The organism is Lysobacter enzymogenes (genome assembly GCF_900106525.1).
Lineage (GTDB): Bacteria > Pseudomonadota > Gammaproteobacteria > Xanthomonadales > Xanthomonadaceae > Lysobacter > Lysobacter enzymogenes.
On the sequence record NZ_FNOG01000005.1, the window covers coordinates 1 to 57,143 of the forward strand.

The window sequence follows — 57,143 nt, forward strand, 5'->3', positions numbered from 1 at the left end:
GCCTTCGGTGTTCTCGCGCACCGTGATCAGGTCCACGCCCGAGGGGAAGCGCGACTTGGTGTTCGGGAACGACTTGGCCGGACGCACGTTGGCGTACAGGTCGAAGCGCTTGCGCAGCTCGACGTTGATCGAGCTGAAGCCCTCGCCGACCGGCGTGGTCAGCGGGCTCTTGAGCGCGATGCGGTTCTTGCGGATCGAATCCATGGTCGCTGCGGGCAGCAGCTCGCCGTGCTTCTCCAGGGCGACGAGGCCGGCGTCGGCGAACTCGTAGCTCAGGCCGACGTTCATCGCGTCGAGCACGTGCAGGGTGGCGTCCATGATCTCCGGGCCGATGCCGTCGCCACGGATGACCGTAATCGTTTGCGTCATGAGGGAATTCTTCCAGCAGTGGGGCGGGCGCCCGTTGCGGCGCTGCGCACGAATCGAACGGTGTTAACCGCACAATTATGCCGGAAGCAGCCCTGGCCTACATTCGCGAACGCATCGGGCCTGAGGCGGATGGACAGGATCGACCGATCCCGCCCGATTCGGTTAAAGCGCCGGCCGCTCTTTGCAATCCACCCCGCTCGCGATATCGCCGGATGCGAAGCGTTGTCCGGAGCTTTCCACGGCCGGCGCACGAACCCGGCAGACGTCGCTTGCAGCCGCCCGTGCGAGAACGACAAAGCAAGACCGGAGGCGTAGCTCACCCTGTTGTAACGGCACACCGCGTATAGGTAAACGCCTGCGGTGCAATGCCGCATCAGCGGTTAAAACCGTCGCGCACTTCCTGCTCCGGCACTGTGAGTTCGCGCGTCTGGCGATAGAGGCGGCATGCTTGGCCGCCCGCATTTATCGGCGGATCGGCTGACGACTCCTCCAAGTCCAGTCATCGTTGGCGATGTCGCTTGGGCGGGAACATAGCAGTCGTCCGATCTCGAATCGGTACCGCATAAAACACGCCTCGCAACTTCGGGTTGAAGCTCGCGCCTGAATGCAGGAGCGTCGCTTGGAGAGGGAGCATCGATGATAGAAAGGAGCCGCAACGTGAAAAACCACCGTCACTTCGCATCCCCGGCCGCCGGTGCAGTCGCCGGCGGCGCGCCACATCCCGACATCGTCGCCCTGCAGGCGGCGGAAAACGAAGGTTGGCCGTCCGAAACGGCGGCGTCCTCGCCGCCGTTGTTCGCCGCCACCCCGTGGCATTGGTACTTTCGCGCTGAAGAACTCATCGCTGGCGTGGCGATCTTTCCCGTCAGCCAAGCGCGTAATCCGCGCCCGATCGGCTCGGCATGAACGCCCTCACGATCATTGCCTGCGTAGGGTTCGCCTTGGCCCTGTCTGCGGAGTCCTTCATTCAAGCCAAATTTTGGCGACTGATGCAGGATAGCCATCCAGCCCAACTCGCGCACTTCAACATCGAGACGGGCAGACATCCCCTCGCGCGACATAGCGCGCGCGCCACGATGCTCTACCTGCGCGACAAGAGCTTCCGCCTCAGCCTGGATCGCAATGGCACGGGGCACTGCAACGACAATCGCCGCTCAATGATATTTTCTTACTGGGCAACCGTGATTACCGGCTGCCTCCTGCTGTCCACCGTCGTTCTGCACGGCTGGTAGCGCCTGGGATGCACAGGCGCATAGCCGCCGTGGCGCTGCTCGCGCTGCCGCAGCTTCTGTCGCCCATCGCACCCCGCTGCGCGCTTTCGAACTACGCGCCGTCGATCGAAGGCGCAGGGGCTGTCCCGCTTGATACCCGCTCAGCGCCTGTCGCATACACCCCGCTCTCTGCAGGCATCGGCTACAGATCAGCCTTTCTTTCCCTGGTGGCGCCCGAACGCCAAGAGTCCTTCGATGAACTTCACCCAATCGCTGCTATGCACACTGGTCCCGATCGCGGGCGACACCATGACGCAAGAGCCTCCCAAGAGGCTCCTTGAAGTGGCCGCGGAACAGGGCTCATTCGCTCTCTTTTGCGATGCGGTCAGGCAGTCGGGACTCCAAGAGAGCCTGGACGGAAAAGGACCTTTCACGGCATTCATCCCCATCGATGCCGCATTCGAAAAACTGCCCAAGGGCTACCTTGACGCACTGCTTTTGCCAGAGAACAGAAAGCACCTGATCGACTTGATCAGTTATCACATCGTGCCGAAGCGCAAGACGGTCGTGGAGTTCGAACGCTGGGACTCGCTGAAGACCCTGGACGGCAATACCCTGTCCATCCAATCCGTGAACAAGCAAGTGATTGTCGGTACGGGCAAGGTCGTGTTGCCTGATTTGTACTCCGTCAACGCGGCCATACACGGAATAGATCGGGTCAATATTCCGCCAGGCGCACAGTGGCTTGGCACCTGCCTGCTCGGCGGATAGTGGACGCGGCAAGACCGTCCTGCAACGGTCTTTGGGGCGGCACGGTCGTTCGCTGCCGCTGGGTCGCTAGCGCCACGCCCCTTCAGGCAGGCCGGACAGATCAATGAATCGCGCCCACTGGTTCTGGCAAAAATCCAGGTAGGCCCGGACGATCGTCGAAGGATGGCGGTGCGAGGGATAGAGCAGATTGATCTGCTGCAACGGCATCGGATAGTCCGGCAACAACACCTGCAGCCTCCCGTCGCGGATCGCCTGCGCCGCCAGGAACGGCGGCAGTTCGGTGATCACCGAACCCTGCAGCGCCCGATGGCGCAGATGCGCGTAGTCGTTGCTGGCGAGCACGGCCTCGGGCTGGACCGTCTGCTCGCCCAGGCGCCATGCCCCCTTCTCGCTGGTATGCCAACCCGCGCATGGAAAGCGGCCGAGCTCCTCGGGCCGGACCGGCGCGCCCAGGCGCTCCACCAACGCGGCGCCTGCGACCAGCACATGGCGGTAGGACAGGACCAGCCGCGCCACCATCGACTCGTGCGCGATCGCGCCGATGCGCAACGCGACATCTATCCCGTCCTCGATCAGATCCACGCGGCGATCAGTCGTATGCACCTGCAGATCGATATCCGGATAGCGCTGCTGGAAGGCCGCAAGCAAATCCCACCACGGCTCGAACGCAGGCGGCAGCGACAGACGCAACCGCCCGCGCAGCCGCGCCTGATCGCTGACCACCGCTTGCTCTGCGTCCAGCAACGCTTCGATCCCGCGGCTGGCGTGCTCGTACAGCCGGGTGCCGGCATCGGTCAGGCGCGTACCGCGCACCGAGCGCTCCAACAGCTCGACCTTCAGTTGTCGCTCCAGCTCGCGAATCCGCCGGCTCAGGGTCGGCAACGGGATCCCCATGCGCTCGGCCGCCGCCGACAGGCTGCCGGCCTGCACCACGTTGACGAACATCTGGACGGCGTTGAGATCCATGCCTTGATCCTATCATTTTTGAGATTTTAACTACTACAAATACGGATTTACTTCCGTTTTTGAGCGAATCACTCTGTGTCCACCGGCCGGCCCGACCAGCGACCCTCCTCACAGAGTCCAAACCATGAACATCCAAACCGTCCTTCAGTCCTACGAAACCGCGCTCAACGGCAACGACACCGACGCCATCCTCCAGCTCTACAGCCGCGAGCCGATCTTCATGCCGCAGAACGCGCCGGCCCTGATCGGCGCCGGCGCGGTCCGCGCAGGTTACGAGCAGGTGTTCGCCAGCATCCGCTTGAACGTGCGCTTCACCGTGCACGAGATCGAAGAACACGGCGACTGGGCCTGGGTCCGCACCAGCTCGGCCGGCCGCACCCGCATCCTGGCCAACGACGCCGAGATCGCCGAGGGCAACAACGAGCTGTTCGTGTTCAAGCGCGAAAACGGGGCGTGGAGGATCCATCGCTATCTGTTCGCCACCAACCAGCCGCGCAACTGAGGACGCGGCCATGAAAGCCTACGTGATCGAACAACCCGGCGGTCCGGAAGCGCTGCAACTGCGCGATATCGCCTCGCCCGAGCCGGACGCCGACGAAGTCCGGATCCGGGTACGGGCCTTCGGCCTCAACCGCGCGGAAGCCTATCTGCGCGCCGGCAAGATGGGGCCGATCTCCACCCCGCGCGTCCCGGGCATCGAAGCCGTCGGCGAAGTGATGGACGATCCGGCCGGCCGTTTCCGCACCGGCCAACGCGTCGCTACCGCGATGGGCGGCCTGCAATTCGGACGCAACGGCAGCTACGCCGAACAGGTGACCGTGCTGCGCGACAACGTGATCGCGCTGGACGAGGCCGACCTGTCCTGGGAAGAACTCGCCGCGCTGCCGGAGGCCTATCTCACGGTGTGGGGCGCGCTCGACCGGCGCGTGGCCATCCAGCCCGGCCAAAGCCTGCTGGTGCGCGGTGCGACGTCCTCGGTCGGCCTGGCCGCGGTCGCCTACGCCAAGGCGCGCGGCTTGACGGTGATCGCCACCACCCGCTCGGCCGCCAATCGCGCGCGGCTGCTCGAGATCGGCGCCGACCACGCGCTCGTCGACGACGGCGAGATCGCCGCAGCGGTGCGCGGATTGGTTCCCGGCGGCGTCGATGCCGCGCTCGAAGTCGTAGGCGCCTCGACCCTGCGCGACACCGTCAGGAGCGTGCGGCCGTTCGGCGCGGTTGCGGTCATCGGCCTGCTCGGCGGTCCACCGGTGCTGGAACAGTTTCATCTGATGCAGGACCTTCCCGGCGCGGTCGCGGTGAGCTTCTTCCCCAGCGGCCTGCTGGGCACGCCGGCGCTGCCCTTGCGAGACAGCCCGCTGCCGTGGATCGCCGCGGAAGTCGCGGCCGGACGGATGCCGTCGTTGCGCGCCCAGACCTTCGAGTTCGAGCAAGTGCGCCGCGCCCACAGCCTGATGGACAGCGACAGTGCGCTCGGAAAGCTCGTAGTCCGGATCTAACCGTCTCCCTCTTCGTTTTCATTCATTGGACATCGCCATGAACGCTTTCTCTTTCCGCTCCACCCTCGCCGCGCTGGCGCTCGCCGCCGCGCTCCCCACGTCCGGCCACGCCGCCAAGCCCGCCCCGGACGCCAGCGTGAAGGCGGCCGTCGCCGCGCAACTGGATCGTTACCAGAACGCGCTCAACGCCTCCGATGTCGACAGCATCATGAAGCTCTATGCCGACGATGCGGTGTTCATGCCGCAAGGCCATCTGCCGGTGGAAGGCCACGAGGCGGTGCGCGCCGCGTACCGCGGCATCTTCGATGCGATCAAGCTCGACGTGCGCTTCGCCATCGACGAGATCCGCCCGCTGTCGAAGGACTGGGCCTACGCCCGCACGCGCTCCAACGGTACGGTCCGGCCGCGCGGCGCCGCCGCGCCGGCCAACGCCGAAGCCAATCAGGAACTCTTCCTGCTGCAACGCGGCGGCGACGGTCAGTGGCGCTTCGCCCGCTACATCTTCTCGACCACTACACCCGCCAAGCAGCCCTGAGTCCGCCGCCATGAATGCCAAATTCATTCCCCACGCCACCGCCATCGCGCGCATCCTGATGGCGCAGATATTCATCCTGTCGGGCCTGTCCAAGATCGGCGCCGCCGATGCGATCAGCGGCTACATGCAGGCCATGCACGTCCCCGCCGCCCTGCTGTGGCCGACGATCGCCTTCGAGATCGTCGCGGGCTCGCTGATCGTACTGGGCTATCGCACCCGCATCGTGTCGCTGTTGCTGGCCGGCTTCTGCGTCGCGACCGCGCTGATCTTCCACCACCAATTCGCCGATCCGATGCAGATCAACATGTTCCTCAAGAACATTGCCATGACCGGCGGATTCGTCCTGCTGGCCGGCGTCGGCGCCGGATCGCTGAGTCTGGATGCGCGCCGCGGCGGCTGACGACCGCGTGCGGCGGCGGGGACCGGCAGGCTCGCCGGACGGGCGCTGAACGTTCCGGCGGGACTGCGGCGCCGCCGGAAGTCGCTGCGGCGAGGGCTCTGCGGAGCCCGGAGCGCGGCAATGGTAGCGCCTGAATCTTCGAATGGATGCTGGAGCAACCAAACCCCGGTTCAAACCCTGTTGAGGGGTTCTCGCCCATAGCTCTTGTGGCTTCGCGTAGGCGGCGGCTTCCGCTTCTCCGCACTTCAAATCCTTGCCGAAGTCGCCACCGTCAGCCGACCGGCAATGCATGCCGTAGTTATAGGTGGGGAGCGCCTCCGCGCCCATCCCCGCCCGAGGAACGCCAACCAGCACGGCCGCCAGCGACACCCACACCGAGCACATGACATTCGTCTCTTCCTCCTAAAATCCGCGGTGGTGCCATGACCTGGGTTGAACTGCAGTGATAAAAAACTCAATCCTGCCTGATTAAACCAACGCTGCTTGGCCAGCAAAGACCCCGAGCGCCCACGGTCGAAGCAGCAGCCGCGGCTCTACCCATATCGCCTTCTCACGACGGCCCCACCGACGGCAAGGTGACGACAAAGCGCGTTCCTTCGCCTAAGCCGCCGCTTACCGCGATCACCTGACCATCATGCGCATGCACCAGTTCGCGCACGACTGTGAGCCCGATGCCCAACCCTGTGCCATTGACTCCCACAGCGCGCACCTCCTGAACAAACGGCTCGAACACATTCGTCAGCGCCTCCGGCGCGATGCCTATTCCACTGTCTGCGACACACACTTCGATCTGGGCACCTACTTCACGGACCGACAAGGCGATCTCGCCCTCCTCTGGCGTGTACTTAGAGGCGTTATCCAGCAGGTTGCGCAGGACTTGGGTGAGACGGTCCGCATCGCCATCGACTATCAGCCGCTCCGAAGAAGCACTCATGCTAAAGCGCTGCCGGCGCGCCTCCATTACAGAACGGCAAGCCTCGGCCGCCAACTCGGCGATCAGCACCATGTCGACGGGCCGACGATCGATCTGGAACTTCCCGCTTTTCGCCCGCGCCACATCGACCAGGTCGCCTATTAACCGGGAGATATGCATCACTTCGCGTTCGATGATGCGCTGCATATCAATCCTTACGTTCGCACTCTCCGACCTGAGCATGGTCGCAGCGATCAGAATCGGCGTCAGCGGATTGCGAAGCTCATGGGCAACCATCGCCATCGCCTGCTGCTGATGTTGATAGGCGGCTTCGGCCGTCGCTTGCGACTGCCGCGAGTTCAACGCTGCCAGCACCAGATTCTCGTTGGCTTCCTGAAGCTGATCGATGCGCGCGCCAGGCCGAACGGCGGCCGCCTGATAACGCGAGAACGGCCGACTCCGCGGCGCCCGCACTGCGCTATCGCCAGGGCTTTCGCGTACTACGCGATCCCCGTAGAAGGCGTACCTGCCCCGACCTTTTTGTCCTTTTTTGGCGCGGTACATCGCGGCGTCGGCCCGATCGATCAAGATCTCAACATCGTCTCCATCGATCGGAAAAAGGCTGATTCCGATGCTCGCCGACAAGCGCAGGACATGCGCCCCCATTCGACACGGAACTCCCAGCGCATCGATGAGCTTTTCGGCCGTTGCGCCAGCATCCGACGCGTCTGCCACCCTGTTCAACAAGATCAGGAACTCATCTCCGCCGTAGCGACTGATCATGTCTCCTTCTCGCGTCACGGCCGCGAGCCGATGCGCAGCCAACCGCAATACTTCGTCGCCGACGGTGTGGCCGAGCGTGTCGTTGATCCACTTGAAGTCGTCCAGGTCGATAAACAGCAATGCGACGAACTCGCCATAACGACGGGAGTTCGCTATAGCAGTGCGGAAACGCTCCGATAGGCGCTCGCGATTGGGCAGCGAGGTAAGGGAATCCATGCCCACCGACCGAACCGCCTCGTCGAGTTTGTGGGTGGCGGCTTCGGACTCCTGGCGTGCTTGCAGAGCGGCGATGATGAGCTGCTCATTGACCTGCACCAGATCGGCTGGGTCCGTGCTGCCAGGGACATGCGCGTTCGCGCCACTTTGGTGAATCCGAGCCGCCAGAAGCCTCTCGATCTTCTGCGCCTTTGACTGCTGGCAAGCCCCCCTGCCTCGAACCATTCTGCGGTTGCCGCGGCGATGGGGCCCGGATCCGAATCTAGCCACGTCCGTCATCGCAAGTATCGCGAGTCCCGGCTTTGCGGGTGGGCCGTCCGCCCAGAAGGCCTTCGCGATCGTCCAGCCGTCCGGAAATCCGTAGACCATCGATGTCAATTTCATACAGCCGCAAATCGTTCGAATGGGGGCTGGCCCGAACTTTGACTACCGCAATGACCCGCAACAGTCGACTATCGATCTCGATATAGCGCTGCACGATGATGGCGTCGGTCAGGAACGCGGTGCCGTAGGGGCTGAAGCGCAAGTCGGTGTAGCGATCCTCCAATTCCGACGTCATCAGCAGGCTCACGCCGGCATGGGCCATCGCGGAAACCAGGCGCGCCAGAGACTGACGGAAATCCTCGCGGAAAGTCGGCGCCAACGCCAGTTCGAACGCCGACAGCGAATCAATGACCACCCGAGTGGCGCCGAGACGCTCCACCTCCTTGAGCAACAGCAGAATCACCTCGTCTATGGACAGGTCGCTGGCGCGGCTATCGACTAGGCCGACGCGCCCTGTCTCAATCAATTCGGTCAGCCGTTCGTTGCGGCCACGGTTGGGCTGCTGCTCGAACACGGCAATCACGCCCCGCTCTCCCGCGCGATCCCCCTCGCTCAGGAACGCGGAGGCCAAGATGCTCTTTCCCGAGCCGGATGGACCCGCGACGAGCAGCGAGTACCCCTGGGGCAAGCCGCCTCCGAGCATTTCGTCCAAAGTGGCGTTGCCCATCCCCAGCCGCGGCTTGGCGCCGGCAGCCAGGCCCATAGCCGCTACCGCGATCCGGGCGGGCGCGAATACTTCGATGCCCTGCGGGCCGATGCGGAAAGTATGCAGCCCCGGCAAGATGGCCTGGCCGCGCATCTTCAGCACTTCCATTTTCCGCACCATCGAGTTGCGCTGCACGCTTTGCCGCAACCAGATCAATCCATCGGCCACGGTGAACACTGGGTTGGCCTCACTGTCGTTGAAGTACTCCCCGATCAGAAAGGTAGTCGCCTGCCAACTGGTCATCGCGATCCCCAACTGCTGGACGAAGTGCTGCAAATCGCCGAGCCGATCGCCCGCCGAAACGCCCGCGAGCATCACGGAACGGAACGAATCAACAAAAACAAGGGCGGGACCGGATTTCGCCACCTCGGCTTCGATGCGTTGCAATACCCGATCAAGACTTCCGGCCTGGATCTCTTCGCCAAGGTTAACGAACCGCACCGAGCGATTGATCGCCGTGTCGTCGAAGAATTCGAACTGCTGCTGATAGCGAAGCATCTTTAGCGGGGGCTCGCCCAGAACCGTGAAATACAACGCCGGACGTTGCGGCGTCGCCAAGGCGAACATGATCTGATGCGCAAGCGTCGTTTTTCCGCATCCGGGAGGGCCTGCGATGAGATTGAAGGAGTACTCGGGCAAGCCGCCGCCCAAGACGGTGTCCAGGCCTGGGACCCCGGTGGCCAGACGGGCGATGGTCACTTTGCTGTTCATGGGGCGGCGTCCTGCGGCGGTATGTCACTGAGGGGGGCCGTCGGCACGGTGCGTAAGAGTCGCTGGGCCAACGAAGGACCGATCAGACTGGCGAGCAGCTCATGGAAGGTGCGCAGAAAATTGCTTCCGCTCGCCAATGCATCGGCTGCGCTGCATTGCATGAGGTATTCGCGAAGTCCATCGATGTCGTTTCCCTCCGCAGAAGAAGTCGACACCTGACTTAACCCAGGAGTGGCCGCGCTCGCCAGATTCAGGCTGCGTCTGTACAGCGCAGTGACGGCGATTGGCCCGACAATGGGCCGCAATGCCGCCTCGAACTCGTACCAAATGGATGCAACTGCCTTGGCTATCGCTACTGCATCCGCACTTTCGCCAACGGCATGCGTCAATCGATAATCGATTCCCTGATTTTCCCGATCTTCCATCGCATGGGCCGCAGGGTCTGCCTTGCAGAGAAATCCATACTACGCCTTATTTTCTGCACGAACCGGGCGCAATCACTTTTTTACCCTGCTGAACTCCTCTCAGGCACTGCATCGCCGCGGGTCCTATAGCAGACCGATCCTCTTGTACACACACCCGGCAACTCTCGTCAGCGCTGAAGAGCGCCTGGTAGCCGCTCGCTGCGACACACAGGGGGGGCGAGGTAAAGAGGAGCAAGGCTCCTAGTGTCACTAGCTACACGTCCCACACTGTGGGCGCACTAACAAGGCGCGTCGTTATGGACCAAACCGTCCCTGGAGACTAGAGACCGCCAAGGGCGCGCCTTTAAGGACGCGCCGTAGATGGCTTTCAGGCAGCCCCTCTCCCTCTTACTTTTCCAGCTTGTCGCGCACCTTGTCGGCCAGCTCGCCGGACTTGGCCTGGGCCTTCCCGAGGTTTTTCTCAGCCATGCCTTCCAATTCGATCCGTTTATCTCCGGTCATCTTGCCGATCGCTTCCTTGACCGATCCCTTGACCTGCTTCGCCACGCCTTCGATACGATTCTTGTCCATGCGGCACCTCTGAGTGGGGAGTGAGGCCCCGGTGTCGGCGACGTCCAGGGCCGACGCCAATATGCGATCGGATGGACTTCCGCGACAGCCATGAATGCACTAGAGAAGCTAGTGCGTTTGCGCGGTTACGAGCGAGGAGTGCGTTTCTTGGCCCGGCCGGGCGACCCACTGGCGTTGCCGAAGAATCCGCGCTCGCGCGCCCATACGATCGCTTCGCTTCTGCTGTGGACGCCCAGCTTCGAATACAGGGCAGCGACATGATTGCGCACGGTGTTCGGCGCCAAGCCCAAACGCGCGGCAACCTCCTTGTCGGCCAGGCCTTCGCAGATCAGACCCAGGACGTCGCGCTCGCGAGCCGTCAACTCGCCCAGTTCGGTCTGCTTGGCTCCCGTCGCGCCGCTTCGCCGCACGTTCGCCAGTTTTTCGATCAGGGTCTGGCTGAACCACGACGCGTCCTGCATCACCGTTTCGATCGCGCTCACCAGTTCCAGCTCGTTGCGTTTTCGATCGCTTATGTCCATCAGCACGAGCAGATAGCATTCGGCGCCATGGATGCTGACGGTCTCGGCCGACACGAGGCAGTCCAACGCACTGCCGTCTTTTCGCGCGATGCGGAATTCGAGGTTCTGCAAGCCGGTCTTTTTGGTCAGCGCGCTGCCTACTTGCAGCGCATCGGCGGTGAGTTCGAACAAGCCCGAACCTGCGAGCGTCTTGCCGATCACGTCTTCGGCGCCGTAGCCCGTCGCCATGGAAAAGGCCTCGTTGGTTTCCAGGATCGCCAAGCGGTCTGCGCTGCATACCAGGGTAGGTACCGGGGTCAGCTTGAAGGCTTTGGCGAAGCGTTCCTCGCTCTGGCGCAGCGCAACCTCGGCCTTTCGGCGCGGTTCCAGGTCCATGAAGGTAAACAGCATGCAGGCTTCCTCGCCCACTTCGATCGGCTGTCCCGCCACGATAACCAACTTGCTCCCTCCCTCCGGAAGGCTCAGTTCCGCCTCCATCTGTGGGATCGTCGCGCCTTCCCCCAGCCGCTGAACCGCCAACTCCCGATTCTGCGCACCCTCGAGCACATCCAACTCGTACACCGAACGGCCGATCACTCGATCGCGCTCGTGGCCGGTCATCTCCAGGAAGCCCTGATTCACCTTGATATAGCGCAGATCGCCGAGCCGGCAAATCACCGCGGGCGACGGATTGGCGTTGAAGGTTTTCTCGAAACGCTGTTCCGCGCTCGCCCAATCGGTGGCGTCGGCCAAAATCAGCACCAGGCAGTCCGGCGCTCCATCGGCATCGGTCAGCACCAGGCTGCGCACACGATGGACCCAGCGCGCGTCCTCGTCGGCGACCGGCACCACTTCGACCACCACGTCGCTGAAGGCCTCTCCGGCCACTACGCGGTCGATCGGATAGCTGCCCTCGCCCAAGCGGTGATGGTTGCGATAGCGCAGTTGATAGCGGTCCCGATACTCGCTGACGGTCGCGCCCAGGCCGTCGAGCGCTTCCACGCCATGCATCTTCAAGGCGGCGTCGTTGGCCCAGACGATGAGTTGATCGGGCTCGATCAGGATCACGCCGTCGCTTAGACCACGAATGATCTGCTGCAACTGCTGGCGGTCGGTCTGGCGTTGCAGGACGGGGTCGTTCATGGACAGTCGCGTGCTCGGGGGTGCGGCGATCATCGTGTAGACGCCGTGATTGCCGGATGAGACGAATGCACCAGGGTCGGTAGTGCATTTGAACGGCGCTGCGCAGCGCCGTCCTGCGCAGACTGATCGCACAGGATGAACGGCCCGCGACGCGACTGCGATTCGATCCGGCCGACGTTAGCCGTTCAAGCCTGCCCCCACGGTATTTTCGAGGTATTCCATGACCACCCTTCCCATCGATCCGCGCGCCGCGCGCATCTCCTGGGGCGCCGTTTTTGCCGGCGGCCTGATTTCGCTGATCGTCTACCTGGTGCTGAGCGTGCTCGGCACCGCGATCGGCGCCTCCGCGCTGGACCCCATGGGCGATGCGCATCCCCTGGCCGGCTTCGGAACCGGCACCGGAGTCTGGCTGACCGGCACCACGCTGCTGGCGATTTTCGCCGGCGCTTTTATCGCCGGCCGCTCGGCGCCGAGCCAGGGCGCCCTGCATGGCGTACTTGCCTGGGCGGCCACCACGCTGGCGACGGTCTGGCTGCTGGCTTCGTTGGCCAGCAGCCTGGCCGGAGCGGCCGCCAACACCGTCGGCAAGGGCTTGAGTCTGGCCGGCCAGGGCGCCGCCGCAGCGGCGCCGCAACTGGCGTCCAGCGTGCAGGCGCAGTTGCGCGAGAACGGCATCGACCTGGATTGGGACGACCTCAAGCGCGAGCTCGACACCGCCCTGCGCCAGACCGGCAAGGCGGAGCTGGATCCGCAGCGTCTTCGCCAGGACGCGCAGCGCAGCCTCGGCGACGCCAAGGCGGTCGCTGAGGACGCCGCGCTCGATCCGCAGGCTGCGAACGCCGAGTTGAGCGACTGGTTCGCGCAAGTGCGCGAACGCGGCGCGCCGGCCCTGGCCGCTGCCGACAAGGACGCTTTGGCCCATCTGATCGCCGCGCGCACCGGTCAGCCGCTGGAGCAGGCGCGCGTCACCGCCGATCGCTACGCTCAGACCTACGATCAGGCGATGGCCAAGTACGAACAGCTCAAGGCGCAGGCCGGGCAAAAGGCCCGCGAAGCGGCGCAGTCCGCGTCCGAAGGCGTGTCGAAGGCGGCCTGGAGCAGCTTGGTCGTGCTCGTGCTGGGTGGACTGCTGGCGTTCTTCGCTGGGCGCATGGGTTACCGCCGGCAACATCGCTGATCAGGCCATGGCGATATCGCCGGAACACAAAGCCGTCGCCCGAAAGGCGGCGGCTTTTTTTCGCCACGCGTCGGCCTACAAAATTTACAAGCACGTTACTTTCGCCTGTCGCACTGAGTGGCGCCGACACGCCCATCTTGTAAAATCGCCTTCGCGATATTGTTTTATTTCATTTCTCGCGAGACCTCATCAGCAACTTGATCAGTAACTTGGCGATGTGTGCCAGCGCCAGGCGCTCTCGATGATGTCCTCGATTGCGGTATGCCGCGGTACCCAGCCCAAGTGTTCACGCGCCGCCGCGCTTGAAGCAACTAACACCGCCGGATCTCCCTGGCGACGCGGCGCCACCTGGCAGTCGATCTCGCGACCGCTCACCCACGCCGCAGCGCGAACAATCTCGAGCACGCTGAAGCCGGTGCCGTTACCGAGATTGAAGCAGTGCGCACCGGGCTGTGCGTCCATCCACGCCAGCGCACGGATGTGCGCATCGGCGAGGTCGAGCACATGCACATAATCGCGCACGCACGTGCCATCGACGGTGTCGTAGTCGTCGCCGTACACCTGCAGCGGGTCGCCCTGGCCCAGTGCCGCGCGCAGCACGTTAGGGATCAGGTGGGTTTCGGGGGTGTGCGACTCTCCGATGCCCGCATCAAAAGCGGCGCCGGCGGCGTTGAAGTAGCGCAACGATACTGACCGAAGTCCGTAGGCATGCGCGGCATCGGCGAGGATGCGCTCGACCATCAGCTTGCTGGCGCCATAGGGATTGATCGGCGCCTTGGGATGCGCCTCGTCAATGCGTTCGCTCATCGGCTGGCCGAAAACCGCGGCCGAGGACGAGAACACCAGGCGGCCAACACCGTGGGCGCGCATCGCACGCAGAAGATTCAGGCTGCCGACGACGTTGTTGAGGTAATAGTCGTAAGGTTGTGCCATCGATTCGCTAACCAGCGAGCGCGCGCAAAAGTGCATGACCGCGTCGACCGGTTCAGCGAAGGCGGCTTCCAGGCTCTCGGGTTTGAGCAGGTCCGCATCGATCCAGCGCCCCCAGCGCAAGGCTTGGCGATGGCCGGTGCTGAGGTTATCGAGCACGCTGACCCGGAAGCCACGCTGCGCCAGGGCGTAAGCCGCATGCGCTCCAACATAACCAGCGCCGCCACAGACCAGCACATGAGGCGCATCTGCGCGCTGTTCGGCTTCATCGGTCTCGCAGAGATCCGTCGTCCGTCGTGAAGGGAACGTCAAGAAAAATCCCCGCTATCTGAAGCCGTTCGGTCTTCCTGCTAGGCGATGCTTGTGACTACGCAGCATTGCGTGGGAGTATGCGTCACGCATCGTTTTGTGATGCTTATCAATTTAATTGCCGCGAATTTCTGAATGAACCGACTGAACGATGACGCACGTCGGCACCCAAGCGGCAACGATGCGGACCTCAGCGTCCGGCGCAGCGCAGTTCGGTAGCTGAGGGTGCTGATCCGTCAGACCGCGCTTTACCTGCCGGCCCAACTGCTCGGACCACTCGCGCAGCTGGTGGCGATCGTGTTGTGGACACACTGGCTGGATCCAGGTGAGTTCGGCGCGTTCACGCTGGCGCTGGCCGCGCAGGAGGCGATGTACCTACTGTTCCTGGCGTTTTGGTCGTACTACTTGTTGCGCTTTCTTCCCGGCAGCGACGCTGCGGTGCGCGAGCGCATAGACGTGGTCGAGAGCTGGGTGCTGATCGCCAATCTTGCGCTGCAAGGGTCGGTGCTAGCGTTGATGCTGCGTTATGTCGCCGGCACGCCGCCTGGGGCGGTTGCATTTACAGTGCTGTTCGCTTTTGCACTCACCCGCTCGTACTGCAGCCACTTGGCCGAACGGACCAAGGCCAGCAACGACATCCTCGCCTACACCGCACTGCAATGCGGCGGTCCGATCGGCGGCTTGGCGCTGGGCTGGCTGTGGGCGCACCTGGTCCGCGACGGCGAGGCTCGGATCGGCCCCTTGCAGGTGCTGGGAGCCTATGCGGTCGCGCAGAGCGCCTCCCTCCTTTTCGTGCTGTTGCGCCTGCGCCTGCGCTGGCACCTGCAGCGAGCCGACCGCGATCTGTTGCGGTCGGTCGCGTGGTACGGACTGCCGTTAGCCCTGAGCGGAATGCTGGCGTGGGTGCCTGGCAACGGCATTCGCTTCGTGGTCGAGCACGAGCTCGGCCTGGCTGCGGTCGGCCTGTTCGCCGCCGGCTGGACCTTGGGCCAGCGCGCCTGCGCCTTCGCCGCGATGCTGGTGACCGCCGCCGCCTTCCCTATCGCTTTGCGCCTGGAAGCGCGCGGGGAGCAGGACCGCGCGCTGCGGCAACTGGCCGACAACGGCGCGCTCTTGTGCGCCGTGCTGCTGCCTAGCGCAGCCGGGCTCGTCGCGCTGTCGACACCCCTGTCGCAACTGGCGGTATCGACGCCGTACGTCGCCGATACCATCGTCATCCTGCCCATCGCCACCCTGGCCGGCCTAGTCAAGAACCTTCGCAACCATTTCGCCAACCAGGCCTTCCTGCTAGCCCGCAAGACTGGCTGGACGCTGGCCATTGATGCGATGGAAACCGCGCTGTTCCTGGCGGGCGCCGTGCTCGGTCTGCGCGCGCTGGGACTGGCCGGCGCGGCCTGGGGCGCACTGGCGGCGGTGACGGTCGGCGCCTTGCTGTCATTCTTCCTTGCGGTACGTCGCCTGGGCATGCCGCTGCCGGCCGCGCATCTGGCGCGCATCGTCGCGGCCAGCGCGGCGATGTCGGCAGCGCTGGCGTTGCTGCCACCGCTGGCCGGATGGCCGGCGCTGATCTACGCCACCGCGTTCGGCGGCGCCGTCTACGCTGCCGCGCTGGCGCTGTGCTATCGCCGCCACCTGCGCGGACTGTGCGCCCGTCTTCCCTTCCCGTCTCGATGATTTTTGCCATGGACCGCATCGCACCCGGCGCTTTGAGCGCCCTGACCCCGCATTCGCCCACGCAATGGCAACAGGCACCGCTGCTGTTCCAGCATCGCCTGCATGCCGATCCGCGCTTTGCCCTGCCGGCGGTCGCCGGTCTGATTGACCGCTACCCGCGCCGTAGTTACTCGATCGTGCACATGGGCGAGCAAGGTCCAGAAGGACGGCGGGTGTGGCGCGAAGGCGACTTCGGCGGACTCGACGGCGCGCGCGTGCTCGACGCGATCGAATGCGGCCGGCTGTGGCTCAACCTCCGCGACGGGCACGCGCTGGATCCCGGCCTGGACGCGGTCATGCGCGGCCTGTTCGCCGAGGCCGGCGCGCTGGCGCCGCCGGTTTCGAGTTACGGTCACCGCCTCGGCGTGCTGGTGTCCTCGCCGGGGGCGCAGGTGTATTACCACGCCGACCTGCCGGGCCAGGGCCTGCTGCAGCTACACGGACGCAAGCGCATCTACATCTATCCGCCGCGACTGCCGTTCTTGAGCGAGCAGGGGTTGGAGAACATCGCCCTGAGCCAGCTTGAAGTCGGGCTGGAATACCGGCCCGAATTCGACCGCGAGGCGGTCGTGCTCGACCTGGAGCCAGGCCAGGGCGTGTTCTGGCCGCTGAACTCACCGCATCGGATCGAGAACCACGACAGCCTCAACGTGTCGATGACATTGGAGTATTGGACCCAGCCCATCCGCCGCAGCCACATGATCAACGTGGCCAACGGCATCCTGCGCAACCACTACGGGCGGGCCCCGCGTTCGCGCAGACTCGACGGGCCGTCGTTCTACGCCAAGGCTGCGTTGCAGGCACTGTGGCGCCGCACCGGCCGCCTCGAAGGACAGCGCCGCGCGGCGCGACCGATCGATTTCCGGCTCGATCCGGACCGACCCGGCGCGATCCTCGACCTGGGCACGCCCCAGAACGAAGGCCAACGCGACGGTCAAGGCGCATGAGCCCGGCCGATAGCCGCGATCCCGACCATTACCGTGTGACGGTCGAGCGCGAACTCGCTCCCGCGCTGGCGCGCTGGCACGCGTGGGAACGCGACGGCGCCGTGATCGGCCTGTTCCAGCGAGCGCGCTGGCTGCAGGCTTGGTACGCGACGCTAGGCGCGCAGGCTGGGCGCGAGCCCCTGCTGGTCAGCATCGAACGCAGCGAAGACGGCCGACCGTTATTAGCACTGCCGCTGGTGCGTGAGCGCCGCGGCCGCCTGCGCTGCATCAGCTTCGCTGATGCGGGTGTGAGCGACTACGTCGCGCCTGTCTGCGCGCCCGATTGCCCCGAGGATCCGGCCGAGATGCGGGCGTTGTTCGCCGCGTTGCGCCGCGCGCTGCCCGCCGCAGACCTGTGGTCGCTGGAGAAGATGCCCGGTCACGTCGGCGAACGCCGTAATCCGCTGCTGCAGTTGCAGGGCACGCGTCCCAGCGCCTTGTTCGGCAATCCGGTCAGCGTCGGCGAGGACTTCGACGCCTGGCGCTTCAGCCGCGAAAAGACCCACCGCAAGGAGCTGGAACGCTCCTGGCGAGTGTTCTCACGCCATCCGCAGGCGCGCTGGGAGCGCATCGAGGACGTCGGGCGGGCAATGCAGGTCATGGACGCGCTAGAGGCGCTGCAGCGCGAAGCGATCCGCGGCAAGGGCTGGGCCTACTTGTTGGACGAGCCGGGCTATCGCGAGTTCTACCGCGACTTGCTCACGCAAGGGCTGTCCGGCGGCGAGACCGTACTGACCGCGCTGGTCGCCGGCGAAGAGATCGTCGCCGCCCTGCTCGGCGTTCGCCACGGCGACGAATACGCGATGATCCGGATCGGCAACGCGGCCGGCGAATGGCGCAACTGTTCGCCCGGGCGTCTGGTGATCGAACGCACCATGGCCGCGCTGCACGCGCAGGGTGTGCGCCGTTTCGATTTCACCATCGGCGATTACGCCTACAAGCGCGGGTTCCAGCCCGATCGCCTGGATCTGTACGAATCGGTGCGGGCGCTGTCGTGGCGCGGCTGGCCGCACAGCCTTCGTGCGCGGCTGCTGCATCACGCGCGCACCTGGCTGGCGCGGCGGCCGCAACTGAAGGAGCGGCTGTTGGCTCTTCGCGCGCGCGGCGGCGCCGAAGCGTCTTAGCGGCGCGGCGCGGCGTCGTCGAGCAACCGCTCGAACAGTTGCAGGTAGCGCGCGGCGCTGCGCTCGACGGTGAACTGCAGCGCATACTCGCGCGCGGCAGCCACGACCTGTGGGTCGCAGTGGCGCACCTGCCTTTCGATCGCCTCGGCCAATGCGCCGGAATCGTCGGGCGGCACCAATAGGCCGTAGCGGCCGCCGGCCAGCACTTCGCGCGGCCCAACCGGGCAGTCGGTGCTGACCACCGGCGCGCCGCAGGCCATGGCCTCGATCAGCACGTTGCCGAAGCCTTCGAACTGCGAGGCCAGCGCGAACACGCGCGCACGTCGCATGTAGGGATACGGGTTGTCGCGTTGGCCTAGCAAGCGCACGGCCGGCCCCAGGCCGAGTTCGTCGACCAGTGCCTGTAACGCCGGCCGTTGGGGGCCATCGCCGACGACAACAAGCCGCAGCCGCATCGATGCGCGCAGGCGCGCGAACGCGTGGATCAGGCCAGCGACGTTCTTCTCCTCGCTCAGACGCCCGACCGACAGCACCACGGGCTCGTCGTCGGCGCCATAGCCCTCGTCGTCCAGCGGCGCGTCGGCGCGTTCGCGCCAGTCCTTCGGCAGCACCGGATTGGCGATGATATGAACGCGCCGACGCTGATCCCGGTGAAGGTGCGCGGCGATATCCGCGCGCACGCCTTCGGAAACGGCCACGATGGCGTCGCCGAAACGGTAGACCCACGGCATCAGCGCCAAGGTCGCGCGATAGCGGGACGAACGATCGAGTCTACGCATCGAGTCGATCGGCGCGTGCTCGGTGAGCACCGTACGCACCGCGGTGCCGCGGGCCGCCAGCACGGCGACAATGTTGCTGTGGGTCAGCGCCGAAACCATTACATCGGGACGCCGCCGGCGCAGCAGCCGCGCCAACCTGCCCGGCACTGCCAGGGTACGGTCGGCGTCGAGCGACAGCAGTTCGACGCCGCCGGCCAACGCCTGCGCCGCCGGGTCGGCCCGGTGCACCGCCAGAGCCACCGCGATGCCGCGCGCCTGCAGGCCCTGCGCTAACCGCAGCATCGAGATCTCGGCCCCGCCCAACTTGAGCTGCGGTATGTACAGCACTACCGAACGCACGGCGCTCATCCACCCACCGCCTTCACCGGCGCGATGCAGCGGCGGCTCAGCTTGCGTCCCAATTCGTACAGATTGAACACGTAGCGCTTGCCGTCGACCAAGGTGCTCCCACCCCAGGCTGAGACGGTGTGCAGCCCGTGCGGATTGCGCCCGCACGGATCCGGCCTGCACTGGCCCACGACCTCCTCGCGATAGAGATGCGGCGTGCACAGGCGCACCCGGTTGAGCGCGACCGCCTCGCCGTAACCGCTACCGCAGTCCTGCGCCGGCCGGTACAGCTCGCCGTCGTGGAAAAACGGCGTGCCGGCGGGGCGCGAACTGCGGTGGTCGAGTTTGACCGGATGGCGCGCGTGCCGGCGCCAGGGGCCGCGCAACTCGTCGGCATAGCTCAGGCAGAGATTGTCGAACGCGCCCCAGGACAAGTCGGTATAGGCCAACCAGAAGCGGCCCTCCCATCTAAACAGGCTGGCGTCGGCGACCGCCACGTCGTCGAGCAGGGTCGCGACGAAGCGCCAGTGGCCGCCAGCATCGATCTCGTACAGTTCGCAGCAGCGTCGCTGCGCGGTTTCCGGAATTGCGTACACGCGGCCGCCGTGTTCAAACACATACGGATAGGACACATGACCGGGCCGCTGCGGTCCGGCCGGGTCGGCCCGCGCAACCCTGCCGTCGGCGTCCAGCCGCAGCAGTTCCAGCCGGCCGACGCCGTCGCGGTAGTCATAAGTCTCGCAGTACAACAGGCGGTCGTCGCCCGGCAGCCCGAACGGATCGGCGCGGTAATGGGCTGCGTCGCGCCCGCCGAGCCAGCGAATACGTTGGGCGAAAGTGCTATCGAGCACTCGTTCTATCGGTGCATCGACGACCCCGATCATCCAACTCTCGCTCAACCATTGGCTGCGCAGCCGGCGAAGTTGCGAACGCCAGCGCCCGCGCAGGCCGGCCAGCACGCGGCGCCAGCGCAGCGACGCTGCGACGGGCACGAAGGCCTCAGTCGCCAGTTCGCCATCGCCATGGGCGAGTTCCAGCAAGTTCGCCGCCAGCAGGTGGACCACACGCAGGTAGGCGTGACCGAGCACGCGCAGATAGTGCGGATCGGCGTAGTAGCGCATCCAATCGAGCACCACAGCGCCGTCGCGCACCAGCGCCAGCTCGCCGCCTCGGCCCGACACGATCGAGGCATGTACGGCGTAAGGTGCAGCCAGATGCAGGCCCTGCGTGTCGAGCGGCTGCCATACGCCCTGGCGGCTGCGCGCGCGCCACGGTGCCGCATCGCCGATCCCGGCCAGATCGATCACCGCATCCCAGGCGTCTTCGTCGACCTCGGCCGCCTCGCTTTCGTCGTCGACTCGCAGCTCCTGCAGCTCCGGCTGCTCCGCGGCCAGCCGCCGCCACTGCGCATCTTCGTCGTAGCGCGCGGCGCGCACCCGCACGATTCGGCATTGCACGTCCGCCAACCCGGACAGGGCCAACGCAACGCGTTCCTGCCAGACGCGGCTGCGCCCAGCAGGCAACAGGATCGCCGCGCGCACCGGCGCGGCGATAGGTTCACAGTCGCTCGTACAGTGCATGTGGCAGATGGGAACGGTATTTGTTGAGGACAATTCCGATCACCCGCGCATCGATCGCGGCCAATTCGTCGAGCAGCGCGCGCACCTGTGCGGCACGAGTGGCCTCGGCCTCGACCACTACTACCACCCCGGCGGCGTGCTTGGCCGCGGCCAGCGCATAAGGGGCCTGCGCGTCAAGCACGACTTCGTCGAAGCCGCTCGCCAGCGCGTGCCAGGCCGCGGCGTCGTCCAGCGCGGCATAGTTGTCGCGAAAATCTCGCTGCGGGTGGGTCAGTCGGGCCAGCGCCAGACCGGGTGCGGCCAGCGCGCCGGCTTGCGGGAAGCAGACGGTTTCGTCCTCGACCTCGTCCGACAAGAGCAGAACCCGACGCTTACGCAGTTGCGCCGAGGCCGCCGCGTAGCTGTGTGCCAGCGCGGTCGTCCCCTCACCCACGCGCGCGGCGACGAACTGGACGATGCGGCCGCCTCCCGCGCTCGCACTCGCGTCGAGCCTCTGCACCAATTGCACCACGCGCGCATCCTCGATACCGAACAGGGCCGGTGTATCGGCTTTCATAGACGATCCTTCGATTGACGGGGCGACGCCGGGCGCCGACCGCGGCGGATCCGCGGCCAAGCGCAAGGCGCGCGCGCCGAATGCGACGCCGCCGAGCAGGTAGCGCCGCCACAACCGACGCGGCTCGCGGCCGAGCCGGTACAACCATTCCAGCCGAGCGCGCCGCATCCATGCGGGTGCGCGGGCGACCCGGCCGGCAATGAAATCCGCGATCGCGCCGCCGTTGATGATCAGCAACCGCTGCCCGGCGCTGTGCGCCCATTGCGCCAGATCCGCGGCGACGCGCTCCTGCTTGGGCATGCCCATCGCCAGCACGACCAGTTCCGGCCGCTCGCGCGCGACCGCTTCGAGATAGCATGAAGCCTCACCGAAGCCGTCCAGGGCGCAGGTCACATCGATGCCATAGTCCTCGCGCAGGCGGTGCGATGCACGCTGCAGGTACGGCTCGCGGGTACCGATCAAGACGGCGCGACGCCCGCCAAACGCCGCCAGCAATTGCGGAATCAGGTCGGTGCCGTTGGCATTCAGGCCCGGATCACGCGCCAGCAGGCGCAGGCAAGCAGCGATGCCGACGCCGTCGCGCAGCAGCACGTCGCTGCGGCGCAGGTCTTCGGCGAAGTCCGGATCGGTCCAGGCCAGATTGAAGGCGTGCTGGTTGAAGAACGACAGCACGGTCGTACCGGCAGGGTCGGCCAGACGCTGCAGCAAGCTCCGGTACTGCATCTCGTCGCGGACAATGCGCAAGCGCTCGAGTAGGCCGGACACCCGCCGCGCCGCGGCACCAGGCGTCTGCCCCTGCGTGGCCGCGCTCATCGCTGCGCCTGCTGGAACACTTCCTCGTACACCGCCGCCACCTGCCGCGCCATCGCCACGTCCGAATAATGCTCGCGCTGGCGTTGCAGTCCGCGGCCGGCCAGTACGGCGGCGCGCTCGGGATCATCCATCAATCCGGCTATGGCCGCCGCCAGCGCGGTCGCATCACCCGGCGGCACTAGCGCTCCGGCGCGGCCGTCGGCGAGCACTTCGGGAATGCCCTCGTTGGCGGTGGCCACTACCGGCAAGCCCAGTGCCAGCGCTTCGATCAGCACCATCGGCAAGCCTTCTCCATAGAGGCTCGGCAAGGCGAAAATATCGATCCGGGTCAGTTCGGTCGCGACCTCGCGGGTGAAGCCGGTCCACTCGACCTGCGCGGCCACGCCGCGCGCCTCAGCGTGGGCCAGCACGCGCTGGCGATAGACCTCACTTTCGAAGCCGCCGATCGCACGCAGGCGCACCGCCCTACCCTGTTGGCGCAACTGCGCCAGCGCATCGATCAGGATTTCCACGCCCTTGCGCGGCCGGAACAGCGCGACCATACCGAGCGTCCAGTCCCCTTGCGGCGCGATCCACGGCCGCGGCCCCAGATGCACCGGCACGCCGTTGGGCACTACGCGCAGCACCTCGTCGTCATAGCCTAGTCCGCGCAGGTAATGCGCGGTGCCGTGGGAGACCGCAATCAGGCGCGCGGCGCCGCCCGCGCCGAAGCGCTGGATCGCGCTGTTGACTCGATTGCGCAGCGCGCTTTCGGTGTCGCGGTCGGTGCGACTATGCACGTGGTGAAGCAGCGGCAGGCGCGCGAGCCGCGCGGCGAAGCGGCCGACCAATAGCGAGCGCACGGTGTGGGTGTGCAGCATAGCGTAGCCGCCGCGCTCTAGAAGGTCGGCGATCTCGCGCGACGGCCCCATATCCAGGCGCGAATGCATCGGCACGTTGACGATGCGGCTGCCGCGGGCGCTGCGTTCGCGCTCGAACGCGCCGGGCTTGAGGCAGGCGAAATCCACGTTCCAGCCAAAGTGCGGCAGTTGTTGAGCGAGCAGATCCTGCACCCGCTCTGCGCCGGCGTAGTGCTCTCCATTGATCAAGTGCAGTACCCGGTGCGGCTGCGACGGCAGCTGTTTACAGCCGCGACAGGCGTTGGTGACGGACGTTCGAGTCACGCGATCGCTCCGGTACGCATGCCGATGCGGCGCGGCGGCACCGGCCACGCTTGCGGCGGTGGGGGACGCCAGCCGCGATAGGCGCGCAGACAGCACAGCAGCGCGAACAGCAAGACTAGCGCGCTGGTCTTTGAGGCCAGCGAGTTGGTCGTTGAGGCGGTGATCAGGAACACCAGCAAGGCCCAGCGAGCCCCACTGCCCGCGCAGCGCCACAGCCAGTACAGGCCGGCACCTAGGCCAGCAGCGAAGACGAGGAATCCGAACACGCCGAGTAGCAATAGCATGAACAGCCAGAAGTTCTCGATCGCCTCCAGGTTCTGCGACAGACCGATGCGCAGCGCCAGTTCCTGGATCTGTTGCGGAGCGATGCCGAACAGCAGGTCGTAGCCGTCGAGATGGTCGAACACCTCGAAGATACGCAGCCGCACCGACGCACTGTCGTCCAGATACAGGCCCTGGAAGATGCGCGCGCCCAGGCCGCTCTTCCACACCGCGGCCGCGGCCGCCGGTGCGGCGATCAGACCCACCAGTAGCGCGCCGACAATGTGCAGGTAACCGTAGCGGCCGGCGCGCAGGCCGGCGCGCGCACGTAGCACCGCCTGCACCAACAGCGCCGACGCGCTGAGCAGAAAGCTGGCTCGGCCGCCGAACGCCAGCAGCGCCAGCACCAGCAAGCCGCACAGCGCCCAGCGCCGCAGCGAAGGCAGTGGCAGGTCCAGCGCGGCCAGAAGGGCGACGCTGGTCAGCAGCGCGTTCTCCAGCGGATGACCGAGCAAGGCGGTGGCGCGGAACTTGTCCTCGATCACCGCCACGCCGCCGGCCACGGTGTACGGCACCACGTGCCGCTGCAGCGCTACCTCGACCAGACCGATAACGGCGTTGGCCACGACCGCCGCCAACAGCAGCCGACACAGCCCGCGCAGGCGCGCGTCGCCCAGCGCGACCAGCACCAGCGCGGCGACCGCCGGCATCATCAGCGTATCGATGAAGAACGCTGAGCCCGACGGCCCGTGGCGCAGCAGCGAATACGCGAAGGCAAGCACAACGGCCGCCAGGTAAGCAGCCAGCAACGGCTGCGCGCGCAGTCGTCGCAGACCTTCGACCAAGGGGTTGCCGCAGGCGGCCAGCGAGCAGGCCAGGGCCATCAGCAAGGGGTAATCGCCGGGATGCAGCTTGAACCAGAACGGGCCGTAGGGCGCGTCGTAGGGAATGCCCAGCACGGTCAGCAGCGCCGGCGACAGGACCAGGTAGGCAAGGAGCGCCAGCGCGGTCAGCACCGCCGCGGCTGCCTGCAGGTTTGGCTGCGGCTGATGTGCCCGCAGTAAACGGGATCGGGGCAGACTTGGTCGAGGCTCGGTTGTGGCGTTCATCGCGCACGCTGCCTGTAATCGGTCTTGGCTTCATCGCCGCCGGCCGCGCCAACGTGTGCAGCGGCGGAATTGCCTCGCCCCACTGCGCCGTTCCGCGCGCCCAGACCGAGCGCCTGCAGCGCAGCCGGCTCCAGCATCCCGCGCGACGCGCCGGTGGTGTTGCTGTGAGCGGTCAGGCCGAAATCGTCGGCGTAGTTCCACACCGACCAGCCCCAGCCTTCGGCCTGAGCCAGTGCGCGTACATCGCCGATCCAGCGATAGCGCGACGCCGGGTCCACGCCGTCGCGGATCACTCCAAACTCGCCGCAGTGTATCCGCACCTTGTGGCGCGCGGCCCAGTCGCGCAACGGCTGCCATCGCGCTGCGATGCGCTCGCGGTCCCAGCCGTCACGGAAGTAATCGGCGATCTCCGCGCGCGCGCGCCCGCGGTCGACGCCGCCGTCGATATGCGGCAAACGCGCCTGCGCTGCCTTGGCCGGATAGCGTACGGCGCGCCAATGGCCGGCCGTGGTCCACTCGTCGCCCCGCATCCAGCCCGCGCCCTGATGCGTGAACACATACGGAAGGTAATAGTGGAAGCTGTAGACCAGCCTGTCGTCGTCGAGCGGTTCCAGTTCGACCAGCCCCTCCAGGCTGCCGCCCTTGCGCCCGCTGACGATCAGCGTGCGCTCGCGGTCCGCACTACGCACCGCTGCGATCAGGCGCCGCTGGTAGCGGTTCCACGCCGAAGCGCCGGTCCAGCCGTAATAGCCGGGTTCGTTGAACAGTTCGAACGCCACCCGCTGCGCCGGCAGCGTTCGCCATCGCCCCGCCAGCGCCTTCCACAGCGCGACGTAGCCGTCCGCCCAGACCGCATCGCGCTCGATCGCCTGCTTGGTCTGCTCGCGAGGATGCAGGTCCACGATCACGTCGAGCCCGGCTTTGAGAGCGGCATCGATGGCCGCCCGCAAGCGAGCGTCGTCTAGGCCCGGTCCTCGCTGCGGCGACCAGCCCAGGGTCACGGGATCGACCGGGATGCGGACGTGGTCAAACCCGGCCGCGCGCAGGGCGCTCAGTTCCGCGGCGCCCACCGGCGCGCCGGCGCTGGCTTCGAACCACCGGCTTAAGGCTACGCCGCGGCGTAGCGGCACTGCCTGCGCGAGCGCACACGCCGCCAGCCACAGCGCCACGCATGCGCACGCGCGCAGGGCGCGCCGGCACGGCGGCCGCATCAGCGCTCCACCTTCGGCAGCGTCGCCAGCACCGGCAGGCCGAACGTGCGCTCAAGCTTTTCCGGCGACTGGAAGCTGCTGCGCAGCGCCTCGCTGAGGAACGCCGCGAGCAGTGCCGCGGCGATACTCAGGCAAAGCCCGATCGCCAGGATCGGCAGGCGCGCGCTCTTGGCCTTGAGTGGCCAACTCGCCGCTTGCAGCACGCTGACTGTCGTGCGCCGTTTCTGCTCGCTCGCCTCGGTGATGCGCGCAGCCTCGAGCTTGCGCGCGTAATTGCCGTAGCTGTCCTCGAGCAGTTTCTGCTCGCGGCTAAGGCCTGCCAGTTCGATCTGCTGGCGGCTGAGTTCGTCGGCGCGCCGGCGCAGTTGCTTGAGCTTGTCCTGCAGCGCGGTGCGGCTACCGGCCAGCGCCGATTCGTCCGAGCGCGCGCGCAGCAGGTCCAGTTCGGCGGCCTCGCGCACCGGATTTCGCCCGGTGCGTACCGTGGTCGGCGGCGCCTTGCGCTGGCTGCGAATGAAGTCCTCGGCAGTGGCCACATCCTTACCGGCGTTGATCACCAGCGGGTTGCCGTCGACGTAGCGCGCGCGCAGCCCTTGCTCTTTCAGCCGCAGCTCCAGCAACTGCCGCGGCACCTGCGGATCGCCGAGGCTCTCGCTGAACTGCACCAAGTTGGCTGGGGTCGCCTTGGCCAGCCGGGCCAGGGTCTTGGCTCTCTCGCTGGCGGTGCGCGCCTGCTGGTCGGTATCGTTAAGGCGCGACTCCAGTTCGTTGCCCTGCTGCAGCAGCAGACCGATCTGCTGGCTGTAGTCGACGATGCCGTGGGCGCGCTTGAATCGGCTCAAATCCTGCTCGGCCCTTTGCAGGCGTTGATCGACCCTCGCCACCTGGCCTTCGAGAAAAAGCACCTGGCCGTCGGAGAACACCGCAGCACGACGCGCCAAGTAAGTCTGCAGCAGCGTTCGCAGCGCTGCCTGGGCCAGCACAGGGTCGCGGTGCGAGAAGCCGATTTGGATTACCGTGGCGCCCTTGAGCAGTTGCGCGTCCAACCCCTGCCGGAAGCGCTCCACTGCCTGGTCGAGCTTCGGCTGCTTTGGGTCCTCGCGCTGGCGTCCGATGTCGGGATACAGCCGGTCCAGGCCGATACGTCGGACCGCCTCGGCGATCAAATCGCGGCTGGCCAGGATCTGGGTCTCGGCGGTCAGCGCCTCGGTGCGATCGAACATCAGCGGCATCGCGCCGCCGCTGCTGCCATCGGTGTTGTCTGCCACGTACACGTACTCATGACCCAGCCGTACCAGCACGCTGGCCTCGGATTGGTAACGCGCGCTCGGTAGCAGCGCGGCCAGCAGGGTCACGCCGAAGCACAATGCGAACGCGGTAACGATGCGACGCTTGTCGCGGAATGCTGTCTCAAGCAGTTCGCGCAGCGCGGAAGCGGGAGCCGGCGCAGGCCGGGAAGCGGAGCCGCGGTCGAGGTCCTGCTCCATCAGTTCCCTGACCGGTTGTTGTCGTTGAGGTCATAGGAGAACCCCACGTTGACCGGCAGGTTGCGGCGCACGTACTGGTCGATCCACTTGTTGACTCGCGAAATTCGCGAGGGTACGGCCAGCACCACGTCGAAAGGCTCAAGCAGCGGATCGTTGCCGTCGTCGGCACCGCGGCGCGCCTGCGAGGCCACGTCGGCACGCAGGACGCGAGTAGCGCCGGCTGCGTCGCGGCGCAGGATCACCACCCTATTGGCCGCGGCGCGGTCCGTCAGGCCCTGGGCCACGATCAGCGCGCGCATCAGGGTCAGCGATGGCAACAGCGGCTGCGCCCCGGGCCGGCCGACTTCTCCGCCGACGAATATTTGTTGGCGGCCGAAGCCCTTCTCAACGTCTACCGATACTTCCGGGTAACGCAGGCTGCCGGCATAGGCGCGCTTGAGCGCATCTGCCAACTGCTGCGGGGTCTGTTCGGAGGCCTGGACCTCGCCAACCAATTGCAGATGAATGCGGCCGTCGGGGCGCACGGTGACGGTTTCGTTGAGCTCGGGCGCGTAGAAGAACTTGAGCGCAAGCTCATCGCCTGCGGCGATGCGGTAGTTGGAACTGGTCGCGGCCGGGGCTGGCACTTGGGCGACCGCAGACGACGTAGCCAACACCAGGAAAAGTAGGCCAGGCGTTAGCCACGCCCAACATAGCGTGCCGCAGGCCCACCGCCGCCAAAGCGATATTCTTGAGTTTCGGCATCTATCCTCCGACGGCCTGAGCGACCGCCCCCCAAAATCACCCTGGCTCATCGCTTCCTTCCGACCTGCATGACTGACTGAAAAAGGTCGCGCATCCTCCTGATGAGGGAGAAATAGAGCCGAATCGGGAGTCCGATCAGCCTCTATGACGCGACAAAATAATGTGATGGATGTCGCATTTTATAGGTCGCCGGTGTCGATGCTCCATCGACACGCGCTCCGCTTCGAGCAATTTCTGAACCGCATGAATGGGTGCCGCTCAAGGCCAGCCAAGAACACGTGTTGAATTCGACTCGCCGACACCTAACCCGCATCGATCAGACGCGCACACGTCTGCCGCCGCCTCACTCAATACGCAGACTTTGCCGAAAGCACTGCGGGCAGCGTCCGCAGTAGAATCGATAGGTCCAGCCACAGCGACCAGTTCTCGATGTACTCCAGGTCGTACTCGACCCGGCGCTGGATCTTCTCGATCGTGTCGGTCTCCCCGCGGTAGCCATTGACCTGGGCGAGTCCAGTAATGCCCGGCTTGACCCGATGCCTCGACACGTACTCCAGCACCGCGTCCTCAAACAGTACATTGCCCGCTTTAGTCGCGGTCGCATGTGGGCGCGGACCGACCAGAGACATGCTTCCGGCAAGTACGTTGAACAATTGCGGCAGCTCGTCGAGGCTGGTCTTGCGGATGAAGCGCCCGACCCTGGTCACCCTTGGATCATCGCGCAGGGTCTGCTTCGCGGCATTTTCATCGCGCAAGTCGTGATGCATGGAGCGGAACTTGAACACCTCGATCAAACGATGGTTGTAGCCATAGCGCTTCTGCCGGAACAAGACCGGCCCCGGCGAATCCAGCTTCACCGCAAGGGCGAGCAGCGCCATCAGCGGTGAGAGACACAGAAGCGCAACCGCCGAGAGCACGATGTCTTCACCGCGCTTGAATACCGGCGCCCACCCTTGCAGCGGCGGTTCGGCGACTACGAACATAGGCACCCCAGCTACCGGCACCAGTTTGCGGTGGGCGAAGTGGAAGCTGCTCATGTCCGGCACGAGCAATACTTGTACGGGCAGCCTACGCAGTCGCTGGGCCAAACCCTCGTTACGGCCACGGGCCTGGGCGGGCAGCGCCAACAACACCTGATCGATGCCGCCCTCACGGATCAATCGCTCAAGCTCTTCGATATCGCCCAACCTGCGCAACGAGGAAGGCGGTGATTCGTCCAGGCGGTGACGTCGGCGATCATCGATGTACCCGACCAGCCCGGAGATCACATCGGCGCGATGACTGATCTGCTCGGCCAAACGCAGAGCGTTTTCGGTCATGCCTAAGATCACCGACCGCTGAATGAAATGGCCCAAGCGGATCCGTCGCCGAAACTCCCACAGCAAGAGTAAGCGCCCGCCTACGAACAGCACGAAACTGAGTCCGAACCACAACATTAATGCGCCGTCAGGCAGTGGGCGCAAAAACCGGAAGAGCAGGTGCATGACCATGACCAAGCCGAAGGTCGCCATCCACGCCAGCAAGGTACGACGGATCAGCAGCCGGCCACCGAACATCTCATGTCCGTACAAACCAAAGCTGTTAAACACAAGGACGCACAACAGGCCAGCCCAGAGCGCTAAAGCGATGTAGTACGGGCCCGACAATGTCGCTAATAAGACCCTCGTCGAACTGAACAGGGACGTCGACTCCAGGGCGTACAACGCTAGGGCGCCAGAACAGACAACGATTAAGAAATGAGTCAGGCGCGCGATGGCGACAACGTTGCGCACAGCTGAGGGTCGAACAGATGCGAACAAAGCACTTGAAAACTCCAACCCTATAGACCCCTAGCCCCCCTTGATCACTGGAGCTTGATTTCATGAGCGTCAAGAACGAATGATCGCCATCACCCAAAGATGAAAATGATAAACGCTAGCTCGGCCCTCTCGTTGCCTAGTACTTGCGCAACAAATCTGATAGGCGCGACCCAACTACGATAGGTTCGCGAATGCCACGGATGCTATTCAGGCTGGCTTATCTCGCACCGCTGGGCTCACCGACAAGGCCGCCACGCAGTCATGAAAACAAAGACAGTCGACCGCTGCTGGTGCCGGCCTTCTCTCGTGCCCTACCGCCCCTCGCGCGCCGCAGCTGCGTGAAGCCGCTCATTCCACCGAGAACGGCATCTGCTTAAATTGGATGGAAGACGTTAGTAGTCGTCGATCAGTTGATTCGCTTGACAGCTGCGATCTGAAAGTTTGGCGCGATTTTATTTCTTACTTCCAGCTAATTCGGATAGTGAAGGATTTCAACGTAGCTACGCCATACACCGCAGCACCGCTTCTTGACACGTGCAGACGCAGAAACCGATACCGCAGCGGCCTGGATTTCGACATTGCCTAAGCAAACGGCAAACAACGTTTCACTCAATCGACCGAAGCCAGACACGCTCAAACTACAGAACGACCGCTTCCGATTGTTCTCAACGCCACTGAAAGACCGGCAATGGCTAACAACCGCGGGCTGATGCTTCCAGTGCTGGCCACTGTTCTGCTGGCACGGGCGTACCCGGCGCCGGGCGGCGTTACGTCAATCCACAAAGTTATAAGGCTACAGCGAATCAACTTGCCTGAACCCACGCCGGGAGTCTGGCGCCGGCTGCGCACTGACGCGCTCCTGCTCAACGCCGGATGCGCAATGCGCTGCTAAGGGCATCAGAAGCGAAACGCCGCCGTCAGCCGCACGCTGCCGACTTCCAGATCCTCATCCGCGCGGCGCAAGTCGGTGCCGTTTGCATTGACCAACAGGAAGGGATTATTGGCCGGCGCGGCGCCGCGGCTTACCCGCACACGGTAATCGTCGTCGCTGACACGCGTGTACAGGTATTCGAGCCCGACCGAGAAGTTGTCGAGCACCTTGCGCTCCACGCCCAGACCGGCCTGCCAGCCATCGGCGCGGTCGTCGCCGCTGGGCGCGAACGCATTGGCGGCGTTGCTGGTGGCGAAGCTATGGTCGATCTTCGCGCGCACTGCGCCCGCGGTCGCATAGAACAGGTAGTCGCCGCGCGCGCCCGCCGTCCAGCCCACTCGTCCGCGCAGCGCCAGGGTATGGCCGAGGTCGCGGGTCATGGTGTAGAACGCCGGCGTGGTGCTGAAGCCGCTGACGCTGTCGCGGGCGTCGTTCTGCGTGTACTCCGCCAGCACGCCGAACACCCAACGGCCGCGTTGCCAGTCGTAGCCGCCGCGCACGCCGTACTCGGCACCGCCTTTGTCGTCGCGGCAACCCGAGGCGGGGGTACGGCCGCCGGCCGCACCGTCGCAGAAACCCGGCGAGAACGCGTCGGCGCCCGCGGCGGTGCGCACAGTGTCGCCATAGCGGCCGTCGAGGCCGGTGTCGAAGTCGAGCCGGCTGGCGCCGCGACTGTCCGGTTCGGAGCCGCCGAGGTTTCCGCCCAGGTAGAAGCCAGACCAGTCCCCGGGCTGCTGGGCGTGGACAGCGGCAGGAAGCAGCAATGCGCTTGCGCTGGCGATCAGGAAGGTACGACGTAAGTCCATGACGAACTCCTCGGAATGAACGGGGACAGCGGACAACCATCCGACCTACGTCGCGTTCGCGAATGTGGATGCAAACGCCCACGACGCGGCGGTTAAGCCCGTTCAGCGCATCGGCTGCATCCGCTCACGCTTTGTCTGCGTAAGTCCGTGCGTCGTCACACTACGAACGCACCTATGGCCACCGCCCTCGCCTGCCTGGCGCTGATCTGTTTTGTGCCCTGTGCGGCGCACGCAGCCTCCGACTACTACGAAGGCGAGGCGTTCTCGCCCGACGGCGGACGCCTGCTGTACCGCGAACGGCACTGGGCGCAGCAGCAAGGCGGAGCGACTCAGCGCATCACGCTGTTCGTCTGTCCGGACGGACGCCCGTTCGCACGGCGCATCCTGCGCGAGCGGGCCGGCGCCGCAGCGCCGGATTTTGATTTCGAGGATGCGCGCGACGGCTACCGCGAAGGCCTGCGCAGCGAGCGCGGCCAGCGCGTGGCGTACACGCAGGCGCGCGGAGAGCGCGAGCGCAGCGCGGTGGTCGAGGTGCCGCAAGGTGGCGTCGCGGACGCGGGATTCGACGCGCGCATGCGCGAGCTCTGGCCGCAACTCGCGGCAGGGCGCTCGGCGAGCGTTGCGTTCCTGATTCCCAGCCGGCTCGCGTTCTACGAGTTTCGCGCCGAGCCCGAACGCCCCCAGCCCGACCCGGCCCAACTGCGCGTGCGCCTGCGCATGGACGCTTGGTACGCGTTCGCTGTACCCGATATCGAGCTGGTCTACAACGCGACCGGCCGGCGCTTGGCTTCGTTTCTCGGCCCGAGCACCATCCGCGACGAACGCGGCCGCTATCGCAAGGTGCGCATCGTCTTTCCCGACCGAGCGGCGCCCCCGCCCATGCAGGCCGACGCTGCGGCGGTCGCGCCCTTGAGCCGCCGATGCGGCCCTTGACTCGTCCCATTCGTGTGCGCGGATACCGACGCGGGCGCATGCGGCGGCGATTTTGCCGGATCGGTGGCGTTCCCGTAGTGTATGGCCTGCCCGCCATCGACGCTGCCTCTCTGGTAACTCAGTCCATGACCGAATCGCCCGCAGATCCGTCGTCCGTGCCTGCCAATGAGGCGCAAGCCCAGTTGCTGCGGGCCGCCCTGGGGGACCGATCGGCCTTCGAGGCGTTGTTCCGCAACGTCTCCGGCGCGCTGCTCGCGGTGTGCCTGCGCCTGATTCCGGACCGCGCCGAGGCCGAGGACGTGCTGCAGGAATCCTTCGTTGCGATTTGGCACAAGGCCGATCAGTTCGATCCCCAGCGCGCGACCGCGATGACCTGGATGATCGCGATCGCTCGCAACAAGGCCATCGACCGTCTGCGCGGCAGCGCGCATGCGATCAAACGCGCCAGCATCGAGCTCGCCGACGAACTCGGCGACGAGGCCCCCTCGCCCGCGGCGCGCGCCGAAGCGATCAGCGACGCCGAACTGCTGCGCACCTGCCTGGAAGCGCTGGAACCGCGCCGCCGCCAGCTCATCCGTACCGCGTTCTTCGAAGGCGAGACCTACGAAGAACTGGCCCAGCGCACCGGCTCGCCGATCGGCAGCGTCAAGAGCTGGATCCGCCGCGGCCTGCTGCAACTTCGAGCGTGCCTGGAACGATGAACATCCACGACCACCAACCCGATCAGGAGCCGCCCAGCGCCGAGGTGCGCGCGGGCGAATACGTCCTCGGCGTGCTGGACGAGCAGACACGTGCGCAAACGCGTCAGCGCATACGTAGCGACCCCGCGTTCGGCCGGCTGGTGGCGCAATGGGAGCGCCGCCTCAACCTGCTCGCGCAGGAACTGCCGGCGGCGCCGGTGTCGCCGACGCTGTGGCGCGGCGTGCGCACCCGACTGGGTTGGGACGAGGCGCGATCGTTGTCGTGGTGGGACCGCGTCGGCCTGTGGCGCGGCCTGACCGCGGCGACCGCGATCGCGGCGCTCGCGCTGTTCTGGACAGGCCGCGCGCCGCCCGTGGCGCCGCCGTCCACCCCGCCGGTGGCGCAGGAAGAGGAAGCCGCGCGCCCGGTCACGCCGCTCACCCGCGAGGACGGCCGGCCCGGCTGGCTGGCCTCGGTCGACAAACGCGCCGGTAAGGTACTGATGGTGCCGATCCCCTCGCCCGCCGACGCGCAGGGCCGGGTCGGCGAACTATGGATCATCGCCAAGGGCGAGGCGCCGCGATCGCTCGGCTTCGTCTCCAACGAGAAGGCGCACTCGGTCGCGGTGCCGACCGAGCTGCTGTCCAAGCTGGTGGTCGGCAGCACGTTCGCGGTCACCCTGGAGCCGGCGCAAGGCATTCCTCATGCCTCGCCGACCGGGCCGATCGTGGCCAAGGGCGACATCGGCGCGATCTGATCGCGCCGGTCATGTCCGCGCAAGGGCCGGTGCGTTTAACGGCTCTTGCGTGAGCGCGACGGCAAGCCTGGCGCGCGTGCATGCGGCGTGAAAAAGCCGCGCCGATGCGAGCGAAAAGTTTTCCGCGCAGTGCATCCGCGCTCGAATGCCATGCGTAGGTCCGGGTAGCACCGTTACCGGACCTCGCGATGCCGCCGCTCCATCCCTCGCCGCACCCCGCTCCCCGCCGTCGCTGGCTGGACACGCTCCGGCGCTGGGTCGACACCTCGGCCGCGCCCGGCGCTCCCGTCGACGGCGAACGCGTGGACTGGCTGCGAGCGGTCCCGTTTGCACTGCTGCACCTGGGCTGCCTGGGTGCCATCTGGACCGGCGTCTCACCGGTGGCTCTGGCCGTCGCCGCAGCGCTGTACGTGCTGCGCATGTTCGCGATCACCGCGTTCTACCACCGCTATTTCTCGCACCGGACGTTTCACGCCTCACGCGCGGTCCAGTTTTTCTTCGCCGTGATCGGCGCGGCCAGCGTGCAGCGCGGGCCGCTGTGGTGGGCCGCCCACCACCGCCATCATCACCGCCATACCGAAACCGCCCTGGATCCGCATTCGCCGGTCGAACACGGATTCTGGCGCAGCCACATGCTGTGGTTTCTGACGCCGCAAGCGTTCCGTACCGACCTGAGCCGTGTGCCCGACCTGGCCGCGTACCCGGAACTGCGCTGGCTCGACCGCTTCGATACGCTGGTGCCGGTGCTGCTCGCGCTCGGCCTGTTTGGACTGGGCGCCGGGTTGCAGGCCGTCGCGCCGCAGCTCGACACCGGCGCCTGGCAAATGCTGGTGTGGGGATTCTTCATCTCCACCACGGTGCTGTTCCACGCCACTGTGACCATCAACTCGCTGGCGCACCGCTACGGCCGCCGCCGTTTCGACACGCGCGACAACAGCCGCAACAACCTGTGGCTGGCGCTGCTGACCTTCGGCGAAGGCTGGCACAACAACCATCATTTCTTCCCCGGCAGCGCCCGACAGGGTTTTCGCTGGTGGGAGATCGACCTGACCTACTACGGACTGCGCGCGCTCGCCGCCCTGGGGCTGGTGCGCGATCTCAAGCCGGTGCCCGCCTGGGTGCTCGAACGAGCGAGGAGCTGAGTATGCGCATCGCTGTCATCGGTTCCGGTATCGCCGGGCTGGCCAGCGCCTGGTTGTTGCATCGCGAGCACGACGTGGTGCTGTTCGAGCGCGATCGACGCCTGGGCGGGCATACCCACACCCATGAGGTGCGCATCGGCGAACGCGACTACCGCGTCGACACCGGCTTCATCGTGTTCAACACGGAGCATTATCCGCTGCTGAGCCGGCTGTTCGAGGAACTTGGCGTGGCTTCGCGGCCGACGACCATGAGCTTTTCCGTGCAGTGCCAGCGCAGCGGCCTGGAGTACAACGCCACCGACCTGGACTCGCTGTTCTGCCAGCGGCGCAACCTGCTGTCGCCGCGCTTTTGGGGCATGGTGCGCGACCTGACCCGCTTCTACCGCAACGCGCCCGACTTGCTGCAGGACTTTGGCCCAGGCCCTACCCTGGGCGAATATCTGCGCCGCGAGCGCTACGGCGCTGCTTTTCGCGATCTGCATTTGCTGCCTATGACCTGCGCGCTGTGGTCGCTGCCGGTCGAACGCGCGCTGGAATTTCCGGCGCGCTATCTGGTGCGTTTCATGGCCAACCACCAGATGCTGCAGGTTTCGGGCCGGCCGCAGTGGCGGGTGGTCGACGGCGGCTCCGACCGCTACCTAACCGCGATGCGCTCGCGCTGGAACGTGCGCGAGCGCAACGGTTGCGGCGTGCTGGGGCTGCGTCGCGACGCCGATGGGGTGTGGGTACGCCACGCCTGGGGCGTGGAACGCTTCGACCATGCGGTGATGGCCTGCCACAGCGACCAGGCCCTGGCCCTGCTCGAAGACGCCAGCGACGAAGAGCGAGAGATCCTCGGCGCCATCGGCTATCAGCCCAACGACGTCGTGCTGCACACCGATGCCCGCCTGCTGCCGCGCCGACGCAAGGCTTGGGCGGCCTGGAACGCCTACGTGCCCGCCGATCCGGCCGCCGGCTGCACGGTCAGCTACTGCATGAACCTACTGCAGGGCCTGGATGCGCCCGAGCCGATCGTGGTCACACTCAACCGTAGCGCCGACATCGATCCATCGAAGGTGCTGGCGCGCATGCGCTACGAGCATCCGGTGCACGACCCGGCCGCGGTGGCCGCGCAACAACGCAAGCCCGAGATCCAGGGGCAGCGCCACACCTGGTTCGCTGGTGCCTATTGGGGCTGGGGCTTCCATGAAGACGGCATGCGCTCGGCGGTCGAGGTGGCGCAGGGCTTGGGCGCTGCTGCCGGCGCGCGATTCGCACTGGCGCCGCACCGCGATCCTGGGCCGCGCTGCGATGCGCAGGAGGCCGCATGAGCCAACTGGCGGTCACCGATTCGACGTTGCACAGCGCGATCTACGAAGGCAGCGTGCGCCATCGCCGCCACCGACCGGGCGCGCATGCGTTCGCCTACCGCATGGCCCAGTTGTACCTGGACCTGGACGAGGTCGAGCGCGTGTTCGAGCGCCGCTGGTTGTGGTCGGCCCGCCGTCCCAATCTCGGCCACTTCCGCCGCGAGGACTATCTGGGGCCTGCGCGTATACCTCTGTCGGACGCCGTGCGCGAACGGGTGCAGCGCGCCTGCGGCCGCAGGCCGCAAGGCCCGATCCGACTGCTGACCCATCCGCGTTACTGCGGCTACGTGTTCAATCCGGTCAGCTTCTACTACTGCTTCGGCGCCGATGGCGGCGCGCTGGAATTCGTCGTCGCCGAAATCACCAACACGCCATGGGGCGAGCGCCATGCGTACGTGCTGGACGCCGAGCGTGCGCAACGGCGCGGACGCGCCCTGCTGTGGAATTTCGACAAACGCTTCCACGTTTCGCCGTTCATGCCGATGGCGCGGCGGTATGGCTGGCGATTCACCGAACCGAACGACGACCTGTTCGTGCACATGGATGTCTACGACCAGGATCGGCGCGACTTCGACGCGACCTTACGGCTGCATCGGCGTCCCTGCGACGGCCGCGGACTCGCCCGCCTGCTGTGGCGCTATCCGTTGATGACCGCGCAAGTGGTCGGCGCCATCCATTGGCAGGCCCTGCGCCTTTGGCTCAAGCGCAATCCTGTGTACGACCATCCCCACAAGACCCGAGGCCACGCATGAACCGCAGTCTCGCTTCCGCCGGCAAGCGCGGCGGCGCCAGTTACACCGGCCTGGACGCGATGCTGCGGCGTCGCCTGATCGCGCAGCTCGCCGTCTTGCGCCACGGCCGCATCCGCCTGTGCGACGAGTTCGGCGAGTTGGTGCTCGGAACGGTCAGCGCCGATGATCCCGACCGCCTTGAAGTAACCATGACCGTACGCGATCCGGGTTTCTATCGCGCCCTCGCGGCCCACGGCAGCGTCGGCGCGGGTGAGGCCTTCATCGAGGGATTGTGGGACTGCGACGATCTGGTCGCCCTGGTCCGGCTGCTAGTGCGCAACCGCGACCTGCTCGATGCGATGGAGGGCGGCTGGGCCCGCCTCGGTGGCTGGGCGCTGCGCGCCTGGTACCGCCTGCAGCGCAACACCCGCGCCGGCAGCCGCCGCAACATCGCAGCCCATTACGATCTGGGCAACGAATTCTTCGCCACCTTCCTGTCCACCGACCTGATGTATTCCAGCGCGGTCTATGCCGGCGAGGATGACGCGCTGGAAGCGGCTTCGCAGCGCAAGCTCGACCGCATCTGCCGCAAGCTCGATCTGCGCCCCGGCGACCGGGTCATAGAGATCGGCACTGGATGGGGCGGTTTCGCCGTCCATGCCGCCGGCCGATATGGCTGCCACGTCACCACCACCACCATTTCGCGGGAGCAGCATGCCGAGGCCGCCCGACGGGTGCGCGAGGCCGGCCTGGAAGACCGGGTGACCCTGCGGCTGGAGGATTACCGCGACCTGCGCGGCGAGTACGACAAGCTGGTGTCGATCGAAATGGTCGAAGCCGTCGGCGCGGATTTCCTGCCCGGTTACTTCGAACGCTTGGGTGCCTTGCTGGCGCCAAACGGGCTGGCGATGCTGCAGGCGATCACCATCGAGGACCATCGCTACCGGCGCGCTCTCGGTGAGGTGGATTTCATCAAGCGCTTCGTATTTCCAGGCAGTTTCATTCCGTCGATCGCCGCCCTGCTAGAGGCCAAGACCCGCGCCTGCGACCTGGCGTTGGTGCAGCTCGACGATTTCGGCCCGTCGTATGCGTTGACGCTGCGGGCCTGGCGCGAACGATTCCTGCGCGAACGCTCGCGCATCGCAGCGATGGGCTACGACGAGCGGTTCCTGCGCTTGTGGGAGTTCTACCTGTGCTACTGCGAGGGTGGCTTTCGCGAACGCTCGATCGGCGTGGCGCAGATGCTGTTCGCCAAGCCCGGACACCGGCGCGCAGTGCGGCTGCCGGAGACGGAGTTGATGGCGTGAACGTCTGGGTCGAGTTCGTCGCTTACCAGGCCGTGTGGTTCGTGGCGGTGATCGCCGCCGGCAACGGCTACGCGTGGCCGGGCATGCTGACCGCCGCGGCGTTCGTGGGCGTGCAGTGGTTGCTGTCGCCGCGACGGACGGGCCTGACGATGCTGGCGGCCTTGGCGCTGCTGGCCGGGACGCTCGTCGACGGGGCGCTGGCATTGAGCGGCTTGGCGCGCTACGCGGCCGCGTGGCCATCGCCACAGTCGGCGCCGGCCTGGATCCTGGGCTTGTGGTGCGCATTCGCGACCACGCTGGCCGGCAGCCTGCGGGTGTTTCAGACGCACTTGTACGCGGCTGCGCTGCTCGGTGCGGTCGGCGCGCCGCTGGCCTATCTCGGCGCGGCGCGCGGCTGGAGCGCGGTCGCGTTCGCCGAACCGGCGTGGCGGGGATTGGCCTCGTTGGCTGCGGGTTGGGCGCTGGCGCTGCCGGCGCTGGCGTGGTCTGCGCGCCGGCTCGCGCAGGCGCCCGCCTCCACCGCGGGAGCGTGCGCATGAGCTGGACCATGACCCTGCTGATGATCTGGGCGGCGATGGCCGCGGTAATGACCGCGGGCTGGCTGTGGCAGCGCCGGCGCGACAACGCCGGCATCGTCGACGTGCTGTGGTCGGCCGGCGTCGGCGCCGGCGCGGTGGCCTGCGCCGCGTTCGGCGCTGGAGACGCGCGCGTACGTCTGCTGGTGGCCGTGTGCGGCGGGCTATGGGGGCTGCGCCTGGCCTGGCATCTGTGGCGCCGAGTGCGCAGCGAGGATGAGGACGGGCGCTACCGACACCTGCGCGCGCATTGGCAGGGGCACCAGGGCAAATTCTTCCTATTCTTCCAGTTCCAGGCGCTGCTGGTTCCGCTGTTCTGCCTGCCGTTCGCCGCAGCCGCCGCCAACGCGTCGCTGCGCGCGCCGTGGCTGGCGGCCGGTGTGGCGGTGTGGGCGCTGGCGTGGGGCGGCGAGGCGCTGGCGGACCGGCAGCTCGCGCGCTTCCGCGCCGATCCCGGCAACCGCGGCCGTACCTGCGACACCGGGCTCTGGCGTTACTCGCGCCACCCCAATTACTTCTTCGAATGGTTGCATTGGTTCGCCTATGCCCTGTTCGCCGTCGGCTCGCCGCTGGCGTGGGTGGCCTGGACCGGGCCGGCGACGATGTACCTGTTCGTGCGTTACCTCAGCGGCGTCCCGTTCACCGAGGCGCAGGCCTTGCGCACTCGCGGCGAAGACTACCGCCGCTACCAGCAACGCACGCCGATGTTCTTTCCGTGGTTCCCGCGCGCGTCGCGGGAGCGTTCCGCGCAGGAGAAAGCCCAATGAATTCGTTGGTGTCCGAGTCGTCTACCCTTCCCGCCTACGCGCCCGACCGGCGCCCCGCCGCCGGCCTGCTCGGGCTGGCCGAGCGCGGCTGGCTGCCGGATGCGGCGATCCGCTACGGCATCCGCGGCCTGTGCGCGCAGCGCCTGCGCGAGGAACGCGCCGATGGTCTGGGCGGCCAGCACGATCTATACCGAGCGCGCATCGAGTTGTTGCGGCAAAGCCCGATCGCGATCCACACCGACGCGGCCAACGGCCAGCATTACGAGCTGCCGCCGGAGTTCTTCGTCCAATGCCTGGGGCCGCGGATGAAGTACTCCTGCTGCTATTACCCCACCGGCGAGGAGACCCTGGCGCAAGCGGAAGAGGCGATGCTCGAGCTCTACGGCCGCCGCGCGCAGCTCAAGGACGGCCAGTGCATCCTCGAACTGGGCTGCGGTTGGGGATCGCTGACCCTGTGGATGGCACAACGCTATCCGTCCGCGCAGATCGTCGCGGTGTCCAACTCGCAGCCGCAGCGCGAGCACATCGAACGGCGCTGCCGCGAACTGGGGCTATCGAACGTGATGGTGATCACCGCCGACGTCAACCGCTTGAACCTGGAACCGATGCGCTTCGATCGTTGCGTCTCGATCGAGATGTTCGAGCACATGCGCAACTACGAGCATCTGCTGCGCCGCATCGCCGGCTGGTTACAGCCCGATGGCAAGCTGTTCGTGCATATCTTCTGCCACCGCGAGCTGATGTACCCGTTCGAGACCCGGGGCGAAGACGACTGGATGGGCCGCCACTTCTTCACCGGCGGCCTGATGCCGGCCGCCGACACCCTGCTGTGGTTCCAGAACGACTTGCGCATCGACAAGCGCTGGGTGCTCGACGGCACTCATTACCAGCGCACCGCCAACCATTGGCTGGCCAACCAGGACGCCCGCCGCGGCGCTAGCGACGATGCGTTGGAGGCCGCCTACGGCGATGCCTACCGCTTGTGGCGGCAGCGCTGGCGGATGTTCTGGATGGCCTGCGCCGAGCTGTTCGGCTACGACGACGGGCAGCAATGGGGCGTCGCCCATTACCTGTTCTGCAAACGTTGAGGAATCGTCATGATCTCTCATCTACGTTGTGTCGCCGTGCTCGCCTTGATTCCCGCCCTGGGCGCCTGCGCGAGCCCGCCGCGCCCGATGCCGCCGGTGGCCTCGGTCGACCTGCCGCGTTTCATGGGCGACTGGTACGTGATCGCCCATATCCCTTCACGGCCTGAGCGCGAGGCCTTCGATGCGGTCGAGTCGTACCGGCTGGATGAAAAGGGTCGGGTGCGCACGACCTTCACATTCCGCAAGGGCAGCCACGACGCGCCGGTAGAGGCGATGCATCCGACCGGCTTCGTCGAGCCCGGTACCGGCAATGCGGTCTGGGGCATGCAGTTCGTCTGGCCGATCAAGGCCGAGTATGTCATCGCCTATCTGGACGAGGACTACACCCGGACGATCGTCGCGCGCAGCAAGCGCGACTACGCCTGGATCATGGCCCGTTCGCCGCAGATCCCCGATCAGGACTACGCCCGACTGGTGGAGCGTCTTCGCGCGCTCGGCTATTCGACCCGGGACCTGAGAAAGGTGCCGCAGGCGCAGCCGTCGCAGGGCGCGGCCGAACGCGGCGCGAACTGAATCGCCACAAGCACGTCGAAACCGCGATCGGCGCGTCGCGCGCCGAGCAAGCGCGCGATCGGATGTTGAAGAAGAACTGAGCACCAGACCCGCTCTGGCATCGCATCGTTTATCGCACGCAAGACGACTTTGGACTGGCGTTGCGCCATCGCTACTGGGAAGGGCTAGCTGTGGCGGAGGCCGAGCACTTCTTTGAGCTCCAGTTAGCTAAGCACCAGTTTGAAGTCGCTTGGACGCAGGATTTCATTTTTGCCCACCGCGATCTACAACTCGCCTTATCTATCGCGCAATGGCGATACTGCTGTTGGGCGGCTACCCGACAAGGCGCCTCTGTAGCTCTTCAGCAGCGTGTGCCTGCGTTGGCGCTCGTACGCGAAGCGATCTATCCAGTGCATCACGCTACTTGCCATTATTTGTGCCGTGACACGTTACGTAGTGGCCTATGTGTTGATTTTTGGACCCTACAATCGGCTTCATGTCTTGCGGTTGATAGCTCGGACGCTGCAGCCCTGGCGACCCAGAGAGCTGATCGTTCCTGGCATGCGCTACGTGGATGGCGCTCAGTTGGGTGTGCCCATTACGCCGTCGGGAGCAGGCCCCCGCTCGATTCTCCTCAGCGGCTGCAGCCTACGTGCCTTTGCAGCCTACGTGCCTTTCTCGCCGCCTACGTGCCTTTCTCGCCGCCTACTGGCGTTAACGCCTGCCGTGCCCTCAGACGACGGCGCCGACACCTGGGCGGGAGTCGACACCAAGGGCACCTGCCCCGCTATGCGATTGTTCTGCGCGGTGGCGATGGACTGTGAGAACGGCAGACCAACGAGCCGTTCCCGCGCCTGTCCGTGCGGTGCCCGCCACTCAAGCACATGCCGGCAGCACTAGTTGGCGGATGGCAGCGCGCGCTATTGATTCACGCCTTAGCGGCGCCGGGCATGCGCCTCACCGGACCTGCCCGACGTCGCCACGGCCGACGCCGCTCTCAATGGCTCGCGAACGCAGTGGTGCGGCCATCGCGGCCGATGAGTTCCACGGTGTAAGGCTCCGCCCTGCCGTCCGGCATCTCCATGCCGGGCGAGCCCATTGGCATTCCAGGCAGCGCCAGCCCCTTGGCATCGGGCTTTTCCGCCAGCAAGCGCTTGATGTCGCCGGCGGGAACATGGCCTTCGACCACGTAGCCGCCGACTTCCGCGGTATGGCAAGAACCCTTGCCGTGCGGCACGCCCAACCGTTCCTTGATCGGATTGAGGTTGTCCTGGTTCTCGACCGCCACGGTGAAGCCGGCTTGCCGCAGATGCTCCACCCACACGCCGCAGCAGCCGCAACTCGGGCTCTTGTGCACCACGACGTGCGGCAATGCGGCCGATGCGCCGGCCGGCGCGGCTTCCGGAGCAGCCTTCGCAACGGGAGTCGGAACGGCCGTCGAGCCGCCCTGGGAGGAATGCGAATCGGTACAGGCACCGAGCGCCAAGCTCGTGCTTGCCAGCAAGGCGGCGGCGCAGATCAATCGGGTAATCGTCACAAGAACTCCATTAGTGTCGGGTTTTGGGAGATCGGCGAAAGCCGTGCGCGACGGCCGCGCACGACGCTAGCGGCCGATCTTGGTCAGATCTTGAAATCATCGAACGCAACCTGCGCCTCCGGGACTCCCAGACGTTGCAGCAACTGGCGCGTCGCCGCCAGCATTGCCGGCGGGCCGCACAGGTAGAAATCGCAGTCCAGCAGGCTCGCATGTTCCTTCAGCAGATGCTCGTGCACCGCCTCGTGCACCAGCCCGCGCAGCAGCGCGTCGCCGCATTCGGCGGCTTCCGACACGACCGGATGCCAGCTGAAGTTCGCGTTGTCCCGCGACAGCGCCGCCATTTCGTCCATGTACGGCGCGTCGCGTGCGGTACGGGTGCCGTACCAGTAGTGGATGCGCTCCGTCGCGCCGCGGTCGAGCAGCGAGTGGATCATGGCCCGCAACGGCGCCATGCCGGCGCCGCCGCCGATGAAGATCTTCTCGCGTGCGTTGGCGCGCACGGCAAAGTCGCCGAACGGGCCGCTGAAGCGGATCCGATCGCCGGGCTGCAGGCTGTACAAATAGGTCGAACCCCTGCCCGGCGCCTGCCGCTTGCGGTCCTGCCGGCCGGGGCTGAAACGCACCAGCAGATGCAAGCGCCCGTCGGCCTTGTCCACCGGCAACGACAACGAATACGAGCGCCGCGCCGCCTCGCGATTGCACAGCGAGTCGGGCAGGTCCAGCGCTTCCCAGTCGCCGCGGTGCTCGTCGGGCCGTGCGATGCGCTCGCGCGGGAATTCGTAGTCGGGCACGTGCACCTGCAGATAGGCGCCGGGTTGGTATTCCGGGCCCGGCGCGTGCCCGGGCTTGAGCACGATCTCGCGCAGGAACGGGGCGACCGCCACGACCCGCTCCACCGTGGCGTCGTGTTCGGTCCACAGGTTCGGGCCGCCCGCCACCTCGACCTCCATGCCCTCCTCCAGCGGCAGGTTGCAGGCGAGACGATAGCCGATCTTCAGCTTGCCCTGACTCAGGTGCGCGCGATCCGCCGCGGTCGGCGGCGGCGGCGAGGCGCCGCGGTAGCGCACCTCGCACAGGCCGCAACTCTGGCCGCCTCCGCAGTTGGACGGCAACTGCAGATCGTTGCGCGCCAGCGCCACGTACACGCTGTCGCCGGCCGCGGATTTGACCGTGCGCAGTTTTCCGCCGTTCGCCGCATACACCGTCAGCTCGCGCGACCGGCGCCAGCGCTCGGGAACGAACTCGCGCAGATGGAAGCTCGCCACCAGCAACCACATCCCGGTCAAGGCCAGCCACAAGCCGCCGATGCCGGTCCCGACCACCAGCGGGTTGTTGAAGTTGGAGCGGCCGGCGTAGTCCATGATGTGCAACATCCAGAACACGTCGAACACGCGCCAGGTCGAGTTGCGATGCGCCAGCACTTCGCCGGTCTGCGCCGACAGATACACGGTGGTGCGGTCGGCGTCGTCGAAGTCCACCCGCCACGAACGTCCTTCGTGGGTGCGCGCTTCCTGAGTCCAATCCAGCAGCACCGGCGCCTGGGCCTGGCCCGGGCCGCTGTAGGACGCCACCGCCAGCGCGCGCGCGAGCGTGCGATCGATCGTCAGGGGGCGTCCGTCGCGGGCATCGAACAGACGCTGGCCATCGCGGTCGGCGACCCGATAGACCGGCCGGTCCAGCAGCCACGCCGAGGCGATCGATTGCGCCGACACCGCCCGCTTCAGCACCGCCTGCGCCGGCACCGTGTCGGCCGGCCATGCCCGCTCGGCAGGCGCATGCACGCGAAACTCGTGCCCCTGCACCTTGTCATGCGACAACAGGCTCATGACCAGTCCGCTCGCCATCCACAGGACGAACTGCAAACCGATCGCCAGCCCGAGCCATTTGTGAATCCTGCGCATCCACGGCGTCATGCGCTGCGCCTCCAACGGAAGCTGTAGAACATCAGCCACGCGCCGCTCAGCGCGAACAGCAGCCCGACCGCCGCCGCCACGCGCAGCAGGGTGTTGTTGACGTCGCTGCGGGTGTCGTAGTCCATGATGTGGAACATCCACAGGAAATCGAACCAACGCCACAGGCTGTGCCGGCGCGCGAGCAGATCGCCGCTGTCCGGGGAAAAGTACAGCGTGGTATCGCCGCTGTCGGCGAAGCGAACCGCCCACATCGGCACCGGTCTCCTGGCCGCTTCCTGCGGCGCCCTGGTCACCCATTCCACGCCGACGATCTCGGCCTCGCCCTGGTAGGCCTTGCGCGCCAGCGCGACCGCCGCGTCGCGTTCCAGCGGGCTGATCCTGGCGCCGCTGGCGGCATCGATCAGCGCAACCTGCGCGCCCTGGCGGATTTCGTACACGTCCCGATCCAGAAGCCGCTTGAGCTTGAACGAGGTGATCCCGGGATAGCGCCCCATCACAGCGGCCTGGTCCATCCGCGGCGTGGCCGCCTGCAACGCATCGCCGGCCGCATGCGCGAGGTGGTCGCCGTGAATCACATCGATGGGAACCACGGTCATGTAGACGCCGCTGATCATCCACAGCAGCGCCTGCACGCCGACGAACAGGCCGATCCATTTATGGGCGCGACGCGCCCAGAACGAAGGTTTCATGAAATCTCCCGCAATGCCTGGATGCCCTGCCGGCCGCTTCGGCTCGCGCCGATGCGGCCGGCTGCGTCGATTACCAGCGATAACCCAGGCGCGCATACCAGCGCCGACCCAGCAAGTCGTAGGTCATGGTGTCGGTATTGGCGTCGGTGTAGCTCTGGATGAAGGGCGGCTGCTTGTCGAACAGATTGTCGATGCCGAACGACACGTCCCAGGATTTGACCGGCGAGTACTTCAACTGCACGTTGTGGTAGGCCACGCTCGGCGCATGGTCGCCGATGTCGCCGCGCGCGGCGTTGATGTCGTCGGCGTTGCCGATGTACTGCAGGCTGTAGCTGCCCGACCAGGCATCGCGGTTCATCGTCAGCGAGGAAAACGCGCGCCAGCGGGTGTAGCTGCCGCGGCCGCCGGTGATCTTGCCGGCGTAGCCGATCACTTCCGCGCCGGGGAACGGCCGTACGTCGTACTTGTCGAGATAGGACACATCCAGGCTGAAGCTGGAATCGAAGCCGCCCAGCTCGAACTCGTACAGGCCGCCCAGGTCGATGCCCGAGACGCGTTCGTTGGCGGCATTGACCGGCTGCGAGGACAGGAAATCGACCTCGCCGGTCACCGGGTTGCGGGTGAAGTTGTCCCGTCCGCAGAACGGATGCGCCAGGCCGGGGGTGTTGTAGCAGATCGCCAGCTTGGTCGATCCGTCGATGCGCTGGATGGCGTTGTCGATGCGGATGTTGAAGTAGTCGGCGGTCAGGGTCAGCCCGGGCGCGAAGCCCGGCGTCCACACCATGCCCACGGTCAGCGAGCGCGCGTCTTCCGGTTCCAGGTCCTTGTTGCCGCCGGAGGTGGTCAGGATGGTATTGCCCGGCTGCACATAACCGGCCGGCACGCCATAGGCCTGGCAGTTCTGCCGCACGGTCGACCCGGCCGGCTGCGCGCTCCAGCCGCTGCACGGATCGGTGGTGGTCAGGTTGCCCTCGGCGATGCCGCCGAACAGCTCCGGGATGTTGGGAATGCGGAACGCGGTGGCGTAGTTCGCGCGCAGCTTGAGCGAGGGCACGATCTGCCAGTCCAGTCCGACCTTGTAGTTGATGTCCTCGCCGAACAAGTCGTAGTCCGAGTAGCGCACCGCGGCGTTCAAGGTCAGCGACTCGGCGAAGCGTCGGCCTTGCAGCAGCGGCACGGCGAGTTCGGCGAAGGCTTCCTTGGCCAGGTATTCCCCGGCGATGGGATCTTGCTGGTTGGTGTTGGCGATGCCGAGCACGGTCAGCGGGTCCGGGTCGCGCCAGCCGCGTTCCTTGCGCACTTCGATGCCCGAGGCGAAGCCGACCCAGCTGGCCGGCATCTCGAACAACTGGCCGCTCAGGTTGGCGGTGAAGCTCTTCTGCTCGTTGCCGCCGTGGTCGCGGGTGGTGAACAGGATGTAGTCCAGCACCCGCTGGTTGATATCGCCGTAGCCGAGGTAGTCGCCGCACGGGATCGCCGCGCCCGGCGCGTTGCTGCACACCGATCGGTCCAGGGTCCGGTCGACGCGGTCCAGGTTGGCGACCTTGGTCGAGCCGTCGGTGCCGGTGTTGCGGCCCCAGTTGATCGCGGCCGACCAGTCCCAGTCGGTCCCCAGCCGCCCTTCCAGGCCGAGCACGGCGCGGAACGTATTGGTTTCCTGGAAGAACTCGCGCGGGCCGGCTTCCTCCAGCCGGCGCCGCTGCAGCAGCAGGTCCTGCCCGGTCGGATTGGTCGGATGATCGGCGGCGATGTTGATCGGCCGGTACACGCCCAGGCCGCCGGGCGCGGCCAGCTGATTGGAGCGCCGGTTGGTGTACATCAACTCGGTGAACAGGCGCAGGTCTTCGCCCAGCTGCATGTCGCCCAGCGCGCTGGCGCTGATGCGCTTGATCGGATTGACGGCGTTGAGGGTCGGGTTGCCGTTGTAGTTGTGCTTGGCCGCCGAATACGGCTCGAAGAAGTCGCCGTTGCCGCCGGGCACCTGGTTGAAATTGACCCGACGGCCGTCCGCCAGCAGCGCGCGGCCGCCGATGGTGGTGGAACTGCCGACGCATTGCAGCCGTCCGTCGACCTCGCCCAGGCCGCAGGGCGCGCGCGAAGCCATGTTGACGGTGCCGCCTTCGGAATAGCTCAGGCCGGCCATCAGCGAGCCCTTGTCGCTGTGCGCGCCCCAGACCAGGTCGATCGCGCCGTCGCGGCCGTCGTTCTCGAAGGTCTGGCCGTAGCGCACGGCCAGTTCGGCGCCGTCGTAGTTCTTCTTGGTGATGATGTTGACCACGCCGGCGACCGCGTCGGCGCCGTAGATCGCCGACGCGCCGTCCTTGAGCACCTCGATGCGCTCGATCAGGGCCACCGGGATCATGTTGAGATCCACGGAACTGTTGGCGCCGGTGCCGCCGTTGACCACGCGCCGGCCGTTCAACAGCACCAGCGTGCGGTTGATGCCGAGGCCGCGCAGGTTGACCTGGCTGGTGCCGTAGCCGTTCTCGGCCCAGTAGGCGTTGGACTGGCTGCCGGCGAAGCCGGCCGAGGCCGGCAAACGCTGCAGCAAGGTGTCCACCGAGGTGGCGCCGGAGCGCTCGATCGCCTCGGCGTCGACCACGGTGACCGGGCCGACGCCGGAAATCTGCAGGCGCTTGATGTGGCTGCCGGTGACCTGCACCGCATCGAGCGTGGTCGCCGGCCCCTCTCCGGCTTCCTGGGCGAAAACGTGTTGCGCCGGAGCTGCGCACAGCAGCAGGCCGACGGCCGCCGCAAGCGGCGCGCGCTGGAATGACATGGATCTCTCTCCCCGAATGATTGGAACGCGTTCGCGGCCGCTCCCGAGCGCTCCAAGATGAGGCGCCGAGCGAATGTCGGGATGCGGCGAAATGTCGCCTGGGGCGACTGGACGCGATCAGGCGATCGGAGGTCGGAACAACGCGGAGAGACGGTGGCGCACCGGCGGCAGCAACGGCGGGGCCAGGTGCATCGACGCCAGCGTGTGCTGGGCGCAGAACAAGGGCGCGTTGCGCCCCGGGAAGAAGGTCAGCATGCAGCTGCAGGTGCAGCCGGACAGACTGCTGCAATCGCAGTCGTCATGGTGCGGCGAGGGATCGGGAACCGGCGCGCCGGCGCCGTCGTCCTGGGCGAGGCGCTGCCCTGGCGCCTTGGCCGGGCCGGATGCGCCATGGTGCGAGACGCTGCTGGACGCGCCGTGCCCGAGTTCGGCCACGGCCATCCGCGTCGACGCCCACGCAGCGAAGATTCCATCGGCGCAGAGCACCAGAATCAGGAACATTCGCAGGAGCACGCGGGACGACGGCATGTGCGTGTAGCGAGACCGTTTGCTTGTCTATACCACAGCAATAGCATGCCTATACAAGTAGTGTCAAACGCTGGTGCGACGCACCATCGGCGGCCGTTGGCGCGTCGGTGCGGACCTGCAATGCTACTGCCATGGACGCGCCCAAGCCGCATTACCTCAAGCTCAAGCACTACATCCTGCGGCAGATCACCCACGGCGACTGGAAACCGCACGAGCGCGTCCCCAGCGAGAACGAGCTGGTGAAGAAGTTCGGCATCTCGCGCATGACCGTCAATCGCGCGCTGCGCGAACTCACCGACAGCGGCATCCTGGTGCGCGCCCAGGGCGTGGGCACCTTCGTCGCCGGCCCCAAGGCCGAATCGGCGATGTTCGAAGTGCGAAGCATCCGCGACGAGATCCAGTCGCGCGGGCAAGTGCACAGCGTGCGCGTGCTGACCTGCGAGGCGGTGCTGGCGCGCGCCGCGGTCAGCGCGCAGTTCGAGCTGGACGCCGGCAGCGAACTGTTCCACACCCGGCTGCTGCACAACGCCGACGGCAAGCCGCTGCAACTGGAAGACCGCTTCGTCAATCCGCGCTGCGCGCCCGAGTACCTGGGCCTGGATTTCAGCCACGAGCTGCCGCACCCGTACCTGATGCGGGTCGCCCCGTTGCAACGCGCCGAACATGCGATCGAAGCCGACATCGCGCACAAGCGCGCGGCCGCGCAGTTGGCCCTGAAGGAAGGCGATCCGCTGCTGGTGCTGATCCGCCGCACCTGGTCGCGCGGCCGGGTCGCCAGCTACGTCCGCCTGACCAGTCCGGCGGCGCAGTATCGCTTCGTCGGTTCGTTCGAGGTCGGCTGAGCCGGTCCGCCTCGACAGGCCCAACAAAAAGGCCCCGTTTCCGGGGCCTCGAACGATCGCCCGATAGTGGGATCGGCGTTCGCTCAAGCCCGCGCGCATCGGTGCTAAAACGGCCGTGGCGATCGGCGTCGGCTACGTCCGCGCGATCGCAGCGTAGCGGCTGGCGTCGACGATTCCCGATACCCATAAGGTTTGCATCGGTGGTCGCCGCTGACCACGCCCTGCGCAGTCGCCTCGAACGTGCGCACGAACGCGCACGAGCGCGCAAACCCATTGCGCACCCCCTAGCGTGCAGAAGGATCCGCCGCCATGTCGCAATCCTCAGTCCCCGGCTGTCTCGCCGTCGCCCTGCTCGCGCTGTCCGCCGCACCGGCCTACAGCGCGCCACCCACCGCCCAGAACAGCGCTGCCGCTTCCGCGCGGGCAGCGCCGCAATCGCCGTTGAGCGCGGTCGAGTACGAACAGCGCAAGAACCGCATCGTGCAGTTCTTCGAGCAGCAACGCGCCGCGTATCGCGTAGTCGCGACCACGCGCACCAAGTCCGGCCAGATCATCGACTGGATCTGGCCGCAGTCGCAGGTCGCCGACGGTGCCGTCGCGGCGCCGCCCGACGCGGGCGACAGCCTGCCGCCCAAGGGGCAGGCGTATCAGGCTTCTTCGCTGGCGGCCAAGGCGCCCGGCGCACCGAACCGCACGGCGCAGACCGAAGTGCAGCTCGACGCGTCGATGTGCGGGCCGAAGGGCACCGTGCCGGTGGTTCGCTTCGATGTCGACGCCTATCTGCGCCAGGTCAAGAACCTGCCGCTGGATCCGCGCCAGATCGTCAGCAAGGCACCGCCGGCGCCGAGCCCCGCGTCGAACAACCGCTACTACGTGGTCTGGCATCGCTTCGCCGATGTGTACGGCACCTCCGGCTACATCAACATCTGGGACACGGCGGGGCCGGTGTACGGCGAAACCTCCATCGCCCAGACCGCAGTGATCCGCGGCGTTCCGATGCAGGCGATCGAAGCCGGCAAGATCGAGCACGTCGCGTTCGCTCCGGCCTCGCAACCGGTGTTCTTCACCTACTTCCGCACCAACGATGCCGCCTCGGGCGATTGGGTCGGCGGCTACAACGCCCTGGTCCGCGGTTGGGTGCAGGTGTCGCCGACGGTCGCGCCAGGCATGTCGCTGGTGGGCTGGTCCAGCGTCGCCGGCGGTCCGCAGTACGACCTGGACCTGGAAGTGCGTTTGTTCAACGGCAACTGGTGGGTCAAGGCCGCCGGCCAGTGGGCGGGCTACTACCCCCATTGCGTCGGCGGCGGCGCCGCGCCGCCGTGCCCCAGCGGCACCTTGTTCTCGGCCGCCGGCATCCGCGACAAGGCCGACCGCCTGGATTGGTACGGCGAGATCTACGACAGCAGCGCGCCGGCGTCGACTTCGACCGACATGGGCAGCGGCGCCTACGCCAACGCCCAGTTCGGCCACGCCGCGTACTTCCGCAACCTGACCTACTTCTGGTCGGCCGATAACTACTGGTGGTGGGACAGCGGCTCGCTGTCGGTCACCGACGCCGCGTGCTACAGCGGCCTGGGCCCGTACTTCCACACCGACCCGACCTGGCGGAACTGGTTCTACTACGGCGGCCCGGGACGCGAAGGTGCCGGCTGTCTCTAAGGCGCTGCTGCTGGCGCTGACGCTGCTTTGCGCCGCCTGCGGCCGCGAAGGTCCGCAGGCGACGCACGACGCGTCGCGTCTGCTCGGCGCGGCGTGTTCGGCGGATGCGCAATGCGGTTCGGGTTTCTGCGATCGACAGACTTGCGCCGCACCCAACGACCTCTACGGCCGCCGATGCCGGCCCGCGCCGCGCGTGGCGGGCGCGTTGCGCGACGGGAAACTGAATGCCTGCGGCGCTTACGTCTGCGCAGACGGGCGCTGCCGCTCGTGCGCGTCGGTGCGCCAATGCCGGGACGAATACGGCGCGCCGGCGTGCAAGGCGGTGCCCGCCGAGCCGGGACTTCGCTGCGGACGATAAACGCAGGCCAGGCCCCGGAACGATTCCGGGGCCCGGCGCTGGAAGACATCGCCGCGGAGCCACCAGCGCACCGTCTAGAACCAGACACCGCTGTTCGGCCCCTGGGCTGGATGGCGGCTCTCTGGAGCAAGGCTGTTAGCGCCAGCCGGTGACTGGATCGCGCCGCACACCCTCGACCGATGGCTGTACCGACATACGCGGCTCTACAGTGACGGATGAAACGACAATACTGTAATTCGAACCAGCCTCAAGCTAAGGCGACGTGTACGGAAACACGTCAAGCGAGTTTGCGGGGAGGGGCGCTCTTGGTAGTTGGCCTGGCGCTAGTAGTCCGATCCCCTGCCCCTACCCTAGTGGCGCCCTGCTCTCTCCTAACGACGGCTCAGCGCGAGCCAGAGCAGGCTCGGAGCGCTGCCGGTACGGGTTGTAAACCGGGCCATCCCGAGCGATGCGCCGACACTCGGAAGAGCTATCGCACGCGAACGATCTAGCGCGCCAACCAGGTGTCCACGAAACCCCTGGCAACTCCACGTGCTTCGTTTCGCATTGCGATGCTGCGCTCAGCACAGTTGGCAAGAACAAGAAAAGCTCAGGGAGACGCTCAAGCTCCGTGAGTTTTTGTGCTTGTTGGTTAAATTCGGTGATCCAATCCGAGTCCGCCTACCCTGTCTCGGAACCGGATCCGAATGGACGGTATATCCAGCACAACTTAGTCGCAAGCTGCGTCGGCCAGGGCTCAAGCAGTCGGCGCGTCCTTCTTGTTGGTCCGTTGCCGCCAGTTTCAGGGTGGCTCGACCGCGGCTGGTCAATTCGCAAGCTGTAACGGGCCGTGCAGTCGGTTGCAGTCGCGAAACGTTGGACGGTTCCACTCCCAGATCCACAAATACCTATCCACAATGCCGATGGCGGAGAAACCTATGGCGGTGCAATCCGAAGACTTGTTCATTGAGATCGAAGACGTGAAGTTGTGCTATCGGATTGACGGCGACCCAGCGCACCCGCCGGTGTTGTTGATCATGGGCCTGAACTCCCAGTTGATCCATTGGCCGCAGCGACTCGTCGACAAGCTGAAAGAGGCGCATCGGGTCATCCGCTTCGACAACCGCGACAGCGGCCTGACCCGATGGCGGACCGGGGAGCCGCCCGCCGACGGGTATCGCCTTGTCGACATGGCCGATGACGCCGTTCAATTGCTGGATCACCTCGGGATAGACCAGGCCCATATCGTCGGGGCTTCGATGGGCGGCATGATCGCGCAGAGACTGGCGATCAACTATCCCGAGCGAGCGCGCAGCCTGTGCTCGATCATGAGCACCACCGGCAATATCTGGGTCGGATATGCGCAGCCCGGCGTCATTGCGGAGCTGATCAAGGAGCCGCCGTCCGACCCAGAAGGCGCTATCGATCATATCGTGGCGCTGTACGATCTTATCGGCTCGGATACGTATGCTGCCGAAGAAGCGCCGCGCCGTCGGGCGCTCGCCGAGGCGTCTTATCGGCGCTCGCTCGATTCGAACGGCGGCCCGGCCCACCCGGGCGGCGGCGCACGTCAAGTCGGCGCGATCCTGCTCGCGGGCGATCGTACCAAGGAACTCAATGGCCTGACCCTGCCAACGCTGGTCATCCACGGCAACGAGGACGCGCTCATCCACATTTCCGGCGGCAAGGCCACACGGGACGCGATCCCCGCGGCCAAATGGCTGGGGGATCCCGAGAAAGGTGTCGAGGGCATGGGGCACGATCTGCCGCAACCGCTTCTCGACGCGATCGCTGCCGGGATCGTCGCTCACCTCAAATAGCGTTCGTTCGCGAGCTGGGTCAACGGCGAGCGGCCCAGCCCGCGGAACAACCACCGACAGCCCGTTGCCGATAGCGCTTAAAAAGCGCTACGCACCCAGCGGCTTTCGCTCGGTTGCGCTCGTGCGGGCGGCAGCCCTAAACGAATCAGCTCCATCCCTTTCGGCTTGCGCCTGCCGCTTCCACATCGTCAGCAATACGCTCTTTTCCCGCTCCAACGCCCGGCGGGCTCCGGGGCGAGCGATCAGGCGCTCGTTCATGGCGGCGAGATGGGTCAGTTCTTTGACCGGCAGGCCCAGTTCGCGTCCCCAGGGGTAGAAGACAAGCGCATACGGGTCGGCCAGGGTGAAGCATTCCCCCATGACCCACGGCCGGTCTGCCAACAGCGCATCGATTTCCCGCAGTTGCGACCAGTACGTCTCTTTGGCCTGAGCTTTGATCGCTGCGTGCGTGGCAACATCTCCGGAAAACTGTTCGGGGTGGATGAATTGTTTGAAAGTCGGGTGCACGGCACCCGACAGCCAGGCGCAAAAGGCAAGCGTGCGCGAACGCTCCAACGCATCGGTGCCGAGCAGCTCCCCGTCGAGGTGGTTTTGCCCAATCCATCCAAGGATAGCGACGGTCTCCAACAGCACGCGTCCGTCATCGAAAGCAAGCGCTGGGACTTTTGCGCGCGGGTTGATCGCGAGATAGTCGGGCTTGAATTGTTCGCCTGTGAAGATATTGACCTTCTGGGCTTCGAATGCGACGCCGGCTTCTTCCAGCGCAACATGCGATGCCATCGAGCAGGCGTAGGGGCAGTAGTAGAGCGTCAGCACGGCGGGGGTGTCCTTGCGGCAGAGATCGAAGTTTCGGGGGCGCACGCTTCTGCCGGTTCATTCGAGGCATGACGACAGTGGCGGCGCGAGCGCTCGCTATGCGAACTGCCCTCGACACCGCCTGGCGCTCCTCGGTGAGGTATGGGCATTCGCGAGGCTTTGGTTGGCGGGCAAGATAGCGGGCTTGCATTTGCCACACAATCGGCCAAAGTTGCGCAGAACCTTTGCGAAAAATGAGAAGGTCCTTGGATCGACTGGAGACCATGTCGCTGTTGCTCGACAGCGTTGAGGCCGGCAGCTTTTCAGCCGCCGCGCGGTTGCGCGGCCTGGCGGTCGCGTCGTTGACCCGCAAGATCGGCCAGTTGGAACGGCAGTTGGGTGCCGTGCTGCTGATCCGCTCGACGCGCCGCCTGACCTTGACTGACGCCGGCCGACGCTACGTAGCGGACGCGCGCCGTATCCTGGCGCAAGTGGACGAAATGGAGCGCGAGGCCGCCGGCGAGTTCGTGGAGCCGACCGGACGTCTGGTGATCAGCGCGCCGCGGATGTTCGGGCGGCTGCATGTGTTGCCGGTGGTCGGAGATTTTCTGCGCGAACATAAAGGAATCAACGTCCATCTGCAGTTGCTCGACAGCAACGTCGATTTGAGCGCCGGCGCCGCCGATATCGCGGTGCGGATCGGCGCCTTGCCCGACAGCGCCCTCGTCGCTACCCGGCTCGGCGCCATGCGTGCGCTGCTGGTAGCCAGCCCCGCATTGCTGCAGCGTCATGGTGTGCCGAAACATCCGCGCGACCTAGCCGAATTGCCGGCGGTTGCGCTGGATATTCCATTGTCGAACCTTGCGGCCCGGGATCCGGCAGGCGCGCATGCGCGTTTGTCGGTGACTGGCGCTGAGGCCGCAATCGATGCAGTGAAGGCCGGTATCGGCTACGCACGACTGCTGCATTACCAAGTGGCCGATGCGCTGAAAGCGGGGCAGCTGGTCCCCATACTGGACGCTTTCGAGCCGGCACCGCTGCCGGTGCATGCGCTCCATCCCCCGCTGACGCAATTGCCGTTGAAAACCCGCCGTTTTCTCGACTACGCGAGTGGCCGGCTGCGCGCCTCGCTGCGAAAGATCGCCCGCAGCGGCGCCTCGCCTACGCCCGCGAGTTGAGGCGTCCGCCGGGAGCTGCGTCTTAGGCATTCACCAGCAACTTTCGCCTTGCCGCGCGATCTGCGTGCGGCCGCGATCGACTGGCCCGATTCAGTCAAGGCGCCAGTCGAGTCCTGCAGCAATCGCAATCGCGACACTCTATGCATGGATAGCTCTCGGCTCGGGAAGATTTTGCGGCGATCAAAAGAAAGACGTCGCTTTCGCGACGGCTTGCTCGCTCATTCAGCACGGGTTTTCCCCACCAACGCTCACGCTGCGCCGTGGGTCTCGGACCGCATCGGATGATGGCTTGTAAAAGCTGAAAAGCCCGTTGCCAACGTGGCGTTCTGAGCTTCATCCAAGGCCCATGCCAGGAGCGAAAAATGAAAAAGCGAAATATCGCCATCGCTGTGATTGTGACAGCGATGCTATCTGCATTCACCAACAGTCCGCGCAGCGCAAATGCTGTATCGCTCAATTCCGGCACATTGCTCGTGGTCGATGGTCTGGCGGGAACGAACGAGCTCGGAGCGTTGTTCGCAATCAACCGCGTAACGGGCAAACGCACGCTCGTCAGCGACTTCGGCAATCCGGCACAGGGGCCGCTCGGTGCGTTCCCTACTGGCGTGACTGTGGCCCCCGGCCTTCTTGGCATTGGCGGGGCGATACTCGTTTCCGACAGCAGCGCAGGCACGGACGAGAACGGTGCGTTGTTCGTTGTCGATCCGGCCAACGGAAACAGAAAGCTTCTGAGCGATTTCGGCGACGAGTCTCAAGGACCTCATGGCACCGTCCCTGCGGACGTATTCGTTGAAACCAGCCTGTTGGGAGCAGGCAGCAGGATCTATGTGGTCGATCCCGGCGCGGGAGCCAATGGCAACGGCTTGCTGTTCGAAGTCGATCCGGCTACGGGCATGCGTTCCGTCGTCAGCGACTTTGGCAATGCCGCCCAGGGCAGTATCGGCCAGTGGCCGAGCAACATTTCCATCAGATAATCGAGCCGGAATCACACCCATGAACAGATCGGCGGTTTTCGCATTCGTAGCGTCGTTGGCGCTATTCCAATCCGTGCACGCCCAGGCGCCCAGTTGCACGACACACAACACAAAGCTGATCAAGGACGGCGACGAATACTGCTTCACTGTAAGGCCACTACCTCAATGCAGGCCGTCATGCACCGCCACTTCGACGACCCAAAAGAATGTGGCCGTCCATTGCATCGCAAAAGGCGCGGCCGCGCATCATTTCGAAACGCGGATCAACGATGGCGCTCGGGACGTCGATTTCAGCAGGAAGCCCGTCACGAAAAATCTATCGGTAACCATTCCAGTCAGTTGTTCCTAGTCAGCAAGGCGATC

General features: G+C 66.0%; 52 protein-coding genes. 28 read left to right on the forward strand and 24 right to left on the reverse strand.

Going from position 1 to position 57,143, the window contains the following annotated elements; translation table 11 throughout:
• A partial coding sequence (locus tag BLU84_RS13675; protein ID WP_233431072.1) for an isocitrate/isopropylmalate family dehydrogenase occupies positions 1 to 369 on the reverse strand: 369 nt, incomplete at its 3' end.
• A gap of 657 nt (positions 370 to 1,026) precedes the next feature.
• Here BLU84_RS13675 and BLU84_RS13680 point away from each other — a divergent pair.
• The 3 genes from BLU84_RS13680 to BLU84_RS13690 all read left to right on the forward strand — a co-directional run bounded on the left by BLU84_RS13680 (position 1,027) and on the right by BLU84_RS13690 (position 2,351).
• Entirely contained in the window at positions 1,027 to 1,275 is a 249-nt protein-coding gene (locus BLU84_RS13680; RefSeq protein ID WP_074867989.1) for a hypothetical protein, read from the forward strand.
• Complete coding sequence (locus BLU84_RS13685; protein WP_074867992.1) at positions 1,272 to 1,601, forward strand: hypothetical protein; 330 nt, start codon at positions 1,272 to 1,274, stop codon at positions 1,599 to 1,601. The genes BLU84_RS13680 and BLU84_RS13685 overlap by 4 nt, the downstream gene beginning before the upstream one ends.
• 234 nt (positions 1,602 to 1,835) lie before the next feature.
• Positions 1,836 to 2,351, forward strand: a complete 516-nt coding sequence (locus BLU84_RS13690; RefSeq protein WP_083382565.1) for a fasciclin domain-containing protein — start codon at positions 1,836 to 1,838, stop codon at positions 2,349 to 2,351.
• A 66-nt stretch (positions 2,352 to 2,417) separates the two neighbouring features.
• On the opposite strand, the gene BLU84_RS13695 is transcribed toward BLU84_RS13690, so the two are convergent.
• Complete coding sequence (locus tag BLU84_RS13695; RefSeq protein WP_074867996.1) at positions 2,418 to 3,317, reverse strand: LysR family transcriptional regulator; 900 nt, start codon at positions 3,315 to 3,317, stop codon at positions 2,418 to 2,420.
• 124 nt (positions 3,318 to 3,441) lie between these two features.
• Here BLU84_RS13695 and BLU84_RS13700 point away from each other — a divergent pair, with 124 nt between their 5' ends.
• From BLU84_RS13700 to BLU84_RS13715, 4 genes are read left to right on the forward strand one after another with little or no spacing between them, the layout of a single operon-like run.
• Positions 3,442 to 3,819: a YybH family protein gene (locus BLU84_RS13700; RefSeq protein ID WP_074867998.1), complete on the forward strand. Its 378-nt coding sequence runs from the start codon at positions 3,442 to 3,444 to the stop codon at positions 3,817 to 3,819.
• Between the two features lie 10 nt (positions 3,820 to 3,829).
• The gene (locus tag BLU84_RS13705; RefSeq protein ID WP_074868001.1) at positions 3,830 to 4,816 is read left to right on the forward strand and encodes a zinc-binding dehydrogenase; all 987 of its coding nucleotides are present in this window, start codon (positions 3,830 to 3,832) and stop codon (positions 4,814 to 4,816) included.
• A gap of 37 nt (positions 4,817 to 4,853) precedes the next feature.
• On the forward strand, positions 4,854 to 5,351 hold the full coding sequence (locus BLU84_RS13710; protein ID WP_074868004.1) for a YybH family protein: 498 nt from the start codon (positions 4,854 to 4,856) through the stop codon (positions 5,349 to 5,351).
• Positions 5,352 to 5,361: 10 nt separating this feature from the next.
• A complete protein-coding gene (locus BLU84_RS13715) occupies positions 5,362 to 5,751 on the forward strand; it encodes a DoxX family protein (RefSeq protein ID WP_074868007.1) in 390 nt (129 codons plus the stop codon).
• 550 nt (positions 5,752 to 6,301) lie between these two features.
• Here the strand turns inward: BLU84_RS13715 and BLU84_RS13720 are convergent.
• The 5 genes from BLU84_RS13720 to BLU84_RS13740 form a co-directional block, all read right to left on the reverse strand.
• Positions 6,302 to 8,041 (reverse strand): diguanylate cyclase domain-containing protein, encoded by a 1,740-nt coding sequence (locus BLU84_RS13720; protein ID WP_233431154.1) that lies wholly within the window; start codon positions 8,039 to 8,041, stop codon positions 6,302 to 6,304.
• Positions 7,926 to 9,404, reverse strand: a complete 1,479-nt coding sequence (locus tag BLU84_RS27780) for an ATPase domain-containing protein (protein WP_074868012.1) — start codon at positions 9,402 to 9,404, stop codon at positions 7,926 to 7,928. The genes BLU84_RS13720 and BLU84_RS27780 overlap by 116 nt, the downstream gene beginning before the upstream one ends.
• Positions 9,401 to 9,829, reverse strand: a complete 429-nt coding sequence (locus BLU84_RS26535) for a hypothetical protein (protein WP_139174992.1) — start codon at positions 9,827 to 9,829, stop codon at positions 9,401 to 9,403. Before BLU84_RS26535 ends, BLU84_RS27780 begins: the two co-directional genes overlap by 4 nt.
• 387 nt (positions 9,830 to 10,216) lie before the next feature.
• Positions 10,217 to 10,399 (reverse strand): CsbD family protein, encoded by a 183-nt coding sequence (locus BLU84_RS13735; protein ID WP_074868015.1) that lies wholly within the window; start codon positions 10,397 to 10,399, stop codon positions 10,217 to 10,219.
• A 125-nt stretch (positions 10,400 to 10,524) separates the two neighbouring features.
• Positions 10,525 to 12,042: a helix-turn-helix transcriptional regulator gene (locus BLU84_RS13740; protein WP_074868019.1), complete on the reverse strand. Its 1,518-nt coding sequence runs from the start codon at positions 12,040 to 12,042 to the stop codon at positions 10,525 to 10,527.
• Between the two features lie 220 nt (positions 12,043 to 12,262).
• Between BLU84_RS13740 and BLU84_RS13745 the strand changes: the two genes are divergently transcribed.
• The gene (locus BLU84_RS13745; RefSeq protein WP_074868022.1) at positions 12,263 to 13,219 is read left to right on the forward strand and encodes a YrzE family protein; all 957 of its coding nucleotides are present in this window, start codon (positions 12,263 to 12,265) and stop codon (positions 13,217 to 13,219) included.
• Positions 13,220 to 13,420: 201 nt separating this feature from the next.
• On the opposite strand, the gene galE is transcribed toward BLU84_RS13745, so the two are convergent.
• On the reverse strand, positions 13,421 to 14,386 hold the full coding sequence (gene galE / locus BLU84_RS13750; RefSeq protein ID WP_074868025.1) for a UDP-glucose 4-epimerase GalE: 966 nt from the start codon (positions 14,384 to 14,386) through the stop codon (positions 13,421 to 13,423).
• A 297-nt stretch (positions 14,387 to 14,683) separates the two neighbouring features.
• Here galE and BLU84_RS13755 point away from each other — a divergent pair, with 297 nt between their 5' ends.
• Genes BLU84_RS13755 through BLU84_RS13765 form a run of 3 tightly spaced genes read left to right on the forward strand, consistent with a single transcriptional unit; the run spans position 14,684 to position 18,281 of the window.
• Positions 14,684 to 16,132, forward strand: coding sequence for a lipopolysaccharide biosynthesis protein (locus BLU84_RS13755; protein ID WP_074868027.1), 1,449 nt, complete (start codon positions 14,684 to 14,686; stop codon positions 16,130 to 16,132).
• Positions 16,102 to 17,118: a hypothetical protein gene (locus tag BLU84_RS13760; protein ID WP_211664538.1), complete on the forward strand. Its 1,017-nt coding sequence runs from the start codon at positions 16,102 to 16,104 to the stop codon at positions 17,116 to 17,118. The genes BLU84_RS13755 and BLU84_RS13760 overlap by 31 nt, the downstream gene beginning before the upstream one ends.
• Positions 17,115 to 18,281, forward strand: coding sequence for a GNAT family N-acetyltransferase (locus BLU84_RS13765; RefSeq protein WP_074868031.1), 1,167 nt, complete (start codon positions 17,115 to 17,117; stop codon positions 18,279 to 18,281). Before BLU84_RS13760 ends, BLU84_RS13765 begins: the two co-directional genes overlap by 4 nt.
• Here the strand turns inward: BLU84_RS13765 and BLU84_RS13770 are convergent.
• The 10 genes from BLU84_RS13770 to BLU84_RS13815 form a co-directional block, all read right to left on the reverse strand.
• On the reverse strand, positions 18,278 to 19,408 hold the full coding sequence (locus BLU84_RS13770) for a glycosyltransferase (protein ID WP_074868034.1): 1,131 nt from the start codon (positions 19,406 to 19,408) through the stop codon (positions 18,278 to 18,280). The two genes, BLU84_RS13765 and BLU84_RS13770, sit on opposite strands and share 4 nt — an antisense overlap.
• Entirely contained in the window at positions 19,405 to 20,823 is a 1,419-nt protein-coding gene (locus BLU84_RS27210) for a glucosamine inositolphosphorylceramide transferase family protein (RefSeq protein ID WP_074868037.1), read from the reverse strand. The genes BLU84_RS13770 and BLU84_RS27210 overlap by 4 nt, the downstream gene beginning before the upstream one ends.
• A gap of 121 nt (positions 20,824 to 20,944) precedes the next feature.
• Entirely contained in the window at positions 20,945 to 22,336 is a 1,392-nt protein-coding gene (locus BLU84_RS27510; protein ID WP_083382569.1) for a WecB/TagA/CpsF family glycosyltransferase, read from the reverse strand.
• Positions 22,333 to 23,547, reverse strand: a complete 1,215-nt coding sequence (locus tag BLU84_RS27515; protein WP_211664539.1) for a glycosyltransferase — start codon at positions 23,545 to 23,547, stop codon at positions 22,333 to 22,335. The genes BLU84_RS27510 and BLU84_RS27515 overlap by 4 nt, the downstream gene beginning before the upstream one ends.
• Positions 23,496 to 24,776, reverse strand: a complete 1,281-nt coding sequence (locus tag BLU84_RS27520; RefSeq protein WP_074868042.1) for a VpsF family polysaccharide biosynthesis protein — start codon at positions 24,774 to 24,776, stop codon at positions 23,496 to 23,498. Before BLU84_RS27520 ends, BLU84_RS27515 begins: the two co-directional genes overlap by 52 nt.
• A gap of 89 nt (positions 24,777 to 24,865) precedes the next feature.
• The gene (locus BLU84_RS13795) at positions 24,866 to 26,038 is read right to left on the reverse strand and encodes a glycoside hydrolase family 5 protein (RefSeq protein WP_170849169.1); all 1,173 of its coding nucleotides are present in this window, start codon (positions 26,036 to 26,038) and stop codon (positions 24,866 to 24,868) included.
• A gap of 41 nt (positions 26,039 to 26,079) precedes the next feature.
• On the reverse strand, positions 26,080 to 27,567 hold the full coding sequence (locus tag BLU84_RS13800; protein WP_139174994.1) for a GumC family protein: 1,488 nt from the start codon (positions 27,565 to 27,567) through the stop codon (positions 26,080 to 26,082).
• Complete coding sequence (locus BLU84_RS13805; RefSeq protein WP_170849170.1) at positions 27,567 to 28,193, reverse strand: polysaccharide biosynthesis/export family protein; 627 nt, start codon at positions 28,191 to 28,193, stop codon at positions 27,567 to 27,569. The genes BLU84_RS13800 and BLU84_RS13805 overlap by 1 nt, the downstream gene beginning before the upstream one ends.
• A 465-nt stretch (positions 28,194 to 28,658) precedes the next feature.
• Complete coding sequence (locus tag BLU84_RS13810) at positions 28,659 to 30,128, reverse strand: undecaprenyl-phosphate glucose phosphotransferase (protein WP_425479388.1); 1,470 nt, start codon at positions 30,126 to 30,128, stop codon at positions 28,659 to 28,661.
• Positions 30,129 to 31,007: 879 nt separating this feature from the next.
• Positions 31,008 to 31,847: an outer membrane protein gene (locus tag BLU84_RS13815; protein ID WP_074868055.1), complete on the reverse strand. Its 840-nt coding sequence runs from the start codon at positions 31,845 to 31,847 to the stop codon at positions 31,008 to 31,010.
• 174 nt (positions 31,848 to 32,021) lie between these two features.
• Here BLU84_RS13815 and BLU84_RS13820 point away from each other — a divergent pair, with 174 nt between their 5' ends.
• From BLU84_RS13820 to BLU84_RS13870, 11 genes are all read left to right on the forward strand, one after another.
• Positions 32,022 to 32,780, forward strand: a complete 759-nt coding sequence (locus BLU84_RS13820; protein ID WP_074868058.1) for a hypothetical protein — start codon at positions 32,022 to 32,024, stop codon at positions 32,778 to 32,780.
• Positions 32,781 to 32,905: 125 nt separating this feature from the next.
• Positions 32,906 to 33,481, forward strand: a complete 576-nt coding sequence (locus BLU84_RS13825; protein WP_083382571.1) for a sigma-70 family RNA polymerase sigma factor — start codon at positions 32,906 to 32,908, stop codon at positions 33,479 to 33,481.
• Complete coding sequence (locus BLU84_RS13830; protein WP_074868061.1) at positions 33,478 to 34,218, forward strand: anti-sigma factor; 741 nt, start codon at positions 33,478 to 33,480, stop codon at positions 34,216 to 34,218. Before BLU84_RS13825 ends, BLU84_RS13830 begins: the two co-directional genes overlap by 4 nt.
• A gap of 188 nt (positions 34,219 to 34,406) precedes the next feature.
• A complete protein-coding gene (locus tag BLU84_RS13835; RefSeq protein ID WP_074868062.1) occupies positions 34,407 to 35,360 on the forward strand; it encodes an acyl-CoA desaturase in 954 nt (317 codons plus the stop codon).
• Between the two features lie 2 nt (positions 35,361 to 35,362).
• Entirely contained in the window at positions 35,363 to 36,670 is a 1,308-nt protein-coding gene (locus BLU84_RS13840) for an NAD(P)/FAD-dependent oxidoreductase (RefSeq protein ID WP_074868066.1), read from the forward strand.
• A complete protein-coding gene (locus BLU84_RS13845; protein ID WP_074868068.1) occupies positions 36,667 to 37,461 on the forward strand; it encodes a DUF1365 domain-containing protein in 795 nt (264 codons plus the stop codon). The genes BLU84_RS13840 and BLU84_RS13845 overlap by 4 nt, the downstream gene beginning before the upstream one ends.
• Positions 37,458 to 38,747 carry an SAM-dependent methyltransferase gene (locus tag BLU84_RS13850; RefSeq protein WP_074868070.1) on the forward strand — a complete coding sequence of 430 codons (1,290 nt, stop codon included), beginning with the start codon at positions 37,458 to 37,460 and terminating at the stop codon, positions 38,745 to 38,747. Before BLU84_RS13845 ends, BLU84_RS13850 begins: the two co-directional genes overlap by 4 nt.
• Complete coding sequence (locus BLU84_RS13855; protein ID WP_074868073.1) at positions 38,744 to 39,286, forward strand: DUF2878 domain-containing protein; 543 nt, start codon at positions 38,744 to 38,746, stop codon at positions 39,284 to 39,286. Before BLU84_RS13850 ends, BLU84_RS13855 begins: the two co-directional genes overlap by 4 nt.
• Entirely contained in the window at positions 39,283 to 40,089 is an 807-nt protein-coding gene (locus tag BLU84_RS13860; protein ID WP_074868077.1) for a DUF1295 domain-containing protein, read from the forward strand. The genes BLU84_RS13855 and BLU84_RS13860 overlap by 4 nt, the downstream gene beginning before the upstream one ends.
• On the forward strand, positions 40,086 to 41,177 hold the full coding sequence (locus tag BLU84_RS13865) for an SAM-dependent methyltransferase (RefSeq protein WP_083382572.1): 1,092 nt from the start codon (positions 40,086 to 40,088) through the stop codon (positions 41,175 to 41,177). The genes BLU84_RS13860 and BLU84_RS13865 overlap by 4 nt, the downstream gene beginning before the upstream one ends.
• Positions 41,178 to 41,186: 9 nt before the next feature.
• The gene (locus tag BLU84_RS13870; RefSeq protein ID WP_074868081.1) at positions 41,187 to 41,750 is read left to right on the forward strand and encodes a lipocalin family protein; all 564 of its coding nucleotides are present in this window, start codon (positions 41,187 to 41,189) and stop codon (positions 41,748 to 41,750) included.
• 976 nt (positions 41,751 to 42,726) lie between these two features.
• Here BLU84_RS13870 and BLU84_RS13875 read toward each other — a convergent pair.
• The 5 genes from BLU84_RS13875 to BLU84_RS13895 form a co-directional block, all read right to left on the reverse strand.
• Positions 42,727 to 43,266 (reverse strand): DUF411 domain-containing protein, encoded by a 540-nt coding sequence (locus BLU84_RS13875; RefSeq protein ID WP_233431140.1) that lies wholly within the window; start codon positions 43,264 to 43,266, stop codon positions 42,727 to 42,729.
• An 83-nt stretch (positions 43,267 to 43,349) separates the two neighbouring features.
• Positions 43,350 to 45,179, reverse strand: a complete 1,830-nt coding sequence (locus tag BLU84_RS13880; protein ID WP_139174995.1) for a 2Fe-2S iron-sulfur cluster-binding protein — start codon at positions 45,177 to 45,179, stop codon at positions 43,350 to 43,352.
• Positions 45,176 to 45,868 (reverse strand): PepSY domain-containing protein, encoded by a 693-nt coding sequence (locus tag BLU84_RS13885; protein WP_074868090.1) that lies wholly within the window; start codon positions 45,866 to 45,868, stop codon positions 45,176 to 45,178. The genes BLU84_RS13880 and BLU84_RS13885 overlap by 4 nt, the downstream gene beginning before the upstream one ends.
• Before the next feature lie 70 nt (positions 45,869 to 45,938).
• Positions 45,939 to 48,647, reverse strand: a complete 2,709-nt coding sequence (locus BLU84_RS13890; protein WP_074868093.1) for a TonB-dependent receptor — start codon at positions 48,645 to 48,647, stop codon at positions 45,939 to 45,941.
• Between the two features lie 117 nt (positions 48,648 to 48,764).
• Entirely contained in the window at positions 48,765 to 49,148 is a 384-nt protein-coding gene (locus tag BLU84_RS13895) for a CopL family metal-binding regulatory protein (RefSeq protein WP_074868097.1), read from the reverse strand.
• 158 nt (positions 49,149 to 49,306) lie between these two features.
• Between BLU84_RS13895 and hutC the strand changes: the two genes are divergently transcribed.
• From hutC to BLU84_RS13910, 4 genes are all read left to right on the forward strand, one after another.
• Positions 49,307 to 50,017, forward strand: coding sequence for a histidine utilization transcriptional repressor HutC (gene hutC, locus BLU84_RS13900; RefSeq protein WP_074868103.1), 711 nt, complete (start codon positions 49,307 to 49,309; stop codon positions 50,015 to 50,017).
• Positions 50,018 to 50,326: 309 nt separating this feature from the next.
• Positions 50,327 to 51,676, forward strand: coding sequence for a neprosin family prolyl endopeptidase (locus BLU84_RS13905; RefSeq protein ID WP_083382573.1), 1,350 nt, complete (start codon positions 50,327 to 50,329; stop codon positions 51,674 to 51,676).
• Positions 51,660 to 52,034: a hypothetical protein gene (locus BLU84_RS26545; protein ID WP_139174997.1), complete on the forward strand. Its 375-nt coding sequence runs from the start codon at positions 51,660 to 51,662 to the stop codon at positions 52,032 to 52,034. The genes BLU84_RS13905 and BLU84_RS26545 overlap by 17 nt, the downstream gene beginning before the upstream one ends.
• A 917-nt stretch (positions 52,035 to 52,951) precedes the next feature.
• Positions 52,952 to 53,833 (forward strand): alpha/beta fold hydrolase, encoded by an 882-nt coding sequence (locus BLU84_RS13910; RefSeq protein WP_074868954.1) that lies wholly within the window; start codon positions 52,952 to 52,954, stop codon positions 53,831 to 53,833.
• An 87-nt stretch (positions 53,834 to 53,920) separates the two neighbouring features.
• On the opposite strand, the gene BLU84_RS13915 is transcribed toward BLU84_RS13910, so the two are convergent.
• Positions 53,921 to 54,649 (reverse strand): glutathione S-transferase family protein, encoded by a 729-nt coding sequence (locus tag BLU84_RS13915; RefSeq protein ID WP_074868109.1) that lies wholly within the window; start codon positions 54,647 to 54,649, stop codon positions 53,921 to 53,923.
• A gap of 263 nt (positions 54,650 to 54,912) precedes the next feature.
• On the opposite strand from BLU84_RS13915, the gene BLU84_RS13920 reads away from it, so the two are divergent.
• Together BLU84_RS13920 and BLU84_RS13925 are read left to right on the forward strand one after the other, a co-directional pair.
• Positions 54,913 to 55,806 (forward strand): LysR substrate-binding domain-containing protein, encoded by an 894-nt coding sequence (locus tag BLU84_RS13920; protein WP_211664541.1) that lies wholly within the window; start codon positions 54,913 to 54,915, stop codon positions 55,804 to 55,806.
• A 362-nt stretch (positions 55,807 to 56,168) separates the two neighbouring features.
• A complete protein-coding gene (locus BLU84_RS13925) occupies positions 56,169 to 56,780 on the forward strand; it encodes an NHL repeat-containing protein (protein ID WP_139174998.1) in 612 nt (203 codons plus the stop codon).
• The last annotated feature ends 363 nt before the right edge of the window (positions 56,781 to 57,143 follow it).

What these genes read in the sequence shown, in the direction of transcription:
- BLU84_RS13705 (WP_074868001.1), top strand. Translation starts at nt 3,830, where the DNA reads ATGAAAGCCTACGTGATCGAACAACCCGGCGGTCCGGAAGCGCTGCAA.
- BLU84_RS13865 (WP_083382572.1), top strand. Translation starts at nt 40,086, where the DNA reads ATGAATTCGTTGGTGTCCGAGTCGTCTACCCTTCCCGCCTACGCGCCC.
- BLU84_RS13845 (WP_074868068.1), top strand. Translation starts at nt 36,667, where the DNA reads ATGAGCCAACTGGCGGTCACCGATTCGACGTTGCACAGCGCGATCTAC.
- BLU84_RS13695 (WP_074867996.1), bottom strand. Translation starts at nt 3,317, where the DNA reads ATGGATCTCAACGCCGTCCAGATGTTCGTCAACGTGGTGCAGGCCGGC.
- BLU84_RS13880 (WP_139174995.1), bottom strand. Translation starts at nt 45,179, where the DNA reads ATGACGCCGTGGATGCGCAGGATTCACAAATGGCTCGGGCTGGCGATC.
- BLU84_RS13800 (WP_139174994.1), bottom strand. Translation starts at nt 27,567, where the DNA reads ATGGAGCAGGACCTCGACCGCGGCTCCGCTTCCCGGCCTGCGCCGGCT.
- BLU84_RS13740 (WP_074868019.1), bottom strand. Translation starts at nt 12,042, where the DNA reads ATGAACGACCCCGTCCTGCAACGCCAGACCGACCGCCAGCAGTTGCAG.
- BLU84_RS13710 (WP_074868004.1), top strand. Translation starts at nt 4,854, where the DNA reads ATGAACGCTTTCTCTTTCCGCTCCACCCTCGCCGCGCTGGCGCTCGCC.
- BLU84_RS13700 (WP_074867998.1), top strand. Translation starts at nt 3,442, where the DNA reads ATGAACATCCAAACCGTCCTTCAGTCCTACGAAACCGCGCTCAACGGC.
- hutC (WP_074868103.1), top strand. Translation starts at nt 49,307, where the DNA reads ATGGACGCGCCCAAGCCGCATTACCTCAAGCTCAAGCACTACATCCTG.
- BLU84_RS13840 (WP_074868066.1), top strand. Translation starts at nt 35,363, where the DNA reads ATGCGCATCGCTGTCATCGGTTCCGGTATCGCCGGGCTGGCCAGCGCC.
- BLU84_RS13925 (WP_139174998.1), top strand. Translation starts at nt 56,169, where the DNA reads ATGAAAAAGCGAAATATCGCCATCGCTGTGATTGTGACAGCGATGCTA.
- BLU84_RS13835 (WP_074868062.1), top strand. Translation starts at nt 34,407, where the DNA reads ATGCCGCCGCTCCATCCCTCGCCGCACCCCGCTCCCCGCCGTCGCTGG.
- BLU84_RS13830 (WP_074868061.1), top strand. Translation starts at nt 33,478, where the DNA reads ATGAACATCCACGACCACCAACCCGATCAGGAGCCGCCCAGCGCCGAG.
- BLU84_RS13815 (WP_074868055.1), bottom strand. Translation starts at nt 31,847, where the DNA reads ATGGACTTACGTCGTACCTTCCTGATCGCCAGCGCAAGCGCATTGCTG.
- BLU84_RS13850 (WP_074868070.1), top strand. Translation starts at nt 37,458, where the DNA reads ATGAACCGCAGTCTCGCTTCCGCCGGCAAGCGCGGCGGCGCCAGTTAC.
- BLU84_RS13870 (WP_074868081.1), top strand. Translation starts at nt 41,187, where the DNA reads ATGATCTCTCATCTACGTTGTGTCGCCGTGCTCGCCTTGATTCCCGCC.
- BLU84_RS13770 (WP_074868034.1), bottom strand. Translation starts at nt 19,408, where the DNA reads ATGAGCGCCGTGCGTTCGGTAGTGCTGTACATACCGCAGCTCAAGTTG.
- BLU84_RS26535 (WP_139174992.1), bottom strand. Translation starts at nt 9,829, where the DNA reads ATGGAAGATCGGGAAAATCAGGGAATCGATTATCGATTGACGCATGCC.
- BLU84_RS13765 (WP_074868031.1), top strand. Translation starts at nt 17,115, where the DNA reads ATGAGCCCGGCCGATAGCCGCGATCCCGACCATTACCGTGTGACGGTC.
- BLU84_RS13825 (WP_083382571.1), top strand. Translation starts at nt 32,906, where the DNA reads ATGACCGAATCGCCCGCAGATCCGTCGTCCGTGCCTGCCAATGAGGCG.
- BLU84_RS13745 (WP_074868022.1), top strand. Translation starts at nt 12,263, where the DNA reads ATGACCACCCTTCCCATCGATCCGCGCGCCGCGCGCATCTCCTGGGGC.
- BLU84_RS13920 (WP_211664541.1), top strand. Translation starts at nt 54,913, where the DNA reads ATGTCGCTGTTGCTCGACAGCGTTGAGGCCGGCAGCTTTTCAGCCGCC.
- BLU84_RS13690 (WP_083382565.1), top strand. Translation starts at nt 1,836, where the DNA reads ATGAACTTCACCCAATCGCTGCTATGCACACTGGTCCCGATCGCGGGC.
- BLU84_RS27510 (WP_083382569.1), bottom strand. Translation starts at nt 22,336, where the DNA reads ATGAGCGCGGCCACGCAGGGGCAGACGCCTGGTGCCGCGGCGCGGCGG.
- BLU84_RS13905 (WP_083382573.1), top strand. Translation starts at nt 50,327, where the DNA reads ATGTCGCAATCCTCAGTCCCCGGCTGTCTCGCCGTCGCCCTGCTCGCG.
- BLU84_RS13685 (WP_074867992.1), top strand. Translation starts at nt 1,272, where the DNA reads ATGAACGCCCTCACGATCATTGCCTGCGTAGGGTTCGCCTTGGCCCTG.
- BLU84_RS13895 (WP_074868097.1), bottom strand. Translation starts at nt 49,148, where the DNA reads ATGTTCCTGATTCTGGTGCTCTGCGCCGATGGAATCTTCGCTGCGTGG.
- BLU84_RS13715 (WP_074868007.1), top strand. Translation starts at nt 5,362, where the DNA reads ATGAATGCCAAATTCATTCCCCACGCCACCGCCATCGCGCGCATCCTG.
- BLU84_RS13860 (WP_074868077.1), top strand. Translation starts at nt 39,283, where the DNA reads ATGAGCTGGACCATGACCCTGCTGATGATCTGGGCGGCGATGGCCGCG.
- BLU84_RS13885 (WP_074868090.1), bottom strand. Translation starts at nt 45,868, where the DNA reads ATGAAACCTTCGTTCTGGGCGCGTCGCGCCCATAAATGGATCGGCCTG.
- BLU84_RS13735 (WP_074868015.1), bottom strand. Translation starts at nt 10,399, where the DNA reads ATGGACAAGAATCGTATCGAAGGCGTGGCGAAGCAGGTCAAGGGATCG.
- BLU84_RS13820 (WP_074868058.1), top strand. Translation starts at nt 32,022, where the DNA reads ATGGCCACCGCCCTCGCCTGCCTGGCGCTGATCTGTTTTGTGCCCTGT.
- BLU84_RS27780 (WP_074868012.1), bottom strand. Translation starts at nt 9,404, where the DNA reads ATGAACAGCAAAGTGACCATCGCCCGTCTGGCCACCGGGGTCCCAGGC.
- BLU84_RS13890 (WP_074868093.1), bottom strand. Translation starts at nt 48,647, where the DNA reads ATGTCATTCCAGCGCGCGCCGCTTGCGGCGGCCGTCGGCCTGCTGCTG.
- BLU84_RS13910 (WP_074868954.1), top strand. Translation starts at nt 52,952, where the DNA reads ATGGCGGTGCAATCCGAAGACTTGTTCATTGAGATCGAAGACGTGAAG.